48 protein-coding genes and 4 pseudogenes are annotated in these 56,239 nt (G+C 70.9%); 38 read left to right on the top strand and 14 right to left on the bottom strand.

Annotated features, from left to right (window positions below):
• From EFK10_RS08625 to EFK10_RS08615, 3 genes are all read left to right on the top strand, one after another.
• On the top strand, positions 1 to 363 hold a 363-nt coding region (locus EFK10_RS08625; RefSeq protein WP_164835889.1), incomplete at its 5' end, for a helix-turn-helix domain-containing protein.
• A gap of 10 nt (positions 364 to 373) precedes the next feature.
• Positions 374 to 1,090, top strand: coding sequence for an AzlC family ABC transporter permease (locus tag EFK10_RS08620; RefSeq protein ID WP_127355152.1), 717 nt, complete (start codon positions 374 to 376; stop codon positions 1,088 to 1,090).
• Entirely contained in the window at positions 1,090 to 1,401 is a 312-nt protein-coding gene (locus tag EFK10_RS08615) for an AzlD domain-containing protein (protein WP_127355151.1), read from the top strand. The genes EFK10_RS08620 and EFK10_RS08615 overlap by 1 nt, the downstream gene beginning before the upstream one ends.
• A 21-nt stretch (positions 1,402 to 1,422) precedes the next feature.
• On the opposite strand, the gene EFK10_RS08610 is transcribed toward EFK10_RS08615, so the two are convergent.
• Positions 1,423 to 2,322: a hypothetical protein gene (locus EFK10_RS08610; RefSeq protein ID WP_127355150.1), complete on the bottom strand. Its 900-nt coding sequence runs from the start codon at positions 2,320 to 2,322 to the stop codon at positions 1,423 to 1,425.
• A gap of 100 nt (positions 2,323 to 2,422) precedes the next feature.
• On the opposite strand from EFK10_RS08610, the gene EFK10_RS08605 reads away from it, so the two are divergent.
• The 5 genes from EFK10_RS08605 to rny all read left to right on the top strand — a co-directional run bounded on the left by EFK10_RS08605 (position 2,423) and on the right by rny (position 7,345).
• A complete protein-coding gene (locus EFK10_RS08605) occupies positions 2,423 to 2,617 on the top strand; it encodes a DUF3046 domain-containing protein (protein ID WP_127355149.1) in 195 nt (64 codons plus the stop codon).
• 21 nt (positions 2,618 to 2,638) lie between these two features.
• Positions 2,639 to 3,838 carry an AI-2E family transporter gene (locus EFK10_RS08600; RefSeq protein WP_407647016.1) on the top strand — a complete coding sequence of 400 codons (1,200 nt, stop codon included), beginning with the start codon at positions 2,639 to 2,641 and terminating at the stop codon, positions 3,836 to 3,838.
• Positions 3,839 to 3,978: 140 nt separating this feature from the next.
• Entirely contained in the window at positions 3,979 to 5,109 is a 1,131-nt protein-coding gene (gene recA / locus EFK10_RS08595; RefSeq protein WP_127355148.1) for a recombinase RecA, read from the top strand.
• A gap of 4 nt (positions 5,110 to 5,113) precedes the next feature.
• On the top strand, positions 5,114 to 5,698 hold the full coding sequence (recX, locus tag EFK10_RS08590; RefSeq protein ID WP_127355147.1) for a recombination regulator RecX: 585 nt from the start codon (positions 5,114 to 5,116) through the stop codon (positions 5,696 to 5,698).
• Positions 5,699 to 5,857: 159 nt separating this feature from the next.
• Positions 5,858 to 7,345: a ribonuclease Y gene (gene rny / locus EFK10_RS08585; protein ID WP_127355146.1), complete on the top strand. Its 1,488-nt coding sequence runs from the start codon at positions 5,858 to 5,860 to the stop codon at positions 7,343 to 7,345.
• On the opposite strand, the gene EFK10_RS08580 is transcribed toward rny, so the two are convergent.
• The 5 genes from EFK10_RS08580 to EFK10_RS08560 all read right to left on the bottom strand — a co-directional run bounded on the left by EFK10_RS08580 (position 7,302) and on the right by EFK10_RS08560 (position 12,472).
• A complete protein-coding gene (locus EFK10_RS08580; protein ID WP_127355145.1) occupies positions 7,302 to 9,038 on the bottom strand; it encodes an FAD-dependent monooxygenase in 1,737 nt (578 codons plus the stop codon). The genes rny and EFK10_RS08580 overlap by 44 nt on opposite strands.
• 115 nt (positions 9,039 to 9,153) lie before the next feature.
• Positions 9,154 to 10,002: an amino acid ABC transporter permease gene (locus EFK10_RS08575; protein ID WP_127355144.1), complete on the bottom strand. Its 849-nt coding sequence runs from the start codon at positions 10,000 to 10,002 to the stop codon at positions 9,154 to 9,156.
• On the bottom strand, positions 9,999 to 10,646 hold the full coding sequence (locus tag EFK10_RS08570) for an amino acid ABC transporter permease (RefSeq protein WP_127355143.1): 648 nt from the start codon (positions 10,644 to 10,646) through the stop codon (positions 9,999 to 10,001). Before EFK10_RS08570 ends, EFK10_RS08575 begins: the two co-directional genes overlap by 4 nt.
• 94 nt (positions 10,647 to 10,740) lie before the next feature.
• Positions 10,741 to 11,667 (bottom strand): glutamate ABC transporter substrate-binding protein, encoded by a 927-nt coding sequence (locus tag EFK10_RS08565; RefSeq protein WP_127355142.1) that lies wholly within the window; start codon positions 11,665 to 11,667, stop codon positions 10,741 to 10,743.
• Between the two features lie 52 nt (positions 11,668 to 11,719).
• Entirely contained in the window at positions 11,720 to 12,472 is a 753-nt protein-coding gene (locus tag EFK10_RS08560) for an amino acid ABC transporter ATP-binding protein (protein ID WP_127355141.1), read from the bottom strand.
• Between the two features lie 264 nt (positions 12,473 to 12,736).
• Here EFK10_RS08560 and EFK10_RS08555 point away from each other — a divergent pair, with 264 nt between their 5' ends.
• Positions 12,737 to 13,453, top strand: a complete 717-nt coding sequence (locus tag EFK10_RS08555) for a response regulator transcription factor (protein WP_127355140.1) — start codon at positions 12,737 to 12,739, stop codon at positions 13,451 to 13,453.
• A 10-nt stretch (positions 13,454 to 13,463) separates the two neighbouring features.
• The gene (locus tag EFK10_RS08550) at positions 13,464 to 14,852 is read left to right on the top strand and encodes a sensor histidine kinase (RefSeq protein ID WP_127355139.1); all 1,389 of its coding nucleotides are present in this window, start codon (positions 13,464 to 13,466) and stop codon (positions 14,850 to 14,852) included.
• Here the strand turns inward: EFK10_RS08550 and EFK10_RS08545 are convergent.
• Together EFK10_RS08545 and EFK10_RS08540 are read right to left on the bottom strand one after the other, a co-directional pair.
• Positions 14,849 to 16,684, bottom strand: coding sequence for a bifunctional serine/threonine-protein kinase/glutamate ABC transporter substrate-binding protein (locus EFK10_RS08545; RefSeq protein ID WP_127355138.1), 1,836 nt, complete (start codon positions 16,682 to 16,684; stop codon positions 14,849 to 14,851). The genes EFK10_RS08550 and EFK10_RS08545 overlap by 4 nt on opposite strands.
• A 125-nt stretch (positions 16,685 to 16,809) precedes the next feature.
• Complete coding sequence (locus EFK10_RS08540) at positions 16,810 to 17,787, bottom strand: TAXI family TRAP transporter solute-binding subunit (protein WP_127355137.1); 978 nt, start codon at positions 17,785 to 17,787, stop codon at positions 16,810 to 16,812.
• 252 nt (positions 17,788 to 18,039) lie between these two features.
• On the opposite strand from EFK10_RS08540, the pseudogene EFK10_RS53120 reads away from it, so the two are divergent.
• The 5 genes and pseudogenes from EFK10_RS53120 to EFK10_RS08515 all read left to right on the top strand — a co-directional run.
• A pseudogene (locus tag EFK10_RS53120) lies at positions 18,040 to 18,252 on the top strand (sigma factor-like helix-turn-helix DNA-binding protein); the annotation flags it as partial.
• Positions 18,253 to 18,254: 2 nt separating this feature from the next.
• Positions 18,255 to 18,380, top strand: a pseudogene (locus EFK10_RS49730) (fasciclin domain-containing protein); the annotation flags it as partial.
• Positions 18,381 to 18,585: 205 nt separating this feature from the next.
• On the top strand, positions 18,586 to 20,088 hold the full coding sequence (gene miaB / locus EFK10_RS08525; protein ID WP_127355135.1) for a tRNA (N6-isopentenyl adenosine(37)-C2)-methylthiotransferase MiaB: 1,503 nt from the start codon (positions 18,586 to 18,588) through the stop codon (positions 20,086 to 20,088).
• Between the two features lie 43 nt (positions 20,089 to 20,131).
• Entirely contained in the window at positions 20,132 to 20,464 is a 333-nt protein-coding gene (locus EFK10_RS08520) for a hypothetical protein (RefSeq protein WP_127355134.1), read from the top strand.
• Positions 20,465 to 20,482: 18 nt separating this feature from the next.
• Positions 20,483 to 21,178 carry a class III extradiol ring-cleavage dioxygenase family protein gene (locus tag EFK10_RS08515; RefSeq protein ID WP_127355133.1) on the top strand — a complete coding sequence of 232 codons (696 nt, stop codon included), beginning with the start codon at positions 20,483 to 20,485 and terminating at the stop codon, positions 21,176 to 21,178.
• Between the two features lie 3 nt (positions 21,179 to 21,181).
• Here EFK10_RS08515 and EFK10_RS08510 read toward each other — a convergent pair whose 3' ends face one another.
• Positions 21,182 to 21,427 carry an antitoxin gene (locus tag EFK10_RS08510; protein ID WP_127355132.1) on the bottom strand — a complete coding sequence of 82 codons (246 nt, stop codon included), beginning with the start codon at positions 21,425 to 21,427 and terminating at the stop codon, positions 21,182 to 21,184.
• Between the two features lie 106 nt (positions 21,428 to 21,533).
• Here EFK10_RS08510 and miaA point away from each other — a divergent pair, with 106 nt between their 5' ends.
• The 6 genes from miaA (at position 21,534) to hflX (ending at position 29,484) form a co-directional block, all read left to right on the top strand.
• A complete protein-coding gene (miaA, locus tag EFK10_RS08505; RefSeq protein WP_127355131.1) occupies positions 21,534 to 22,457 on the top strand; it encodes a tRNA (adenosine(37)-N6)-dimethylallyltransferase MiaA in 924 nt (307 codons plus the stop codon).
• Between the two features lie 104 nt (positions 22,458 to 22,561).
• Positions 22,562 to 23,077: a hypothetical protein gene (locus tag EFK10_RS08500; protein ID WP_206305363.1), complete on the top strand. Its 516-nt coding sequence runs from the start codon at positions 22,562 to 22,564 to the stop codon at positions 23,075 to 23,077.
• A gap of 21 nt (positions 23,078 to 23,098) precedes the next feature.
• On the top strand, positions 23,099 to 24,004 hold the full coding sequence (dapF, locus tag EFK10_RS08495) for a diaminopimelate epimerase (protein ID WP_127355129.1): 906 nt from the start codon (positions 23,099 to 23,101) through the stop codon (positions 24,002 to 24,004).
• 159 nt (positions 24,005 to 24,163) lie between these two features.
• On the top strand, positions 24,164 to 26,296 hold the full coding sequence (locus EFK10_RS08490) for a RelA/SpoT family protein (protein ID WP_127355128.1): 2,133 nt from the start codon (positions 24,164 to 24,166) through the stop codon (positions 26,294 to 26,296).
• Positions 26,297 to 26,417: 121 nt separating this feature from the next.
• Positions 26,418 to 27,899, top strand: coding sequence for a M1 family metallopeptidase (locus tag EFK10_RS08485; protein WP_127355127.1), 1,482 nt, complete (start codon positions 26,418 to 26,420; stop codon positions 27,897 to 27,899).
• Positions 27,900 to 28,002: 103 nt separating this feature from the next.
• Positions 28,003 to 29,484 carry a GTPase HflX gene (gene hflX / locus EFK10_RS08480; protein ID WP_127355126.1) on the top strand — a complete coding sequence of 494 codons (1,482 nt, stop codon included), beginning with the start codon at positions 28,003 to 28,005 and terminating at the stop codon, positions 29,482 to 29,484.
• Between the two features lie 62 nt (positions 29,485 to 29,546).
• Here hflX and EFK10_RS08475 read toward each other — a convergent pair whose 3' ends face one another.
• Positions 29,547 to 30,725, bottom strand: a complete 1,179-nt coding sequence (locus EFK10_RS08475) for a trypsin-like serine peptidase (RefSeq protein ID WP_127355125.1) — start codon at positions 30,723 to 30,725, stop codon at positions 29,547 to 29,549.
• A gap of 196 nt (positions 30,726 to 30,921) precedes the next feature.
• Here EFK10_RS08475 and EFK10_RS08470 point away from each other — a divergent pair, with 196 nt between their 5' ends.
• From EFK10_RS08470 to EFK10_RS08450, 5 genes are all read left to right on the top strand, one after another.
• Positions 30,922 to 32,340 carry a diaminobutyrate--2-oxoglutarate transaminase family protein gene (locus EFK10_RS08470; protein ID WP_407647015.1) on the top strand — a complete coding sequence of 473 codons (1,419 nt, stop codon included), beginning with the start codon at positions 30,922 to 30,924 and terminating at the stop codon, positions 32,338 to 32,340.
• Between the two features lie 72 nt (positions 32,341 to 32,412).
• Complete coding sequence (locus tag EFK10_RS08465) at positions 32,413 to 34,260, top strand: IucA/IucC family protein (RefSeq protein ID WP_127355123.1); 1,848 nt, start codon at positions 32,413 to 32,415, stop codon at positions 34,258 to 34,260.
• Positions 34,261 to 34,285: 25 nt separating this feature from the next.
• Entirely contained in the window at positions 34,286 to 34,981 is a 696-nt protein-coding gene (locus tag EFK10_RS08460) for a GNAT family N-acetyltransferase (RefSeq protein WP_127355122.1), read from the top strand.
• Positions 34,982 to 35,006: 25 nt separating this feature from the next.
• Positions 35,007 to 36,770, top strand: a complete 1,764-nt coding sequence (locus tag EFK10_RS08455) for an IucA/IucC family protein (RefSeq protein WP_127355121.1) — start codon at positions 35,007 to 35,009, stop codon at positions 36,768 to 36,770.
• A gap of 43 nt (positions 36,771 to 36,813) precedes the next feature.
• Positions 36,814 to 38,799: an ATP-dependent DNA helicase gene (locus EFK10_RS08450; protein WP_127355120.1), complete on the top strand. Its 1,986-nt coding sequence runs from the start codon at positions 36,814 to 36,816 to the stop codon at positions 38,797 to 38,799.
• Between the two features lie 129 nt (positions 38,800 to 38,928).
• On the opposite strand, the gene lexA is transcribed toward EFK10_RS08450, so the two are convergent.
• On the bottom strand, positions 38,929 to 39,699 hold the full coding sequence (gene lexA / locus EFK10_RS08445) for a transcriptional repressor LexA (RefSeq protein ID WP_127355119.1): 771 nt from the start codon (positions 39,697 to 39,699) through the stop codon (positions 38,929 to 38,931).
• 483 nt (positions 39,700 to 40,182) lie between these two features.
• Here lexA and nrdR point away from each other — a divergent pair, with 483 nt between their 5' ends.
• Positions 40,183 to 40,698 (top strand): transcriptional regulator NrdR, encoded by a 516-nt coding sequence (gene nrdR / locus EFK10_RS08440; RefSeq protein ID WP_127355118.1) that lies wholly within the window; start codon positions 40,183 to 40,185, stop codon positions 40,696 to 40,698.
• Positions 40,699 to 40,819: 121 nt separating this feature from the next.
• Entirely contained in the window at positions 40,820 to 43,711 is a 2,892-nt protein-coding gene (locus EFK10_RS08435; RefSeq protein ID WP_127355117.1) for a vitamin B12-dependent ribonucleotide reductase, read from the top strand.
• A 55-nt stretch (positions 43,712 to 43,766) separates the two neighbouring features.
• Here EFK10_RS08435 and EFK10_RS08430 read toward each other — a convergent pair whose 3' ends face one another.
• Positions 43,767 to 44,171 (bottom strand): VOC family protein, encoded by a 405-nt coding sequence (locus tag EFK10_RS08430; RefSeq protein ID WP_127355116.1) that lies wholly within the window; start codon positions 44,169 to 44,171, stop codon positions 43,767 to 43,769.
• Between the two features lie 86 nt (positions 44,172 to 44,257).
• Here EFK10_RS08430 and EFK10_RS08425 point away from each other — a divergent pair, with 86 nt between their 5' ends.
• Both EFK10_RS08425 and EFK10_RS08420 read left to right on the top strand, forming a co-directional pair.
• Positions 44,258 to 44,863, top strand: a complete 606-nt coding sequence (locus tag EFK10_RS08425) for a YdbC family protein (protein ID WP_127355115.1) — start codon at positions 44,258 to 44,260, stop codon at positions 44,861 to 44,863.
• 126 nt (positions 44,864 to 44,989) lie between these two features.
• Positions 44,990 to 45,865, top strand: a complete 876-nt coding sequence (locus EFK10_RS08420; RefSeq protein WP_206305362.1) for an SDR family oxidoreductase — start codon at positions 44,990 to 44,992, stop codon at positions 45,863 to 45,865.
• Here the strand turns inward: EFK10_RS08420 and EFK10_RS08415 are convergent.
• Positions 45,849 to 46,448, bottom strand: coding sequence for a TetR/AcrR family transcriptional regulator (locus EFK10_RS08415; protein ID WP_127355114.1), 600 nt, complete (start codon positions 46,446 to 46,448; stop codon positions 45,849 to 45,851). The two genes, EFK10_RS08420 and EFK10_RS08415, sit on opposite strands and share 17 nt — an antisense overlap.
• 87 nt (positions 46,449 to 46,535) lie before the next feature.
• On the opposite strand from EFK10_RS08415, the gene EFK10_RS08410 reads away from it, so the two are divergent.
• The 4 genes from EFK10_RS08410 to EFK10_RS08395 all read left to right on the top strand — a co-directional run bounded on the left by EFK10_RS08410 (position 46,536) and on the right by EFK10_RS08395 (position 50,911).
• A complete protein-coding gene (locus EFK10_RS08410) occupies positions 46,536 to 47,258 on the top strand; it encodes an SDR family oxidoreductase (RefSeq protein ID WP_127355113.1) in 723 nt (240 codons plus the stop codon).
• A gap of 225 nt (positions 47,259 to 47,483) precedes the next feature.
• Positions 47,484 to 48,149 (top strand): histidine phosphatase family protein, encoded by a 666-nt coding sequence (locus EFK10_RS08405; RefSeq protein ID WP_127355112.1) that lies wholly within the window; start codon positions 47,484 to 47,486, stop codon positions 48,147 to 48,149.
• Between the two features lie 68 nt (positions 48,150 to 48,217).
• The gene (locus EFK10_RS08400) at positions 48,218 to 49,123 is read left to right on the top strand and encodes an ADP-ribosylglycohydrolase family protein (protein ID WP_127355111.1); all 906 of its coding nucleotides are present in this window, start codon (positions 48,218 to 48,220) and stop codon (positions 49,121 to 49,123) included.
• 204 nt (positions 49,124 to 49,327) lie between these two features.
• Positions 49,328 to 50,911, top strand: a complete 1,584-nt coding sequence (locus EFK10_RS08395) for a DUF4153 domain-containing protein (RefSeq protein WP_127355110.1) — start codon at positions 49,328 to 49,330, stop codon at positions 50,909 to 50,911.
• A 105-nt stretch (positions 50,912 to 51,016) separates the two neighbouring features.
• Here the strand turns inward: EFK10_RS08395 and EFK10_RS08390 are convergent.
• Positions 51,017 to 52,566, bottom strand: a pseudogene (locus EFK10_RS08390) (MFS transporter).
• Between the two features lie 113 nt (positions 52,567 to 52,679).
• On the opposite strand from EFK10_RS08390, the gene EFK10_RS08385 reads away from it, so the two are divergent.
• From EFK10_RS08385 to EFK10_RS08370, 4 genes and pseudogenes are all read left to right on the top strand, one after another.
• A complete protein-coding gene (locus EFK10_RS08385; protein WP_127355109.1) occupies positions 52,680 to 53,294 on the top strand; it encodes a TetR/AcrR family transcriptional regulator in 615 nt (204 codons plus the stop codon).
• A 117-nt stretch (positions 53,295 to 53,411) separates the two neighbouring features.
• Positions 53,412 to 54,881: an aldehyde dehydrogenase family protein gene (locus EFK10_RS08380; protein ID WP_127355108.1), complete on the top strand. Its 1,470-nt coding sequence runs from the start codon at positions 53,412 to 53,414 to the stop codon at positions 54,879 to 54,881.
• Positions 54,882 to 54,889: 8 nt separating this feature from the next.
• Positions 54,890 to 55,267 (top strand): annotated as a pseudogene (locus EFK10_RS08375) (amino acid permease); the annotation flags it as partial.
• Positions 55,268 to 55,294: 27 nt separating this feature from the next.
• Positions 55,295 to 55,987 carry a ribonuclease HII gene (locus EFK10_RS08370; RefSeq protein ID WP_127355107.1) on the top strand — a complete coding sequence of 231 codons (693 nt, stop codon included), beginning with the start codon at positions 55,295 to 55,297 and terminating at the stop codon, positions 55,985 to 55,987.
• The last annotated feature ends 252 nt before the right edge of the window (positions 55,988 to 56,239 follow it).

The raw sequence follows: 56,239 nt of genomic DNA, 5'->3' as shown, positions 1-56,239 counted from the left end.
CGCCCGGCCGCCGCGGGCACCCTCGCCGCGCGCCGCGCCCGGGAGCTGCTCGCCGGCCGGCTCGCCGGGCCGCCGTCCCTGGACGAACTGGCCGCCGAGGTGGGCACGAGCCCCTTCGCCCTGCTGCGGGCCTTCCGCCAGGCGTACGGGTTGCCGCCGCACGCCTGGCTGACCGGGGAGCGGGTCCGGGCGGCGCGCAGGATGCTGGAGGCCGGCGTAGCGCCCGCCGAGGTGGCCACCGCCGTGGGCTTCAGCGACCAGCCGCACCTGAACCGGCACTTCACGCGCATCGTCGGCGTCCCGCCGGGCGCGTACCAGCGGGAGCGCAAAAACGTACAAGACCAGGCGCCCGGCCTTCCTTAGGGTCTGCTGTGTGACCGCAGCACCTATAGAGACCGATCAGCAGTACCCACCCACCCCCAAGCCCCGCTCCGCCGTGATCCGGGACGCCCTCGGCGTCGGGATCGCCGTCGGGCTGTCCGGCTTCGCCTTCGGGGTGACCTCAGCCGGGGCAGGGCTCAGCGTGGCGCAGAGCTGCGCGCTGAGCCTGCTCGTGTTCACCGGGGCCTCGCAGTTCGCCCTGGTCGGCGCGCTGGGGGCGGGCGGCAGCCCGTTCGCGGCGGCGGCCGGAGCGTTCTTCCTGGGCGTACGCAACGCCTTCTACGGGCTGCGCTTGTCGGAGCTGCTGCGGCTGCCGCGCGCCGTGCGGCCGCTGGCAGCGCAGTGGGTGATCGACGAGACCTCGGCCGTCACCCTGGCCCAGCCGGACCGGCGCAGCGCGCGTCTGGGCTTCACCGTCACAGGCGTAAGCCTGTACGTGCTGTGGAACCTCACCACCCTGCTCGGAGCCCTCGGCGCCGCCGCGCTCGGCGACCCCGCCGCCTGGGGCCTGGACGCGGCCGGCCCCGCCGTCTTCCTGGCGCTGCTCGCCCCCATGCTGCGCGGCCGCGACGAACGGGCTGTGGCGGGGCTCGCGGTACTGCTCGGGCTGGTCTGCCTGCCGCTGCTGCCATCCGGCGTGCCGGTTCTCGTCGCGGCGCTGGCCGCGCCGGTCGTCCTGGCCGTCACCCGCCGTAAGGGGGTGCGGTGATGAGCACCTGGATCGCCATCGGCATCACGGCCTTCGGCTGCTATGCCATGAAGCTGCTCGGCCTCTCCGTCCCCGCCGGCTTCCTGGAGCGACCGGTCGTCCGGCGGCTCGCCGCCCTCCTCCCCATCGCCCTGCTGGCCGCGCTCACCGCCATCCAGACCTTCGGCACCGGCGACCGCGCCCTGGTCCTGGACGCCCGAAGCGCGGGCCTTGCAGCGGCGGCCGTCGCCCTACTGCTGCGCGCGCCCTTCTTGGTGGTGGTCGGGGCGGCGGTGCTGGTGACGGCCGCGGTACGGGCCCTGGCGGGCTGAACGCGGGGGAGTGGCGGTGCCCTAGAGGCGGCCGTACGCGCGCAGCGTCCGCAGCGCCTCGATCGTCACGATCGGCCGGGACTCCAGCCGCGTGCCCGGCGCCCACTCCCGCCAGCGGATCGGCCAGCCACCGTCCTCCCCCTGCTCCGCCGCCAGGAAGTCCAGGGACCGCTCGATCTCCGACTCCGAGAACCACCGCCGGCCCAGCGACTCCGGCCCGCGCGCGAAGTCGTACGCGAAGTGGTGCTCGCCCGGCGCGTAGCCCGGCGGCACGGCACGGTCGTCCGCGCGGCCCGGGTCGAGGACGACGAGCCGCTGCTCTCGCACCAGCCGCCCCAGGCGGTCCGCGGCGGCCCGCGCCCTCGCCCGGTCCGGCGCCGAGTCGAGGAACGCGATGGCGGCCATGGCCTCGTAAGGGTGCGTCTTCTCCAGAGACTCGGCCACCTCCCAGCAGAAGTCCGTGGCCCGGAACAGCCAGGCGTGCCATACCTCGTTGCGGTGCAGCACCCCGACCACCGGCCCGGTGGCGAGCAGATCCCCCGGCGGATCATCCGTCACCGGGATCCACGGCGCCGCCGGATACCCGCGCAGCGACGGATGGACCGCCGGCAGCGCGCCCTCGGGCGTGGACACCTCCGTGAGGTACTGGCACACGCGTTCCGCGCGCTGTCCTCCGCAGCGCCCGATCTCGTCGAGCACGCACAGCGCGAACGCCGTGTGCAGGGGCTGACTCACCGGCCCCCGCAGATCCGGCTCCAGGGCGTGGCCGTATCCGCCGTCGTCATTGCGGTACGCGTCGAGCGCGGTCTCCACCGCGTCCGGCGAGCCCTGCAGGAAGTGGTGGGCGAACCTGCGCTGCTCAAGCACGCGGGCAGTGAGCCACACAAAGTGCTGGGCGCGCGCTAGCGGGGTAGCTGGCATGTGCGCACCCTAGGACGCGCCGCCCGCCCTGCCTACGCCAATCACGCCGGAGCACCCGGCCGTGCGACCATGCGCCCCCCGGGACGGGATACTGGGGTTCATGAAGTTGACGGTCTTCTGGGAGCGGATGCGCGCTCACTTCGGCGATGCGTACGCCGACTCGTTCGCCCGCGATCATGTGATGTCCGAGCTGGGCGGGCGGACCGTGGTGCAGGCGCTGGAGGAGGGCTGGGAGGCGAAGGACGTCTGGCGTGCGGTGTGTGCGGCTGTTGACGTGCCCGCTTCGAAACGCTGATCGATAGGCGAGACTTGGGCTGTGTCAGCAAACGCGGGGAACACGGGGAAAGACGGCGGCGACGCGGAGGAACCGTCCGAGAAGGCGTCAGAGGCAACGGTGGCGGGTGGGCGGATGCCGACGTGGTTGCCGCGGGCCATGGTGCTGGCACTCGCGCTGCTTGGTGCCTTCCAGTTGGCGAACTGGGCGTTCCACCAGGTCATCGGGCTGTTGGTGAACATCCTGATCGCGTTCTTCGGCGCGCTGGCCATCGAGCCGGCCGTGGACTGGATGGCGGCCCGGGGGGTGCGCCGGGGGATCGCCACCGGGCTGGTCTTCCTCGGAGTGCTGGCGGCGGGCGGGCTGTTCGTGGTGCTGCTGGGGTCGCTGCTGGTCGACCAGGTGACCATGATCGGCCGGAATCTCCCCAACTATGTCGACGATGTCGTGGTCTGGCTCAACCAGACCTTCGGCACCGACCTGTCGGTGGGCAAGCTGCAGGACAACGTCCTGCACTCGGACTGGTTGCGCACTTACGTGCAGAGACAGGCCAGCAACGTGTGGGGGCTGTCCGGTGCTGTCCTGGGCGGTGTCTTCCAGGCGCTCACCATCGCCCTGTTCAGCTTCTACTTCGCCGCCGACGGCCCCCGGCTGCGGCGCACGCTGTGCTCCGTACTGCCGCCGGCGCGCCAGGCCGAGGTGCTGCGGGCGTGGGAGATCGCGGTGGCCAAGACCGGCGGCTATCTGTACTCGCGGGCGCTGATGGCGCTGATCTCGGCGGTCGCGCACTATGTGCTGCTCCAGGTGCTGACTGTGCCGTACGCGCCGGCGCTGGCGGTATGGGTGGGTGTGATCTCACAGTTCGTGCCGACGGTCGGCACGTATCTGGCGGGTGCGCTGCCGATGCTGATCGCGTTCACCGAGGACCCGTGGGACGCGGTGTGGGTGCTGGGCTTCGTGGTGATCTACCAGCAGTTCGAGAACTACGTGCTCCAGCCGCGGATCACCGCCAAGACGGTCGACATACACCCCGCTGTCGCCTTCGGGTCCGTGGTCGCGGGCACCGCGCTGCTGGGCGCGGTCGGCGCGCTGGTCGCGATCCCGGCCACCGCGACGCTGCAGGGCTTCCTGGGTGCGTATGTGAAGCGGTACGACGTGACCGATCCGCGCGCCCACGGGCCGCAGCCACGGCGGGGGGCGTCCCTCGTGGCGAGCATCCGGCGCTGGGCGCGGCGAGGTTGACACGAAATTCGAACATCCATTCTCATGGAGAGTGCGGGCAGGTTATCCACAGCCCGGAGCGACGTCAGGGCGCATTGTCAGTGGCAGGCAGTAGCGTCATGGACGTGAAGCGATCGACTCAGACATCCCGGGTGGAACCCATGGCAGCAGGAAACGACCGCGAGAAGGCGTTGGACGCCGCGCTCGCGCAGATTGAACGGCAGTTCGGCAAGGGCGCCGTCATGCGCCTCGGCGAGCGCCCGAACGAGCCCATCGAGGTCATCCCCACCGGGTCGACCGCCCTGGACGTCGCCCTCGGCGTCGGCGGCCTGCCGCGCGGCCGGGTGGTGGAGGTCTTCGGTCCGGAGTCCTCCGGCAAGACGACCCTGACCCTGCACGCGGTGGCGAACGCGCAGAAGGCCGGCGGCCAGGTGGCCTTCGTGGACGCCGAGCACGCCCTCGACCCCGAGTACGCCAAGAAGCTCGGCGTCGACACCGACGCCCTGCTGCTCTCCCAGCCGGATAACGGCGAGCAGGCGCTCGAGATCGTGGACATGCTGGTCCGCTCCGGCGCACTCGACCTCATCGTCATCGACTCCGTGGCGGCCCTCGTGCCGCGGGCCGAGATCGAGGGTGAGATGGGCGACTCGCACGTGGGTCTGCAGGCCCGCCTGATGAGCCAGGCCCTGCGCAAGATCACCAGCGCGCTCAACCAGTCCAAGACCACGGCGATCTTCATCAACCAGCTCCGCGAGAAGATCGGTGTGATGTTCGGCTCGCCGGAGACCACGACCGGTGGCCGCGCGCTGAAGTTCTACGCCTCCGTCCGGCTCGACATCCGCCGGATCGAGACCCTCAAGGACGGCACCGACGCGGTCGGCAACCGCACCCGCGTCAAGGTCGTCAAGAACAAGGTCGCGCCCCCCTTCAAGCAGGCCGAGTTCGACATCCTCTACGGCCACGGCATCAGCAAGGAGGGCGGCCTGATCGACATGGGTGTCGAGCACGGTTTCGTCCGCAAGGCCGGCGCCTGGTACACGTACGAGGGCGACCAGCTCGGCCAGGGCAAGGAGAACGCGCGCAACTTCCTGAAGGACAACCCCGACCTCTCCGACGAGATCGAGAAGAAGATCAAGGAGAAGCTGGGCATCGGCGTCAGGCCGGAGGCCCTGGGCGAGCAGCCGGGCGCGGACGCCGCCACCTCGGCCGTTCCCGCCAAGGCCGCGTCCGAGACGGTCCCGGCACCTGCCAAGGCAGTGAAGGCGACCAAGGCGACCGCAGCCAAGGCCTGAGCCGGTGGCACGCGGACGCCGATACACCGACCGCGGCGGCTCTTCCTCGTCGAGGGCCGAGAAGGAGCCGCCGCCCGAAGAACCGGCCGACCCTGAGGAGCGGGCGCGGGCCCTGTGCCTGCGCCTGCTCACGGGGACACCCCGGACCCGTAAGCAGCTCGCCGACGCCATGCGCCGCCGGGAGATCCCGGAGGAGGTGGCCGAGCATGTGCTGGAGCGGTTCCAGGACGTGGGGCTCATCGACGACGAGGCCTTCGCCAACGCCTGGGTGGAGTCCCGGCACCGGGGGAGGGGCCTCGCCCGGCGGGCGCTCGCCCAGGAGTTGCGTACCAGGGGAGTGGACGCGGAGCTGATCGGTCGCGCCGTCGAGCAGCTCGACCCCACGCAGGAGGAGCGGGCCGCCCGCGCCCTCGTGGACCGCAAGCTCGCCTCGAGCCGTGGGCTGGAGCGCGACCGGCGCATTCGCCGCCTCGCCGGGATGCTGGCCCGCAAGGGGTACTCGGAGGGGGTCGCGCTCCGGGTGGTCCGCCAGGCCCTTGAGGAGGAGGGCGAGGATCCGGAGGTCCTGGAGCACCTCCTGGGGGAGTAGGCCGCTTCCTTGGGGAGCAGGACGGGTGAGGTCTCGAATATGTCCCCGAGTGGGCGTCACCGGACCGTGCGGTGACCGCTTCCTTGACCATGCCTGTGAGTCGACCTAGCCTCACAACGGGTGAGGGGAAGCGTCCTCAGAGACACGGGAGTTGGTGCCATGGGCATCGCGCTGGGGACCGGATCCTTGCTCTCCCTTGTGTCCGTGGTCATCACGGTCGCCGTGGCGGTGACCGCCGGTGTCCTGCTGCACCGGCTGCGCAATGAACGTGAGCAGCTGAGGACCGCCGCCGAACGTGAGGCCAGGGAGATCCGGGCGGCGGCCAAGGACGAAGTCCGGGAGATCCGGTCCGACCTGGAGCGACGTGAGCAGCGGCTCGCCGACCGCGAGGCCCGGATCGACGCCGAGTCCGAGCATCTGCACCTCCGCAGGCGGGAGTTGGCCGAAGAGCGCGAGGCCCTGGAGCGCCGGCGGGCCGAGGCGATCCGGCTGGAGGACGAGCGGCGCACCATCCTGGAACGGGTCGCCTCCTACACCGCCGCCGAGGCCCGCACCGACCTCGTCCGTTCGGTGGAGCAGCAGGCCAAGCGCGAAGCGGCCGTCATCGTCAGGGACATCGAGCGGGCCGCCCGCGAGCGCGGCGAGGAGCGGGCCCGCCGCATCGTCTCCACCGCCATCCAGCGGGTGGCCGGCGAGCAGACCGCCGAGTCCGTGGTCTCCGTACTGCACCTGCCCAGTGACGAGATGAAGGGCCGCATCATCGGCCGCGAAGGCCGCAACATCCGCGCCTTCGAAGCCGTTACCGGCGTCAACCTCATCATCGACGACACCCCGGAAGCGGTGCTGCTGTCCTGCTTCGACCCGGTACGCCGCGAGGTCGCCCGGCTGACCCTGGACGCCCTGGTCGCCGACGGCCGGATCCATCCGCACCGCATCGAGGAGGTCTACGAGCGCAGCGTCGCCGAGGTCGAGCAACTCTGCGTACGGCACGGCGAGGATGCCCTCACCGACACCGGCATTACCGATATGCACCCCGAACTGGTCGCCCTGCTCGGCCGGTTGCGCTACCGCACCTCCTACGGGCAGAACGTGCTCGGCCACCTGCTGGAGTCCGCGCACATCGCCGGCATGATGGCCGCCGAGTTGGGCGTCGAGCCCACCCCCGTCAAGCGCGGCACCCTGCTGCACGACATCGGCAAGGCCCTCACCCACGAGGTGGAGGGCAGCCACGCCCTCATCGGCGCCGACCTCGCCCGGCGGCACGGCGAGAGCGAGGACGTGGTGCACGCCATCGAGGCCCACCACAACGAGGTCGACCCCCGCACCGTCGAGGCCGTCCTCACCCAGGCCGCCGACGCCGTCTCAGGCGGACGGCCCGGCGCCCGCCGCGAGTCCCTGGAGTCATACGTCCGCAGGCTCAAGCGGCTCGAGCAGATCGCCGTCGCCCACGCCGGGGTTGCCAAGGTCTTCGCGATGCAGGCCGGCCGCGAGATCCGGGTCATGGTGCGCCCGGAGGACGTGGACGACATCCAGGCGCAGGTTATCGCCCGCGACGTGGCCAAGCAGGTCGAGGAGGAGCTGACCTACCCCGGCCAGATCCGGATCACGGTCGTACGGGAGTCCCGGGCTTCCGAGTTCGCCCGCTGACCCGCTCGGAAGGCTCCGAAGGTTCCGAGGGCCCATCGGCCGGCTCCCCGGCCCCGCCCGCATCCGCCGGCCCGTCCCCCGCATCCGGCAACGGCGGTCCGCCGCGCGCCAGATCGGCGTACGAGTAGAGCTCGGCCGGGCGGCAGCCGGTCATCGCCGTGACCAGATGCCCGTCGGGGCGGATCAGCAGCACGCTGTGCGCCGTCGACCCCGGATACGCCTCCGCGACCAGCAGTTCCGCGCGGGTCGGTAGTGTCGCGACCGCCTTGGCCAGACGCGGCATCAGCCCCGCCGTCAGCCAGTGCCGGCTCTCCCACACCCCGGTGCCCGGCGCGATCAGCACCACCAGCAGGTTGTAGCCGAGCCGGTCGTAAAGCCACGCCCGGGAACCGTCCAGGGCGGTCACCTCGACGTCCACGACCGCCGCCCCCGGCGGCGTGGCGCACGAGGCCACCAGCGGGGACGCTGCCGACGACCCCCCGCGCGGCGCGGGCAGCGCCAGCGGCGACCGCGCGTACACCGGCGGCGCCCCCAGTGGTCCGCGCCCCAGGTGGCCGTCGGTCAGCAGTTCGGCGTACCGGCGGCCGGACCCCGAAAGACCCGACAGCACCGAACGCCGCAGCGAGTGCCAGACCCCCTCGGCGCGCAGCAGCGGCAGCACCTGGTCGGTGGCCCGCAGCCTGGCACCCACCGCCCCGCGCCGTTCGGCCTGGTAGCTGTCGAGCAGGGTGTCGGAGGCGCCGTAGTGCCAGGCCAGCGACAGCTTCCAGGCGAGGTTGCCGGCGTCCCGCAGGCCCTCCTCCAGACCCTGCGCACCCAGCGCGCCCACCAGATGCGCGGCGTCCCCGGCCAGGAACACCCGGCCCGCCCGCCAGCGCCGCGCCAGCCGCTGGTGCACCGGATGCTCTGCAGAGCCCAGCAGCTCGTACGGCGGCACCGCGCCGGAGCCGCTCCAGGCCGCCAGCGTGCCGCGGATCCGGGCCACCAGGTCGTCCGAGGTCAGCGGGCCGCCCTTGGCCGGCAGCAGCCAGTCCAGCCGCCACACGCCGTCCGGCAGCGGACGCGCCGTCACCTCGGGCCCCAGCCCGGCTCCCGGAGGATCGCGGTGCAGCAACGCCTCAGCCGGCCATGGCAGTTCGACCCGCAGCGCCGCCACCGCGTACCGGTCCACCGCCGTACGCCCGGGGAAGCGCACCCCCAGCAGCTTTCGTACGGTCGAGCGCGGTCCGTCGCAGCCGACCAGATAACTCCCGCGCCACCACGTGGCATCTGTGCCCCGCGTGTGCACGGTCACCCCGGAGCCGTCCTGCTCCAGGGTGACCAACCGGGCCTTCGGCACGATCCGTACGAGGTCCTCGGCCGCCGCCGCGGCCCGCAGTCCGCGCTCCAGCCGGGCCTGCGAGATGTGCAGCGGCGCCTCGGAGTCGGCGCCGAATTCGACCCGTACGGCCTCCTGCCGGCGCCGTACGGTCCGCCACGCCGTCCAGGCCGTCGCGTCCCCGTAGACCCCGGGGTAGCCCAGCCGCGCCACCAGTCCGGCCGTCACCGGTCCCAGCACGGCCGTTCGCTCGGCCCCGGGAAGCACCTGCCCGTCGTTCTCGTCCAGCACGATGCTCGGCACGCCGTGCCGGGCCAAGCCAAGCGCGAGGGCGAGTCCCACCGGACCCGCCCCCGCGATGATCACCGGGTCCACAGCGCGGTCCCCGGAAGTTGTGCAGTCACATTGCGTATGCAACCCACTGCGGGTGCGTGCGTCAAGTGACGTCCGCTGGTCGGCGCGGTGCGCGGACGCGCGGACTGATCCGCCGTCACTCCGCGGCGGCCGCCACGGCCTCGGCCTCGGGCGCCGCCGGAGGCGCGCCCTGGGGGCTACGGCGGCCGCGCCGCTCGATCCAGGTGGCGAGCGAGCTGAGGGCCAGGCACATCAGGATGTAGATCGGCGCGATGATCATCACCAGCGGTACGTACGGGAAGCCCAGGCTCGTCGCGGCGATGAGCCGGCCGTTGTAGAGCAGTTCCTCGTACGTGATGATGAAGCCCAGCGACGTGTCCTTGAGCGTGACCACCAACTGGCTGATGATCGACGGCAGCATCGCCCGGACCGCCTGCGGGAGCAGCACGAAGACCATGACCTGCGTCTTGCGCAGGCCGACCGCGTACGCGGCCTCGCTCTGGCCCTTGGGCACGGCATTGATACCGGCCCGGAAAATCTCGGCCTGCACCGAGCCGTTGTACAGGGTCAGACCGATGACCAGGGCCCACAGCGGCGTCGAGGTGAACACCCCGACGTAGAGCGCGAAAATCATGATCAGCAGCGGCATCGCGCGGAAGAACTCGACGATCGTCGAGGCCACCCACCGCGCCGGCGCGTGGTCAGAGAGCCGGCCCGCGGCCAGCAGGGCGCCGAGGAAGAGCGAGAGGACCGAGGCGAGGGCGAAGGCCTTCAGGGTCGCCAGGATGCCTTCGCCGATACGCCGCTGGATCTCGGTGTACTGGAACGGCTGCCACAGGTAGCTCGCGAACTGCCCCTTGGCGTCCAGTTGCCGGTAGACGAAGTACAGCAGGCCGAGGATGGCCAGGGAGGCGACCGCGCCGATGATGTTGTTGCGGGTACGGGCCTTGGGGCCCGGGGCGTCGAACAGGACGTTTGCGCTCATCGGGCCACCGCCAGCCGGGTCTCGAGGAAGCGGAACACCGCGCTGATGAAGAAGGTGATGATCAGGTAGGCGATCGCCACCCAGAGGAAGATCAGGAAGATGTTGTATCCCTGCTCGCTGAGTGTCTTCTGCACGCTGAACAGCTCGAAGACGCTGAAGCCACCGGCGATGGCCGAGTTCTTGGCGAGCGCGATCAACAGGCTGCCGATCGGCGGCAGTACGGTCCGGGTGGCCTGCGGCAGGATGATCAGTCGCAGGGTCTGCGTGAAGGTCATCCCGAGGCTGCGGGCCGCCTCGGCCTGCCCGAGGGACACCGTGTTGATGCCGGAGCGGACCGCCTCGCAGATGAACGCCGAGGTGTAGCAGCTCAGCGCGAGGACCGCGAGTTGGAAGAAGCTCCAGGTGTTCATGCCCAGGCGGGGCAGCACCAGCACCGCGATGAAGAAGAGCAGCGTCAGGGGAGTGTTGCGCAGCAAGGTGACCCAGGCGGCGCCGAAGTAGCGGAGCGGCGGCACGGGAGACACCCTGAAGGCGGCTATGACCACCCCGAGCACCAGGGCGATCGCCCCGCTGAGCGCGGTCAGCTCGACCGTGCCGAGGAACCCCTCGCGAAACAGCGCGAAGTTGTCCAGCAGTACGTTCATCGATTCTCCAAATAGCGATGCGCCGGCGGCCGGGAAGCCGCCGGCGCATCAGTCACGGTCGGAGCCGGGCCGTGGGAGGCCGGTCAGGAGCCGGTCAGGACGACGAGTCGAGCGGGGGGATCGCGGCGGTCACGCCGGACTTGCCGAGCGTGGCGTCGTACGCCTTCTTCCAGTCGCCGTTGTCCTCGTGGCTCTTCAGGGCCGCGGTGACGGCGTCCTGGAAGGCCGTGTCGCCCTTCAGCAGGCCCACGCCATACGGTTCCTCGGAGAACGGCTTGCCCAGCACCTGGATCTGGTCCGGGTACTTCGCGGCGAAGCCCTTGAGGATCGCGTCGTCCGTGGTCACCGCGTCGACCTGGCCGGAGATCAGGTTGTCGACGCACAGCGAGTAGGCGTCGTACTCGACCGGCTTGGCGCCGTAGGGGCCGTTCTTGATGCGCTGGATGGAGGTCGAGCCGGTCGCCGAGCAGACCTTCTTGCCCTTGAGGTCGTCCTTGCTCTTGATAGAGCTGCCCTTTTTGACCAGGAGGTCCTGGCCGGCGACGAAGTACGGGCCGGCGAAGGAGACCTGCTTCTGGCGCTCGGGGTTGATGGTGTACGTGCCGACGTAGTAGTCCACCTGGCCGCCGGCGATCGCGGTCTCACGGTTGGCCGACTGGATCGTCTTGAAGGTGATCTTGTCCTCGCCGAAACCGAGGTCCGCGGCGACCATCTTCGCGATCTCGATGTCGAAGCCGGAGTACTTCTTCGTCGCCGGGTCCTGGAAGCCCAGGTTCGGCTGGTCGGCCTTCACACCGATGGTGATCTTGCCGTTCTTCTCGATCCTGTCCCAGGTCTTCGAACCACTCAGCTTCACACCGGTCTTGACCGCGTACGTCGGCAGGGCGGCGGCCGCACTGGAGCCGCCTGCGGCCGACGGGGTGGTGGAGCCGGACGGGGAGCCGGACTTGCCGCAGGCCGTGGCGGACGCGGTGAGGGCCACGACGGCGAACGCGGCGGCGGCGGTCTTGCGGAGATTCATGGGAAGTCCCTTTGTTGTCAGGTCGTCGTCAAGTTCAGTCGTCAAGATCATCTCAGTGGTGGAGGATCTTCGACAGAAAGTCCTTGGCCCGGTCGCTCCGGGGGTTGCTGAAGAACTGGTCCGGGGTCGCCTGCTCGACGATCCGGCCGTCCGCCATGAACACCACGCGGTTGGCAGCGGACCGGGCGAAGCCCATCTCGTGGGTGACCACGATCATCGTCATACCGTCCCTGGCGAGCTGCTGCATGACCTCCAGCACCTCGTTGATCATCTCAGGGTCGAGTGCGGACGTGGGTTCGTCGAACAGCATCACCTTCGGATCCATCGCCAATGCCCGCGCGATCGCCACACGCTGCTGCTGGCCGCCCGACAACTGCGCCGGGTACTTGTCCGCCTGGTTGCCCACGCCCACCCGGTCCAGCAGGGTGCGGGCCTTCTCCTCGGCGGCCTTCTTGTCCGTCTTGCGCACCTTGATCTGCCCGAGCGTGACGTTCTCCAGCACGGTGCGGTGCGCGAAGAGGTTGAACGACTGGAACACCATGCCGACGTCGGCGCGCAGCCGCGCCAGCTCCTTGCCCTCGGCGGGGAGCGGCTTGTCGTCGATGGTGATGTGGCCCGAGTCGATCGTCTCCAGGCGGTTGATGGCCCGGCACAGCGTGGACTTGCCGGACCCGGAGGGCCCGATGACGACAACGACCTCGCCGCGGGCGATGGTCAGGTCGATGTCCTGAAGGACGTGCAGAGCACCGAAGTGCTTGTTGACGTCCTTCAGGACGACCAGGTCGGTCGCCGAGACTTCGGTCATCGGTGGGCGCTCCATCCTCATTGGCTCAGGGCGGTTGGGAAGACCCTATGAATGATCGCCACGCCCGGTCATCACATCTGAGCGGAACTTGAGGGTTACGATCCGATCACGCACCAGCACGCTGGGTGAACGGGTTTCCATGTCGCGTACCGGCTGCGTAACAGTCACCCGAGCGGCGTGGACGACCCTTGACGCACATGATGATCATCCGCCTGTATTCCTGGTAAGGGCATCATTGCGGGAGCGCGAAGGGAGGGATCCACAATGCGACTGCTGCTGGTCGAGGACGACGAACGGGTTGCCGCCGCACTGGCGGCCGTGCTCCGTAAGCACGGCCTGTCGGTGACCCACGCCCGCAACGGCGAGGAGGCGCTGCGGGCCCTGTTGCCCGAACCGGGCCCCGCCTACGACGTCGTGCTGCTCGACCTCGGCCTGCCCGACCAGGACGGCTTCGAGGTGTGCAGCCGCATACGCCGCCAGGCCGCCATCCCGGTGATCATGGTGACCGCCCGGGCCGACGTACGCTCCCGGATCCATGGTCTCAATCTCGGCGCCGACGACTACGTGGTCAAGCCCTACGACACCGGAGAGCTGCTGGCCCGCATCCACGCCGTCGCCCGCCGCCACACGCAGGAGGCCGCCGAGGCGCTCCCGGCCGCCCAGGACCCCGTACTGCGGCCGCAGCCCGGCGCGCTGTGGCTCGGACCGGTGTCCGTAGAGCTGCCGACCCGCAGGGTCACCGTGGAGGGCGAGGACATCGCGCTCACCCGCAAGGAGTTCGACCTCCTCGCGCTGCTCGCCCAGCGGCCCGGCGTGGTCTTCCGCCGCGAGCAGATCATCAGCGAGGTCTGGCGGACCAGCTGGGAGGGGACCGGCCGCACCCTGGAGGTGCATGTCGCGTCCCTGCGCTCCAAGCTGCGGCTGCCCGCCCTGATCGAGACCGTGCGCGGGGTCGGCTACCGCCTCGTCGTCCCGGCCTAGGCCGGTCACCTTGCGCTCACGCCTGCTCCCGCTGCTCATCGTCCTGCTGGCCGGAGTCCTGCTCGCCCTCGGCTTCCCGCTCGCCGCGAGCCTGGCCGCCGCCCAGCAGCAGCGTGTCGTCGTCGACCGGATCGACGACACCACCCGCTTCGCCGCGCTCGCCCAGTACGTGACCGGCCCCGCCGACGACGAGCGGCGCGGCACCCTGCAGTCCGAACTGAGCCGCTACCAGGAGGTCTACGGGATCCGGGTCGGCGTCTTCTACCGCAAGCGCGACCTGCCCGCGATGGCCGCCGCGCCCGAGAAGTGGCAGGTCCCAGCGAAGGGTGAGGCCTACACCGCCTACACCGAGGCGCTCGCCAGCCGCCGCAGCCACGACCCCCCGCAGGTCTGGCCTTGGCAGCGCCGCACCATCGCCGTCGCCTCGCCCGTCGTACGCGACGGGGATGTGATCGCCGTCGTCCTCACCGACTCGCCCACCGGCGCCATGCGCTCCCGCATCCTGCGCAACTGGCTGCTGCTCGCCGCCGGCGAACTCGCCGCGATGGTCGTCGCCGTCATGGCCGCCTTCCGGCTGGCCGGCTGGGTGCTGCGGCCGGTGCGGATCCTGGACCGGGTCACCCACGACATCGCCACCGGGCGGATGAAGTCCCGGGTCGCGGCGGCCGGCGGGCCGCCCGAGCTGCGCCGCCTCGCCCGCTCCTTCAACGAGATGGCCGACAACGTCGAGGAAGTCCTCGACCAGCAGCGTGCCTTCGTCGCCGACGCCTCCCACCAGCTGCGCAACCCGCTGTCCGCCCTGCTGCTGCGGATCGAGCTGCTCGGCCTCGAACTCCCTACCGGCCACGAGGAGGTCGGCAAGGTCCGCGAGGAGGGCAAGCGCCTCGCCTCCGTCCTCGACGACCTCCTCGGCCTGGCCCTGGCCGAGCACGCCGAGGCCGACCTCGCCCTCACCGACATCGCCGCCCTCGCCGCCGAGCGGGTCGAGGCCTGGCTGCCGGTCGCCATCCGCGAGGGAGTGGAGCTCGACTACACCGGCGTGGTCGCCGTGACCGGCTGGGCGGACCCGGTCGCGCTGTCCAGCGCACTGGACGCCATTGTCGACAACGCCCTGAAATTCACTCCTCAGGGCGAATCCGTGTGTGTTTCAACCGAAACCCGCGGCGAAAGCGTCGCCGTGACCGTCGCGGACAGCGGCCCCGGCCTCACCGACGACGAGATCGCCCGCATCGGCGACCGTTTCTGGCGTTCCCCCCGCCACCAGAACATCGACGGCTCCGGCCTCGGCCTGTCCATCGCCCGCGTCCTGCTCGCCCAGGGTGGCGGCTCACTCTCGTACGCGCCCAACGACCCCCGCGGCCTGCGCGTGACCCTCACCGTGCCGCGCACCGCGCCCTAATTGCACTCCGTCGGCTCGGGCGGCCGCTGGTCGTTCAGCTCCTTGTCCGTCAGCGGCTTCAGATGCTTCGCGTAGGACGTCTTCCAGCGGCCCGAGGAGATCTGGTTCTTTATGGCCTCGCAGACGGCGCTCTTCAACGCGGGCTCGTCCTGATGGAGCCCCACCCCGTAGAACTCCTCGCTGAACGGGGCGTCGAGCAGCCGCAGTTGCGTCGGGTGCTGAGCCCGGTATCCGGCCAGGATGATGTTGTCCGTGGAGACCGCGTCGACCGTTCCGGCCAGCAGCTGGTTCAGGCACTGGCCGTACGAGGCCCGCAGCTCGGTCCTTATCCGTGGATACTTCGTGCGCAGCCGGTTGGCGGGCGTCGAGTCGGTCACCGTACAGACGTCGCGGTCGTAGAGGTCCTGCGCCCCGGTCACATCCTTCTCGTCCTTCCGTACGAGGAAGTCCTGCCCGGCGACGTAGTAGGGACCGGCGAAGTCCACCGTCTCTTTGCGGTCCGCGGTGATGGAGTAGCTGGCCACTATCAGGTCGACGCTGCCGGAGCTGAGCATCCATTCCCGGCTCTGGGTGTCGACAACCTTGAAACGCACATGGCTGAAGCCCAGCTGTTTCGCGACGGCCCAGGCCAGGTCGATGTCGAAGCCCTCGTAGCCGCCGTTGGCGGTGTCCGATTTCTCGCTGAGGCCGGGCTGGTCGCTCTTGACGCCTATGACCAGGTAGCCACGCTGCTTCGCCGCCTGGTACGTCGCCGAGCTGGACAGCGACGGCCCCTCCGGCGTACGCAGCCGGTCCACCGCGAACCAGCCCGCCGTCGCCAGTACCGCGAGCCCCACCACGCCGGCCGTGGCCGCCACCCAGCGCCGCCGGGACCACGGGGGCCTCGGGGGTTGCGGGGGATCGGGCGTCGGGTCCGGCCGCAGGGGCGGCGGAGTGACCTGGGTGGCCTGCGGGTCGTAGCCGGTCGGATATCCGGCCAGGGGATGCGGGGTCTCCTGCGCCACGTGCTGCAGCAGCTGTTCCGCGCGCTCCGCCGTCAGCCGCGCCGTCGGCTCCTTGACCAGCAGCCCCTCGATCAGCGGACGCAGCGGCCCGGCGTGCTCCATCGGCGGCGGCTCGGTGGTGCGTACCGCCTCCAGTACCTCGTACGGCGTCGGTCCCCGGAAGGGCGCGCGGCCCTCGACCGTCTCGTACAGGGTCACGCCCAGCGACCACAGGTCCGCCGCCGGCGTCGCCTCACGCGGGGTCCGCGAGGCGGGCTCCGACAGCTCGGGGGCCAGATACTGCGGCGTGCCCACCGTCTCGTGCAGCCGGGTCACCTGGGCCGCGCCCTCGAAGGTCGCGATCCCGAAGTCCATCAGCACCGCCCGGCCGTCCCGCCGGAACAGGATGTTGTGCGGCTTCACATCCCGGTGCAGCACCCCCGCCGCGTGCACCGCCCGCAGCCCGCGCAGCACCTCGAGCCCGATCCGGGCCGCGTGCAGCGCCGGCAGCCGCCCCTGCTCGCGCAACTGGTCCGCCAGCGAATGCGGGTTGACCTGTTCCATCACGATCCAGACCTGGCCCTCGGCCTCGATCACGTCATGGACCGCGACCACATGCTCATGCCCGATCCGCGCGATGGCCTGTGCCTCACGCCGCGCCCGCTCCACCCACTGCGCCTGCGTGTCCGGGTCCAGGGCGCCGCGGAACAGCAGCTCCTTCACCGCGACCTGACGGCTCAACCGGTTGTCGTACGCCTCCCACACCACGCCCATACCGCCGCGACCGAGCTGGCGCTGCAACTCGTAGCGCCCATCGATGAGGGTGTGCGGCATTCCCCCAGAACTCATGCGTGTGCCCCCATTGATACGTGGTCGGCAACAGGTTAGGGGGCCTTGGCCGCGAACAACATCGGCCCCGGGGTGGGTGATGATCACATGTCGGGGCGCAACGCCCGTACCGGACCGCCGATTCCTTACGGTTTAACCGATCGGTAATAGCGCAGAGCCCCCTCGTGCAGCTCCAGCGGGTCCGTGAACACCGCCGTCCGCAGATCCACCAGCTGCGCGGCGTGCACGCGGGCGCCGATCCTGTCCCTGCTGTCGATCACCGTGCGGGTGACCCGCTCCACCAGCCCCGCGTCCGCCCGGTCGGTCGTCACCAGCAGGTTGGCCACCGCCAGGGTCTTCACGGACTTGCCGCCCGCGATGTCCGGGTACGCGTCCGCAGGCATCACCGCCTGGCGGTAGAAGTTCGGGTAGAGCGTGTGAAGCTTGCCGACCAGATCGCCGAGTTGCACCAGCTTGACGTGCATCGTCTTCGACAGATCCGTCACCGCCTGCGTCGGCAGCCCGCCCGACCAGAAGAAGGCGTCGAGCTTCCCCTCTCGCAGCAGCGTCGGCGACTCGTTGATCCCCGTCGTCCTCGCCGTCAGGTCCTTCGCCTCGTCCAGCCCCGCCGCCCGCAGCAGCCGCCCGGTGATCAGATTGACCCCGGAGTACTTTTGCCCTATCCCCACCCGCTTCCCGCGCAGATCGGCCACCGAATTGATCGGCGAGTCCGCCGGGACCACCAGCTGCATATAGTCGTCGTACAGCCGCGCGCACGCCCGCAGCCGCGACTTCCCGGCCTCGTGGTAGTCCGCCACGGCGTCCGCCGCCGCGATCGCGAAGTCAGCCTTGCCCGTCGCGACCCACCTGACGTTGTCCACCGAGCCCTGCGACGGCAGAAGATCCACCTTCACCCCCGGCAGATCCGTGTCCAGATCCCTGCGCAGCAGCTTCCCGTACGTGTCGTAGACCCCGTTGCGCACACCCGTCGAAAACGTCACCGTGCCCTGCGGATATGACGGCCCGCGCGCCGGCAGCAGCCACCACAGCAGCAGCGCGAGCACCGCCGCCACCGCGAATGCCGCCTGCACGGCGCGGCGCCTGCCGATGTGGGGGATCTCCATGCCTGGCGATCCTGCCAGGCATGGCAGATGGAGGAAAGTACGGAGCTGACCGGCGGACATGCCGACCAATCCCTGGCGTGAGTGGCGACGGATGACTTTTGAGGGATGTGCCATCGGAAAGGGACGGCCGCATGAGAGAACCGCAACGGATCGGCAGCCGGGAAGAGCCGGGGCGTGATCTGTCGCAGCTGCTCCGTCGCCAGGGGCGACGAGGAGGCTTTCGGGCGGCTGTACGACGCCGTGGCCGGCCCGGAGGCCGCGCTGCCGGACCACACGCCCGCGTTCGACGAGGTGACCGAGGAGGCCGAGAACCGCTTGGAACGTGAACAGGTACGCCGCTGCATGCGCGGGCTGGCCGAGCTACAGCGCCAGGCGGTCACCCTCGCCTACTACCGCGGGCTGACCTATCGGGAGGTCGCCGAGTTGCTCGGTACGCCTCTGGGCACCGTCAAGACGCGTCGATGAGCTCCGCCGACGAGCCGTTCGGGCCGGCCTGCGACTCCGTTCCCAGGACGGGTGCGGGCAGTTTCGACGGCATGTCCAAGGACCCGGTGGCCACGGCCGCCTCCAACAATCCGGCGCTGTCCACCCTGAACGATGGCCCTTCCCCGCGGCCTCTCAACTGCCTCGTCACCGGGGCGACGCCCAGGGATGGTCGCCCAGCTTGGCCGGCGTACGGGCCCCGGCTACATCGGAGGCCGGCTGCCCGAGCTGCCGGCCGCCGGGCACGTGGACGGGACGGGGACGGGGACGGGGACGGGGACGGGGACGGCCGATCGCAGCCCTTACCCTGGACGGGTGAGCAGGAGTGAGGCGGCTGGTTTGAGAACCTACGAGGTCCGCACCTACGGGTGCCAGATGAACGTCCACGACTCCGAGCGGCTGTCAGGCCTGCTGGAGGACGCCGGCTACGTCCGCGCGCCCAAGGGCGCCGACGGGGCGGATGTGGTCGTCTTCAACACCTGCGCCGTGCGGGAGAACGCCGACAACCGGCTCTACGGCAACCTCGGACAGCTGGCGCCCAAGAAGGCGGAGCGGCCCGGCATGCAGATCGCCGTCGGCGGCTGCCTCGCCCAGAAGGACCGCGACACCATCGTCAAGCGGGCGCCATGGGTCGACGTGGTCTTCGGCACGCACAACATCGGGAAGCTGCCGGTGCTGCTGGAGCGGGCCCGTATCGCCGAAGAGGCGCAGGTCGAGATCGCCGAGTCGCTGGAGGCCTTCCCCTCGACGCTGCCGACCCGCCGTGAGTCGGCGTACGCCGCCTGGGTCTCGATCTCGGTCGGTTGCAACAACACCTGCACCTTCTGCATCGTCCCGGCGCTGCGCGGCAAGGAGAAGGACCGCCGGCCCGGCGACATCCTGGCCGAGGTCGAGGCGCTGGTCGCCGAGGGCGTCTCCGAGATCACCCTCCTCGGGCAGAACGTCAACGCGTACGGCTCCGAGATCGGCGACCGCGAGGCCTTCAGCAAGCTGCTGCGTGCCTGCGGGCGGATCGAGGGCCTGGAGCGGGTCCGCTTCACCTCGCCGCACCCGCGGGACTTCACGGACGACGTGATCGCGGCGATGGCCGAGACGCCGAACGTGATGCACCAGCTCCACATGCCGCTGCAGTCCGGATCGGACACGGTGCTCAAGGCGATGCGCCGCTCGTACCGGCAGGACCGCTACCTGGGCATCATCGATAAGGTGCGCGCGGCCATGCCCGACGCCGCCATTTCCACCGACATCATCGTGGGCTTCCCCGGCGAGACCGAGGAGGACTTCGAGCAGACCATGCACGTCGTGCGCGAGGCGCGCTTCGCGCAGGCCTTCACCTTCCAGTACTCCAAGCGGCCCGGCACCCCGGCGGCCGACATGGAGGGGCAGATCCCCAAGGAGGTCGTGCAGGAGCGCTACATGCGCCTTGTCGCCCTCCAGGAGGAGATCTCCTGGGAGGAGAACAAGAAGCAGGTCGGCCGGACCCTCGAGGTCCTGGTCGCCGAGGGCGAGGGCCGCAAGGACGACGCCACCCACCGCCTCTCGGGACGGGCCCCGGACAACCGGCTCGTCCACTTCGAGAAGCCCGCGGAGGCCGTCCGCCCCGGCGACGTCGTCACCGTCGGGATCACCTACGCCGCCCCGCACCACCTGCTCGCCGAGAAGCCCGCTCTGGCGGTCCGGCGTACGCGGGCGGGCGACGCCTGGGAACTGCGCAACGCGGCCCCGGCGGCCAAGCCGGTCGGGGTGATGCTGGGCCTGCCGACGATCGGCGCCCCGGCGCCGGTGCCCGCGGCGGCTCCCGGCTGCGGCTGCGACTGATCGTTTCTGTGCTGGGCCGGGACTGATGGGGTAGGGGGAGCACGTGGCTTGGTGGGGGCTCTTCGTCGAGGAGACCGTGGGCAGTGGGGAGGACAAGCACTGGGAGGTCGAGCTGCTCGGGCACGCCGACGGCACCCGTGAGGACGCGCTGCGCGAGCTGGAGGACGCCGCGCTGCGGTTCAAGCCGGCGAAGCCGTTCAGCGTCCGGCGCAGCCGGCTCTACCGCACGGGGGACGGCTTCCTGCAGACCAACGAGGGCATGACCACGACCTACCGCTGCCGCTTCTCCGTGGCCGAGACGGTCCGGGACGGCAAGGATCCCTCCGTGGCGGCCCGCTACCGCGGGCCGCAGGACCGCGTCCCCGACGGATCCTGAGCCGGTAGGGTTCCGATCATGCTGGTCGCCGCTGCCGTCTGCCCCTGCCCACCGCTGCTGGTGCCCGAGGTGGCCGCCGGCGCCGCCCCCGAGCTGGACCCGCTGCGCACGGCCTGCGCGGACGCGATCGGGGTGCTGGCGGCCTCCCGGCCCGACCTGCTGGTGGTCGTCGGCGCCGGCGAGCGCGGCCACGTATGGGAGGGCGGCGGCGAGGGATCGCTGCGGCCCTACGGAGTGGACCGCACCCTGCGGCTCGGCGCGGGCGAGGACGCGGTGCCGCTGGCACCCTCACTGGCGGTCGCGGCGTGGCTGCTGGAACGTACGACCATCGCCGCACCGCTGCACGCGGCGGCCGTGCCCGCGGACGCGTCCGCCGAGCGGATGGTCGGCCTCGGCCGGGGTCTGGCGGAGCTCGCGGAGCGGGTGGCGCTGCTGGTGATGGGCGACGGGAGCGCCTGTCGTACGGTCAAGGCCCCCGGGTATCTGGACGAGCGGGCGGAGGCGTACGACGCCGCCGTCGCGGCCGCGCTGGGCGGCGCCGACACCGCTGCGCTGGCCGCTCTGGACGCGGAGCTGTCCGCCGCGCTCAAGGCGTCCGGCCGCGCCCCCTGGCAGGTCCTCGCGGGCGCCGCCGAGGGCGCGGATGTGGGGGGCGAGCTGCTGTACGACGAGGCGCCGTACGGGGTGGGGTACTTCGTGGCTGCCTGGTCCTAAGTCCTAGCGGCCTGGCCCCGGGCCGGGGGTCGGGCCCTCGCCCTGGTCCTTGAGGTGCTCCAGCGCGTCCTTCGCCTTGCCGACGCCGGATCCGAGCTTTCCGGCGTACTTGCCCTTGGTCCGCTCGTCCACCTTGCGCGCGGCCTTCTCCAGCCCGGACTCGATCTTGTCCCCGTGTTGGACGGCGAAGTCGCCCGCCTTGGTTTTCACCTGGCCGGCCTTCGCCTTGAGGGTGTTCTTAAGTCTCATCGATCACCGCTCCTTCCGATGGAAATATGTCATAAACAGCCCATATTAGCCAAGACCCTACCTGCACGCGAGGAAGTCCGCCCTCGCGGTTTGGGAGACTGGGCACGTGAACAACGACGCACCCCGCGTGATCGCCGTCGTCGGTCCCACCGCGGCCGGCAAGTCCGACCTGGGCGTTGCCCTCGCCCAGGCCCTGAACGGCGAAGTGGTCAATGCCGACTCCATGCAGCTGTACCGCGGCATGGACATCGGCACCGCCAAACTGACCACCGAAGAACGGCAGGGCGTCCCGCACCACCTCCTCGACATCTGGGACGTCACCGAGGCGGCCAGCGTCGCCGAGTACCAGCGCCTCGCCCGCGTCGAGATCGACCGGCTGCACGCGGCAGGCCGCATCCCCGTCCTGGTCGGCGGCTCGGGCCTGTACGTACGGGCCGCCATCGACGCCCTGGAGTTCCCCGGCACCGACCCGGACGTACGCGCCCGCCTCGAAGCCGAACTCGCGGCCGACGGCACGGGTCCGCTGCACGCCCGCCTTGCCGCCGTGGACCCCGGGGCGGCCCGCGCGATCCTGCCCAGCAACGGCCGCCGGATCGTCCGCGCCCTGGAGGTCGTCGAGATCACCGGACGCCCCTTCACGGCCAATCTGCCCGGCCACGACCCCGTGTACGACACCGTGCAGATCGGCGTGGACGTCCCCCGCCCCGAGCTCGACGAGCGCATCACGCTCCGTGTCGACCGGATGTGGGACGCCGGGCTCGTCGGCGAGGTCGAGGCCCTGGAGAAGACGGGTCTGCGGGACGGCAGGACGGCCTCCCGGGCCCTGGGTTACCAACAGGTACTGGCCGCGCTCGCGGGGGAGTGCACGGACGCGGAGGCGCGCGCCGAGACCGTACGCGCCACCAAGCGCTTCGCGCGCCGTCAGGATTCGTGGTTCCGCCGTGACCAGCGGGTGCACTGGCTCACGGCGCGCGGCACGGAACTGACAGAACAGGCGCTGGTGTTGCTGGGCCACGCGGTCACAGCCTGATCACGTGATGGCATCGGGACGCTCCAGCGGCACTTGACGCCTCCTCGCCCGTGCCATCATCGAGCATCGGGCTACGGTGTCGGACGTTTGGAGGGCGCGTGGCGATGGAGGCCGGCCCTCGCGACAGACCGCAACCGGACCACGGGCACGGGAGTTCCGCCGATGTGCCGGAGCTGGTTGTCGACGGGCCTCTGGACGAGCCGCTCGAGGGATCGCTTGGCGGCCCTCTCGCCGGCCCTCTCGACGAGGAGCCGGACGGATCGGGCGGCGCCGTCGAGGGCGAGGAGTCCTTCCGCGAACTGCGACCGCAGCGCCGCCTGAGGATCTGGCAGCTCACGCCGATCATCGCGCTCGCGACCGTCGGCTCCCTGATGTTCGCCTTCCCGCTCGCCTTCGAGTTCGGCGACAGCGGCGCCGTCGTCGCCATGCTCGGCCTGCTGCTCTGCTGCTGCTCCGCCGGCTGGGGCATCATGGCCGCCCGCCGCGTCGGCTACGCCTGGCCCGGGCTCCCCGCTCGAGGCTCGGGAAGCCGCCCCGACTGGCGCTTCGTCGTGCTCTACGCCGCGATCACCGTTCTGCTCGCCGTCCTGGCCTTCTGGCGGGTCGCCCGGCTCCGCTAGCGGCCACGTACGATCGGATACGTGACTACCGCAGCACAGGGCCTGCCCTTCCTCAAGGGCCACGGCACCGAGAATGACTTCGTGATCGTCCCCGACCCCGACGGGCGGATCGAGCTGTCCCCGGAGGACGTGGCGCGGCTGTGCGACCGGCGCGCCGGGATCGGCGGTGACGGCATGCTGCGGGTCGTACGGTCGGCGGCGCACCCGGAGGCGGCGGCGATGGCCGACGAGGCCGAGTGGTTCATGGACTACCGCAACGGCGACGGCAGCATCGCCGAGATGTGCGGCAACGGCGTACGGGTCTTCGCCCGGTATCTGCAGCGCGCCGGGCTCGCCGAGGCCGGGGACCTCGCGGTCGCGACCCGGGCCGGGGTCCGCCGGGTGCACATCGCCAAGGGCGGAGACGGTGACATCACCGTCGACATGGGCAGCGCCCTGCTCCCGCAGGGCGACGTGACGGTCGGCGTCGGCGACCGCACCTGGCCCGCCCGGAACGTCAACATGGGCAATCCGCACGCCGTGGCCTTCGTCGCCGACCTCGCCGAGGCCGGTGACCTCCTCACCGCCCCCGCCACGGTCCCGGCGGAGGCCTATCCGGCAGGCGTCAACGTGGAGTTCGTGGTCGAACGCGGCCCGCGCCATGTGGCGATGCGGGTCCATGAGCGCGGGTCAGGCGAGACCCGCTCGTGCGGCACCGGCGCCTGCGCCGTGATGGTGGCGGCCGCCCGCAGGGACGGCGCGGACCCGGCGGTGACGGGGCGTCCGGTGACGTACACGGTGGATCTGCCGGGCGGCCGAGTGGTGATCACTGAACGGGTCGACGGCACGGTGGAGATGACCGGGCCCGCGGTGATCGTGGCCGAGGGCGTGATCGACCCCGCCTGGCTCGGCGTGAGCCGTACGCCGGCCGGGGACCCCAGCACCTGAACCCGCAAAACGCGCCACTCAAACCGCACGCGTTCCCTCGAACGGGTGATGACGATCACTCTGGGCGAGAGCGCGGCAGCCGCACGTGGTGGGCTCGGTAGCATCAAGCACCGGCACGGATGTGTTCCCGCCGCCGGTCGACGCTGCCGGAGGTGCGATATGAGCGCAGACAACGCAGTGGATGCCGTGTCCAGTGGGGGCGGGCGCGGCAGGCTCATGCTCCGCGGGGCCGATCTGCGCAGACTGGGCCGGGCCGCACTCCTCGGGCCGGGCAGCGGCCGCAGCCGGGTGCCGGACGCCATCGAGCACATCGCCAAGGTGCACCGGGCCCAGCATCCCGGCGCCGACATCGACATCCTCCGCCGCGCCTACGTCCTGGCGGAGTCCTCGCACCGGGGCCAGATGCGCAAGAGCGGCGAGCCGTACATCACCCACCCGCTCGCCGTCACCCTCATCCTCGCCGAACTCGGCGCGGAGACCACGACCTTGACGGCCTCTCTGCTCCACGACACCGTCGAGGACACGGAAGTGACCCTCGACCAGGTCGGCGAGGAGTTCGGCGGGGAGGTCCGCTATCTCGTCGACGGCGTCACCAAGCTGGAGAAGGTCGAATACGGCGCCGCCGCCGAGTCGGAGACCTTCCGCAAGATGCTGGTCGCCACCGGCAACGACGTACGGGTCATGTCCATCAAGCTCGCCGACCGGCTGCACAACATGCGCACCCTCGGCGTCATGCGCCCCGAGAAGCAGGCGCGCATCGCCAAGGTCACCCGCGACGTCCTGATCCCGCTCGCCGAACGGCTGGGCGTGCAGGCGCTCAAGACGGAGTTGGAGGACCTGGTCTTCGCGATCCTGCACCCCGAGGACTACGACCGGACCCGCGAGTCCCTCATCGCGCACGCCGCGCTCCCCGACCCGCTGGAGACGGTCGCTGTCGATGTGCGCGGCGTGCTGCGCGAGGCCGGCATCCCGGCCGAGGTGCTGGTCCGGCCCCGCCATGCCGTCTCCGTGCACCGGGTGCGGGTCAAACGCGGCGGGATCCGGCCCGGCAGCTGCCAGTTCGGCCGGATCCTGGTGCTCGTCGGCGAGGACGCGGACTGCTACGCGGTGCTGGGCGAGCTGCACACCTGCTTCACGCCGGTCATCGCGGAGTTCAAGGACTTCATCGCGGCCCCCAAGTTCAACCTCTACCAGTCGCTGCACACCGCCATCGCCGACGGCAAGGGCGAGATCGCCGAAGTCCTGGTCCGTACACGGCAGATGCACAAGGTCGCCGAGGCCGGCGTCGTCGCGCTCGGCAATCCGTACGCGGTGGGCGAAGCCCCGGTGACGACGGACGGCGAGCGCGTCGACCCCACCCAGCCAGGCTGGCTCTCCCGGCTGCTGGACTGGCAGCGCGACGCCCCCGACTCCGACACCTTCTGGAGCGCCCTGCGCGACGAGCTCGCCCAGGACCGCGAGATCACCGTCTTCTCCGCCGACGGCGGCACCGTCGGCCTCACCGACGGCGCGACCTGCGTGGACGCCGCGTACGCGCTGCACGGGGAGGCCGCCCATGCCTGCGTCGGCAGCCGGGTCAACGGGCGGCTCGCCCCGCTGAGCACGGTGCTGCGCGACGGCGACACCCTGCAGCTGCTGATGGGCGCCGAGGGCCCGGGCAGTGACGTGTACGGCCCCTCGCCGGACTGGCTGGAGCACGCCCGCACCCCCGCCGCCCGAATCGCCATCACCCGCTGGCTGGACGCCCACCCCGCCTCGGCCGCGGAGGCCGCCCCCGCCGCCCCCGCCGTGCGCGCCGCCGCCGCCGTCACCTCCCGCGCCGCCGACCCCGTCGCCGAGACCGATCTGCCGGGGGCGGCCGTGCGGTTGGCCCGCTGCTGCACCCCGGTGCCGCCGGACGCCGTCACGGGCTTCGTCATCCGGGGCGGCACGGTCGCCGTGCACCGCAGCGAGTGCCCGACCGCCGACCGTATGGCTAGTGCCGGCCGTGACCAGGTCCCCGTGCGCTGGCGCATCGGCACCGCCGGCTCCGGCTACCGCGCGACCCTGCTCGCCGAGGCACTCGGCCGTCCCCGCCTGCTGGCCGACCTCACCGAGGTCATCGCAGGCCAGGGCGTCGGCATCGTCTTCGCGGCCGTCGAGCCACCGCAGGAGCACCGCGTCCGCCACACCTACACCGTCGAGCTGCCCGACGCCGAGGCGCTGCCCGCCCTGATGCGGGCCATGCGGGCGGTCCCGGGGGTCTACGACGTCTACCGGGCGCAGCGGCAGGTGGCCGCCGTCCGGGCCTAGTCCGCTGCCCAGGGCAGCCGGGCCTTGGGTCGGGCCGGTGGCCAGAGGGGCTGCCACCCGTTCGGGTGGGATGCGGACGCGCCGCCAGCGTAGGCGTACGGCCTGCTGATAGCCGTATTGCATGATCGGACACTATGCGCGTCGAGGTACACTCACCGCCTTCGCGGTGCTCGTTCTGACCGCCGCGGCCCTGCCCGGTGGCGCCTCCCCCGCAGGGGTGGGCGACCGGCTGTACCCGGACCTGGGCAACGCCGGATACGACGTCTTCAACTACGACATCACCTTCGATTACCACGGCAACGACCAGCCGCTCGACGCCGTCACCCGCATCGACGCCCTCGCCAAGGACAACCTCACCAGCTTCGACCTCGACTTCGCCCGCGGCACGGTCCGCTCGGTCCAGGTCAACGGCCGCCCCGCCCAGTACTCCACCGAGCGCGAGGAGCTGGTGATCACCCCGGGGATGCCCGTGCCGGCCGGCAGCCGGCTGCGTATCACCGTCACCCACACCAGCGACCCCAAGGCCGGCGACGACGGCGGCTGGATCCGCACCCCCGACGGGCTCGCCATGGCGAACCAGGCCGACGCCGCCCACCGGGTCTTCCCCTGCAGCGACCACCCCTCCGACAAGGCGCGCTTCGCCTTCCACGTCACCGCCCCCAAGGACCTCACCGTCGTCGCCAACGGCCTGCGCGAGGCCGAGGTGACCGGGGGGCCCGCCACCACCTGGACGTACCGGACCAGCCACCCCATGGCCACCGAGCTGGCCCAGGTCTCGATCGGCCACTCCACCGTCCTGCACCGCACCGGCCCGCACGGCCTGCCGCTGCGCGACGTCATCGGCGCCGCCGACAACGACAAGGACAAGCTGGAAAAGCGGCTCGCCCTGACCTCCGGGCAGATCGACTGGATGGAGAAGCAGGTCGGCCCGTACCCCTTCGAGACGTACGGCATTCTCAGCGTCGACACCACCACCGGCTTCGAGCTGGAGACCGAGACCCTCTCCCTCTTCGAGCGCCACGTGCTGCTCGCCTCCGAGGCCGACACTGCCCCGGTCATGGTCCACGAGCTGGCCCACCAGTGGTTCGGCGACAGCGTCACCCCCGCCTCCTGGTCCGACGTATGGCTCAACGAGGGCCACGCCACCTGGTACCAGTGGCTGTACGCCGCCGAGAAGTACGGCCTCAAGCTCGAGGACCTGGTCCGCACCGCCTACCGCGGCGACCGCAAGGTCCGCGACGCCGGCGGCCCGCCCGCCGCCCCCCTGCCCCCCGCCGCGAACGACAAGCTCGGCATCTTCCGGCCCAATATCTACGTCAGCGGTGCCCTCGCCCTGTACGCACTCCGCACCGAGATCGGCCCCGCCGCCTTCAAGCGCCTGGAGCGCGCCTGGGTCACCCGCCACCGCGACGGCAACGCCTCGACCAGGGACTTCATCGCCCTCGCCTCCCAGATCAGCGGCCGCGACCTGACCGGCTTCCTGGACGCGTGGCTGTACGGCAAGGACACCCCGCCGATGCCGGGGCACTCCGACTGGAAGAGCGACGGCACGGCCCCCGCCACGAGCAAGCCGCACGGCGTGAGCATCACAAAACATGCGTGACGCGGGGTGAGCGCCCGTGCGACCATCGTGCGAGGGGAATCCTCCGGGCCCGCCCGGTGTTGGAAACCCCAGGACATCTGCCCGCCACCGAGCAAAGGATCCAATGACCTCCTCCACTTCTTCTTCTCCGGAAACCCGTGGCCTTCGGGCCGAAGCCCTGATGGAAGAGGACGCCGCCTGGGGCTACGAGATCGACGGCGAGCGTGACGGCGACCAGTTTGACCGTTCCGACCGTGCGTCGCTCCGCCGAGTCGCGGGACTTTCCACCGAGCTCGAAGACGTCACCGAGGTCGAATACCGTCAGCTTCGCCTGGAGCGGGTCGTCCTGGTCGGCGTCTGGACGGACGGCACCGCGGACGACGCCGAGAACTCGCTGGCCGAGCTCGCGGCCCTCGCCGAGACAGCGGGCGCCCTCGTCCTCGACGGCGTGATCCAGCGCCGCGACAAGCCCGACCCGGCCACGTACATCGGATCCGGCAAGGCGCAGGAGCTCCGGGAGATCGTCCTGGAGTCCGGCGCCGACACCGTGGTCTGCGACGGTGAGCTCAGCCCGGGCCAGCTCATCCACCTGGAAGACGTCGTCAAGGTCAAGGTGGTCGACCGCACCGCCCTGATCCTCGACATCTTCGCCCAGCACGCCAAGAGCCGTGAGGGCAAGGCGCAGGTCTCGCTCGCGCAGATGCAGTACATGCTGCCGAGGCTGCGCGGCTGGGGCCAGTCGCTGTCCCGGCAGATGGGTGGCGGTGGCTCCGGCTCCTCGGGCGGCGGTATGGCCACCCGTGGTCCCGGTGAGACCAAGATCGAGACCGACCGGCGTCGTATTCGCGAGAAGATGGCGAAGATGCGCCGGGAGATCGCGGAGATGAAGACCAGCCGCGACCTCAAGCGCCAGGAGCGCAAGCGCCACAAGGTGCCCTCGGTCGCGATCGCCGGCTACACCAACGCCGGCAAGTCCTCGCTGCTCAACCGGCTCACCGGCGCGGGCGTCCTGGTGGAGAACTCGCTGTTCGCCACCCTCGACCCCACCGTGCGCCGGGCCGAGACGCCCAGCGGGCGGCTCTACACGCTGGCCGACACCGTCGGCTTCGTACGCCATCTGCCGCACCACCTCGTCGAGGCCTTCCGCTCGACGATGGAGGAGGTCGGCGACGCGGACCTCATCCTGCATGTGGTCGACGGCTCGCACCCGGTGCCGGAGGAGCAGCTCGCCGCCGTACGCGAGGTCTTCCGCGATGTCGGCGCGCTGGACGTGCCCGAGATCGTGGTGGTCAACAAGGCGGACGCGGCGGACCCGCTGGTACTGCAGCGCCTGCTGCGCAACGAGAAGCATGCCATCGCGGTCTCCGCGCGCAGCGGCCTGGGCATCCAGGAGCTGCTCGAGCTGATCGACGAGGAACTGCCGCGCCCGGCTGTCACGATCGAGGCGCTCGTCCCGTACACGCACGGCGGACTGGTCGCCCGGGCGCATGCCGACGGCGAGGTGCTCTCCGAGGAGCACACCGGCGAGGGCACGCTGCTCAAGGCGCGGGTCCATGACGAGCTGGCCGCGGACCTGGGGCCGTACGCGCTGGTCGCGCGGCGCTGATCCCGCGTAGTCGTACGACGAAGGCCCGCTCCCTGGATGGGGGGGCGGGCCTTCGCCATCAGCTATGAGGAGCGGACCTTGTCGAAGAGGGACTTGGCCTGGGAGCCGAGATGCGGTCCCGCCAGCCAGGTGTGGGCGTCGGCCGGGCCGATCGAGGTGTTGCTGACCAGCGCAGTCGTGCCGTCCGCCTTCCTGGCGAACCAGCCGCCGCCCGAGGCACCGGCGGTCATGGTGCAGCCCACCCAGTTCATGGTCGGCGAGTCCGAGGTGAGCTTCAGCCGGACCGGGTCGGCGGTGCAGCTGTACTGCTGGTAGCCGTAGCCGTCGAAGGGGGCGGCGGCGGGGTAGCCGTCGGCCCGGAGGCTGTTGATGCCGTCGGCGGTGGGGGCGTTGAACCACACCGGGACGGAGGCGCCGACCGTCTCCTCCAGGGACTTGGTCGAGTCCGGGTTGGTCACCTTCAGCACGGCGAAGTCGTACGGATAGGCGGTGCTGGTCGCCGAGGACTCGCCACCGCCGTCGATCCATTGCTGCGAGGTGCCGGCCTTCTGCGCCCACCAGGTGCCGTACGGGGCGAGCTGCGCCTTGGTGGCGGTCTTCAGTGCGGAGCCGGTCAGGCCCGTGTCGTTGAAGGACGGTACGAAGACGATGTTGCGGTACCAGCCGCCCGAGGCGCCGGCGTGCACGCAGTGCCCGGCGGTCCACACGAGGTTGCTCTTGCCCGGGTGGGCGGGGTCGCGCACGACGGTGGCGGAGCAGACCGCCTGGCCCTCGGGCATGTCGAAGAGCAGCTTGCCGGTCGCGGGGGAGGCGCTGTGGTACGGCGTGGACAGCTGCTTGGCGTTGACCGCCGACGGCTGAGGGTCGGTGGTGCCGCTGTCGGCGCTGGAGACGTCGGACGTGTCCTGGTCCTCGGCCGGGGTCTTGTCGGCGTGGCGCAGGCGGTCCGCGTCCCAGAGGTTCTTGATGATCGGGTTGATGAAGTCGGCCGCGTCCCGCAGCCACTTCTCCTTGTCCCAGTTCTTCCAGCCACCCTTCTTCAGGGCGTCCTTCCACTTGCCGAGGTCCTCGGCACTGGTGGGGAGGGAGGTGGGGAGCTTCAGGCCGCTGGTGCCCGAAGTGGTCGCGGACGGGCTCGGCTTGTCGTCCGCTGTGTTGTCGGACGGCCCGCATGCTGTGGCGGTCACCGCGAGTATTGCGGCGACGGCGGCCGCGGCGACGGCTGGCCGTATGGATGGCATGGGTGGATCCCCCTGTTGTGAACATGACTTCCGCCCGGTGACGGGCAACGCCCAACTATGCCGGTGTGGTTGAGGACGGCCACGGGCGGGTCTGTGGTTCCGTTGTGAGGATCTTGAGCGCAGGCAGTTGCCCGCGAGCGCGGCCGGTCGTTGGAGGTGGCGGGGGGAGCCGCCGCCGATGCCGAGGAGTGAGTGCGTGGCCGCCATTTCGAGCGCGCCGGAGCGACTGCCGGGCCAACTGGCTGGCCCGGCCGACGACTTCGCCGAGGGGGACGGCATCCTGCGGCGCCAGTCGCTGCGCGAGTCCGGGGCCAGGACGTACGCCCGTTCGCTGCCCGTCGTCCCGGTCCGGGCCCGTGGCATGACGGTCGAGGGTGCCGACGGCCGCCGCTATCTCGACTGCCTCTGCGGCGCGGGCACGCTGGCGCTCGGCCACAACCACCCGGTGGTCTTGGAGGCGATCCGCGAAGTCCTCGACTCCGGGGCGCCGTTGCATGTCCTCGACCTCGCCACCCCGGTCAAGGACGCTTTCACCACGGCCCTGTTCGAGACCCTGCCCCGGGAGCTGGCCGAGCACGGACGCGTCCAGTTCTGCGGACCTGCCGGTACGGACGCGGTCGAGGCCGCCATCAAGCTCGTACGTACCGCCACCGGGCGCAGCGGCCTGCTCGCCTTCTCCGGGGCCTACCACGGCATGACCGCCGCCGCCCTGGCCGCCACCGGCGACACGGCGGTGCGGGGCGCGGCGGGCGAGGCCGCCGGCGCGCTGGTGACCCGGCTGCCCTACCCGTACGACTACCGGTGCCCCTTCGGTGTCGGCGGCGACCGGGGCGCGGAGCTGGGCACCCGGCTCACGGCGAATATGCTGGACGACCCCAAGGGCGGCATCCAGCCGCCCGCCGGCATGATCCTCGAGCCGGTCCAGGGCGAGGGCGGGGTCATCGCGGCGCCGGACTCCTGGCTGCGCCGGATGCGGGAGATCACCGCATCCCGCAGCATCCCGCTGATCGCCGACGAGGTGCAGACCGGTGTCGGCCGCACCGGCGCCTTCTGGGCGGTCGAGCACAGCGGCATCGTCCCGGACGTGATGGTGCTGTCCAAGGCCGTCGGCGGCAGCCTCCCGCTCGCCGTCATCGTCTACCGCGAAGAGCTCGACACCTGGCGCCCCGGCGCCCACGCCGGCACCTTCCGAGGCAATCAGCTGGCGATGGCCGCCGGTGCCGCCACCCTCATGTACGTACGCGAGCAGGGCCTCGCCGGTCGCGCCGCTCGGCTCGGCGAAGGGATGCTCGCCCGGCTCCGCGGCCTCGGCGCCCACCACTCCTGCGTCGGTGACGTCCGAGGGCGGGGCCTCATGCTCGGCCTCGAACTCGTCGACACCGCCGGTGAACCCGACGACCACGGCTCGCTGCCCGCCGCCCCCCGCCTCGCGGCCGCCGTCCAACGGGAAGCCCTCCAGCGCGGCCTCATCCTCGAACTCGGCGGTCGGCACTCCGCCGTCATCCGCCTCCTTCCCCCGCTCACCATCACCGACGAACAATCCGAAGCCGTCCTCGACCGCCTCGCCGACGCCATTGCGGCGGCCGAACGCGACACGCGCGAGGGCGCGGCATGACCAGCGCACCACGGCGCGGCTCGGCGGCCTTGAAGCCGCCCCGACTCGCGGCCGCAGGAACGGAGCGAAGCGATGACCGTGCTTCCGGGCACTGACAAACCGGCTGAAGCCGCGGACCAGGCCGCCGTACCGCTGCAGGCGCGGCGCGGGACGGCGACGGACGACCCGCTGGAGCAGGCCGACGCCTATGGCGCAGCCGACGCTGCCGGGGTCGAGGGCCTGCTGCGGTGCTGGGTGCGCGAGACGGGCCTGGCCGAGCCGAGGGACGGCGTGCTGCGGGTGTCGTTCGCGGCCAGCGGGACCGCGCTGCGGGTCAGGGTGCGGCACTGGTCGGCCGTGGGCTACCACCGCTTCGGGACCGCGCGGTTCGAGGCCGGCGGCCCACCCGCGGACGCCGTGACCGTGGCTGCCCTGATCGCGCGGGAGGCGGCGGCCGGGGCCGAGCTGGTCGGGCCGGACGGCGCGGACCTGGTGGGCCGGGTGGTGGACTCCGTACGGCGGACGGCCGTCTTCATCACCGAACGCCGTGCCGCACCCGCGGGCCCCGCGAACACGCACCCCTTCCTCGACGCCGAGCAGGCACTGATCCTGGGCCACCCCCTCCACCCCACGCCCAAGGGCCGCGAAGGCCTCTCCGAGGCGGAGGCCCGCGACTACTCGCCCGAACTGCGCGGCGCCTTTCCCCTTCACTGGCTGGCCGTCGACGGGTCCGCCCTGGCCATGGACTCCGCCTGGACCGAACGCGGCCGCCCGGTCGCCGCGGACCAGCTCCTCGCGGGACTCGCCGGACCGGCCGGGCTCGCCGGCGGCCCGGGCCTGCGCCTGCCTGAGGGCACCGCGCCGCTGCCGATGCACCCGTGGCAGGCCGAGGACATCCGGCATCGCCCCGACGCCCGGGCGCTCTTCGACGCGGGCCTGCTCCACGACCTCGGCCCCGCCGGGGACCCCTGGCACCCCACCTCCTCCGTACGCACCGTCTACCGGCCCGGCGCGCCCGCGATGCTGAAGCTGTCCCTGGGCCTGCGTATCACCAACTCCCGCCGGGAGAACCTCCGCAAGGAGCTGCGCCGGGGGGTCGAGGTGCACCGGCTACTGCGCAGCGGACTCGCCGAGCAGTGGCGCGCGGCGCACCCGGGCTTCGACATCGTGCGCGACCCCGCCTGGCTCGCCGTCAACACCCCCGACGACGGCGAACCGGTCCAGGGCCTGGACGTCGTCCTCCGCCACAATCCCTTCGGCCCCACCGACGACGCCGCCTGCGTCGCAGGGCTGACCTCCCCCCGCCCCTGGCCCGGCGCACCGGACACCGCCCTGCGCTCCCGTCTCGGACAGCTCGTCGCCCACCTCGCCGCCCGCACCCGGCGCCCTGCGGCGGCCGTGGCGGCGGAGTGGTTCCTGCGCTACCTCGAAGCGGTCGTCCAGCCCATCCTGTGGCTCGACGGCGAGGCCGGCATCGCCCTCGAGGCGCACCAGCAGAACACCTTGGTCCTCCTGGACGCCGACGGCTGGCCCCGCGGCGGCCGCTACCGCGACAACCAGGGCTACTACTACCGCGAGAGCCACCGCGAGGCGCTCGACCGCCGCCTCCCGGGCATCGGCTCCGAAAGCGACACCTTCGTCGCCGACGCCGTCGCCGACGAGCGCATCGCCTACTACGTCGGTATCAACAACGTCCTCGGCCTCATCGGCGCCTTCGGCTCCCAGCAGCTCGCCGACGAGCAGGTGCTGATCGCCGCCTTCCGCGGCTTCCTGGCCAAGGCCGCCGCCACCGGACTCTCCGGCCTGCCCGCCCGGCTCCTGGAGGCCCCCGTCCTGCGCTGCAAGGCGAACCTCCTCACCCGGCTGCACGGTATGGACGAGCTTGTCGGCCCGGTCGACACCCAGTCCGTGTACGTCACTATCCCCAACCCCCTTGTGTGAATCGCCCTGACAGGAGGCCGCTGCGATGCCGACCGCCGACGCCGGCCCTGACGACACCCTCGACCTCACGCTGCCGCCCGAGGTCCTCGTCCTCTTCCCCGACGACCCCGATGACCCCGCCGTCGGGCCGGGCCTGCCGACCCGGGTCGACGACCTGCTCGACGGCGTGGCCGACTGGAGCCCGGCCGACACCCCCGCCGGCACCTTCCGGCTCGTACCTGTACGCCCGGAACGCGACCTGCGGATCCTGACCCGCTGGATGAACGACCCGGCCGTGGCCGAATTCTGGGAACTGGACGGCCCGCCCGAGGTCACCGAGAGGCATCTGCGCGCCCAGCTCAACGGCGACGGCCGCAGTGTCCCCTGCCTGGGCGTCCTCGACGACACTCCCATGAGTTACTGGGAGATCTACCGGGCCGACCTCGACCCCGTCGCCCGCTACTACCCGGCCAGGCCGCACGACACCGGCGTCCACCTCCTCGTCGGCGGGGTCGCCGATCGCGCCCGGGGCCTGGGCGCGACGCTCCTGCGAGCCGTCGCCGACCAGATCCTCGACCACCGGCCCGGCTGCGCCCGCGTCATCGCCGAACCCGACCTCCGCAACACCCCCTCTGTCGCCGCCTTCCTCACGGCCGGCTTCCGCCTCTCCGCCGAGATCGAGCTGCCCGCCAAGCGCGCGGCCCTCATGATCCGCGACCGCGTACTACGTCACCTCCTCTGAACATCCTCCGACTGGAGCCAAGAACGTGCTGCACCTTCCCCAGGAACTCGACGAGGAGACCTGGCACCGCGTCGCCCGCCGCTTACTCGCCAAGCTCCTCTCCGAATTCGCCTACGAAGAAGTGCTCGCCCCCGAGCCGGATCCCGCCCACGGCCCTGACGCCTACCGCCTCCCCCTCACCGCCGACCTCACCTACCGCTTCCACGCCGGCCGCGGCGTGTACGGCAGTTGGCGCGTCGACCCCGCCTCGATCACCCCCACCGGCGACCCCTTCCACTTCGTCACCCACGCCCACGACACCGTCCTCGGCATCGACGGCGGCACCCTCGGCCACCTCCTGCGCGAGCTCAGCGCCACCCTCGCCGCCGACGCCCGCCTCGACCGCAGCTGCGCCACCGCCGCCCAGCTGGCCGACCTCGGCTACGCCGCCCTCGAGGGTCACCAGACCGGCCACCCCTGGCTGGTCCTCAACAAGGGCCGGCTCGGCTTCTCCGCCGCCGACGCCGCCCACTGGACCCCCGAGGCCCGCCACCCTCAGCCCCTTCCCTGGATCGCCGCCCGCACCGGCCTGGCCAGCTACCGGGGCACCGCCGGCCTCGAAGACCCCGCCCGGCTCTACGCACGCGAACTCGCCCCGGACACCCTCCGGACCTTCGACGCGGTGCTCAGGGGCCAGGGCCTCGACCCCGCCGACTACCTCTATCTGCCCGTCCACCCCTGGCAGTGGGACGAAATCGTCGTACCACTCTTCACCCCCTCAATCGCGGACAGAAGCATCGTCCCACTGCCCACTGACAATGACCTCCGACTGCCCCAGCAGTCCATCCGCACCTTCCTCAACATCACCCGCCCCGACCGCCTCACCGTCAAGCTCCCGCTCGCCATCCTCAACACCCTCGTCTGGCGCGGCCTGCCCACCGAACGCACCCTCGCCGCCCCCGCCGTCACCGCCTGGGTGCACGGCCTGCGCGACGCCGACCCCTTCCTCCGCGACGAGACCCGGGTCGTCCTGCTCGGCGAAGTTGCCTCCGTAACCGTCGAGCACCCCGTCTACGACCGCCTGCCCTCGGTCCCGTACCAGTACAAGGAGCTCCTCGGCGCGATCTGGCGTGAACCGCTCACCCGCCACCTCGCCCCCGGGGAACGGGCCCGCACCCTGGCCGCCCTGCTCCACACCGACCGTGAGGGCCGCTCCTTCACCGCTGAGCTCGTCGCCCGCTCCGGGCTCGAGCCGCGCGTCTGGCTGCGCCGGCTGTTCGCGGCCCTGCTGCCCCCGCTGCTGCACTTCCTCTACCAGTACGGCACCGTCTTCTCGCCGCACGGCGAGAACGCCATCGTCGTCTTCGACGACCACGACATCCCGGTGCGCCTCGCCGTCAAGGACTTCGTCGACGACGTCAACATCAGCGCCGAACCGCTGCCCGAGCACACCTCGATGCCCGACGACGTACGGGCGGTGCTGCTCACCGAGGAGCCTGCGTTTCTTACGCAGTTCATCCATTCCGGGCTCTTCATCGGGGTGTTCAGATACCTGAGCCCGCTCTGCGAGGAACAACTCGGCGTCCCCGAGCAGGAGTTCTGGGCCCTCGTACGCGACGAGGTCGTCCGCCACCACGAACGCTTCCCGCACCTCAAGGAGCGCTTCGCCGCCTTCGACCTGCTGGTCCCGCGCATCGACCGGCTCTGCCTCAACCGCAACCGCCTCCACCTCGACGGCTACCGTGATCGTTCCGAGCGGCCGCATGCCGCCGTCCACGGCACCGTCGAGAACCCTCTGCACGCTCTGTGACGGCGCACGCGTTGTCAGTGGTGCCCCTTAGTCTGGTGGGCCTATGACGAAGCCCGCCCTTTCCGACCTCCTCCACGCTGCCGTCACCGCGGTCGGCGGCGTGGAGCGCCCTGGCCAGGTCACCATGGCCGAAGCCGTCGAGTCCGCTGTCGACGACGGCTCCCATCTGCTGGTCCAGGCCGGCACCGGCACCGGAAAGTCCCTCGGCTATCTGGTGCCGGCGCTCGCGCACGGCGAGCGCGTGGTGGTCGCCACCGCGACCATCGCCCTGCAGCGTCAGCTCGTCCAGCGCGACCTGCCGCGCACCGTGGAGGCACTGCATCCGCTGCTGCGTCGCGAGCCGCAGTACGCGATGCTCAAAGGCCGCTCGAACTATCTGTGCCTGCACCGGCTCCACGAAGGCGCCCCGGAGGACGAGGGCGACGGCCTCTTCGACCAGTTCGAGGCCGCCGCGCCCACCAGCAAGCTCGGCAAGGACCTGCTGCGGCTGCGCGACTGGTCGGACGAGACCGAGACCGGTGACCGCGACGACCTCACCCCCGGCGTCTCCGACCGCGCCTGGTCCCAGATCTCCGTCACCTCCCGCGAATGCCTGGGCGCCCAGCGCTGCGCGTACGGCGCCGAGTGCTTCGCCGAGGCCGCACGCGAGCGCGCCAAGCTCGCCGACGTCGTCGTCACCAACCACGCCCTGCTGGCCATCGATGCCCTCGAAAGCGCCCCCGTACTGCCCCCGCACGAAGTGCTGATCGTCGACGAGGCCCACGAGCTGGTCTCCCGGGTCACTGGCGTCGCCACCGGCGAGCTCACCCCCGGCCGCGTCAACCGCGCCGTCAAGCTGGCCTCCAAGCTGGTCAACGAGAAGGCTGCCGACGCCCTGCTCAGCGCCTCCGAGGGCTTCGAACGGCTCATGGAGCTGGCGCTCCCCGGCCGCCTCGAAGAAGTCCCCGAGGACCTGACGTACGCCCTCATGGCGCTGCGCGACGCATGCCGCCTGGTGCTCACCTCGCTAGGCGAGACCCGCGACCGCTCCGTCCAGGACGAGGACGCCGTGCGCAAGCTGGCCCGCGCCTCCATCGAGAACGTCCACGAGGTCGCTGAGCGCATCGTCGAGGGCTCCGAATACGACGTGCTCTGGTACGAGCGCCACGACCGCTTCGGCGCGTCACTGCGTGTCGCCCCGCTCAATGTCTCCGGGCTGCTCCGCGAGAAGCTCTTCAACGAGCGCTCCGTCGTCCTCACCTCCGCCACCCTCCGGATCGGCCGCGACTTCAACGGCGTCGCCGCCTCCCTCGGCCTTCCCCCCGAGGGCACGCCGAGCACGGAGGAGGGGGCCGAGGACGTTCTGCAGTGGAAGGGCCTCGACGTCGGCTCGCCCTTCGACTACCGCAAGCAGGGCATCCTCTACGTCGCCAAGCACCTCTCCCAGCCCGGCCGGGACAGCGGCCGCGAGGACATGCTGGATGAGCTGGCCGAGCTGATCGAAGCCGCCGGCGGCCGCACCCTCGGCCTCTTCTCCTCGATGCGCGGCGCCCAGGCGGCCGCCGAGTCACTGCGCGGCCGGCTCGACCACCCCATCCTGCTCCAGGGTGAGGAGACCCTCGGCGAGCTGATCCGCCGCTTCGCCGACGACGCCCGTACCTGCCTCTTCGGCACCCTCTCCCTCTGGCAGGGCGTGGACGTACCGGGCGTGAACTGCCAGTTGGTCGTCATGGACCGGATCCCCTTTCCCCGCCCCGACGATCCGCTGATGAGCGCCCGCCAGCGCGATGTCGAGCAGCGCGGCGGCAATGGCTTTATGGCTGTCGCCGCCACCCACGCCGCCCTCCTGATGGCCCAGGGCGCCGGCCGCCTCATCCGCGCCACCGGCGACCGCGGCGTCGTCGCTGTCCTCGACCCCCGCCTCGCCAACGCCCGTTACGGCAGCTTCCTGCGCAGCACCATGCCCGACCTCTGGTACACCACCGATCGGAACGTCGTACGGAAGTCCCTGGCCGCGATCGACGCGGCAGCAATGACGGACACGGAGTAACCACCACCATCAATTGAGAACCCCAAGGGCGAGCAACCCCTGCCGCGACAGCGGCGGCGCCTAGCCGCAAAAGTAGGCCCCGGAACCGGCGCAGTGGTTCCGGGGCCCGGTACTAGGGCGGGGTCGTGGTCAGACCCGGCGCAGCACGGCCACCACCTTGCCGAGGATGGTCGCCTCGTCGCCGGGGATGGGCTGGTAGGCGGCGTTGTGCGGCATCAGCCACACATGGCCGTCCTCGCGCTTGAACCGCTTGACGGTGGCTTCGCCGTCGAGCATGGCTGCAACGATGTCGCCGTTCTCGGCGACCGGCTGACGGCGCACGGTGACCCAGTCGCCGTCCACGATGGCCGCCTCGGTCATCGAGTCACCGACGACCTTGAGCACGAACAGCTCGCCGTCGCCGACCAGCTGACGCGGCAGCGGGAAGACGTCCTCCACCGATTCCTCGGCCAGGATCGGGCCACCGGCCGCGATCCGGCCGACCAGCGGCACGTACGACGCCGAGGGTTTGCCGGCGGTGTCGGTGGGCTGCACCGACGTCGAGTCCGATCCGCGCACTTCGTAGGCGCGCGGGCGGTGCGGGTCCCGGCGAAGGAATCCCTTCCGCTCCAGGGCCATCAGCTGGTGAGCCACCGACGAGGTGCTGGAGAGCCCGACCGCCTGCCCGATCTCGCGCATGGACGGCGGGTAGCCGCGGCGCTGGACAGAATCCCGGATCACCTCGATGACCCGGCGCTGTCGGTCGGTCAGTCCGGAGCTGTCCGCCCGGATTCCCGGAGGTCGGCCGGGAAGCGAGCGTGCGGGCTTGGGCGTGTCGTCAGTCATCGCGTCCATCGGGCGTAGCCGGTCCTGGGAGCGGTCCTGGGCGGTCAGTGTGGCGCTGCTTGCGGTGGTGGTCACGGCGGCCCCTCTCGAGTGTTCTCCCTAGTACGACAACGGTAGTTGCTTTCGAAAGGTTGCGCCAAACACACGTTCGAGTGAATTTGTGCAGATCGGCTGACGCGATCAAGGTATTGGGTGTATAGATCGAAAGTAGATTCGATTAATCACGGATGTCCATCGCTCCGCCGCGAAGTGGCCACTATGAGCGCACCGTGACGCCAGGTGTACCCAGTGTGTCAGCCCCGCCCCGCCTCACGCGTCGGGCGCACCTTCGCGTAGGCTCCCGCCGGTCGGCGCGCCGCGACACGCGGTTCCTGGCATTGGGCATCGAGCCACCAGATCTAGTGGTTACATACATGTCGCTCACCCACAAGTAGTGGTTCGGGGTCTCATCGGCCTGCGGAATCGCCTATGCTTGTGACAGCTTCGCGGGGCCCGGAAAGGGCTCTGCGGGCATTGTTGCCGTGCGCTCACCGAGGGTGAGAAGGGAGAAGGAGTCACATGCACTGCCCCTTCTGCAGGCACCCGGACAGCCGCGTCGTCGACAGCCGGACCACCGATGACGGCACCTCGATCCGCCGCCGCCGGCAGTGTCCCGACTGCGGTCGCCGCTTCACCACCGTGGAGACGGCCTCGCTGATGGTCATCAAGCGCAGCGGGGTCACCGAACCCTTCAGCCGTAACAAGGTCATCGCCGGCGTCCGCAAGGCCTGCCAGGGCCGCCCCGTCACCGAGGACGCACTCGCCCAGCTGGGGCAGCGCGTCGAGGAGGCGGTGCGCGCGACCGGCAGCGCCGAGCTGACCACCCACGACGTCGGACTCGCGATACTCGGCCCGCTGCAGGACCTCGACCTGGTCGCTTATCTGCGCTTCGCCTCGGTCTACCGCGCCTTCGACTCGCTGGACGACTTCGAGGCGGCCGTTGCGGAGCTGCGCCGTGAGCAGCGGCCAACGGACGACACCCCAGGGCCCGACGAGGACATGGACGTCCCCGCTCCCGCCCACGCCGCCGACTGACCGGCGGCGGGCAACCAGAGATTTGCCGGGGCACCTGGGGGTGCTCCGGCGGCAGACAACACCGTGCAGCGGGGAAGACCGCGGCGGTTCAAGGCGTTTTGCCTGTATTGGGAGGCGGCACATGACAGAGACGACGAGCGGCCCGGCACGAGGTTCCCGCGTCAAGGCCGGCAAGGCGGCTGCGGCGAACAAGGGCCTGCGCATCGAGCGAATCCACACCACTCCGGGGACGCACCCCTACGACGAGGTGGTCTGGGAGCGGCGGGACGTCGTCATGACCAACTGGCGCGACGGCTCGATCAACTTCGAGCAGCGTGGCGTCGAGTTCCCCGACTTCTGGTCGGTGAACGCGGTCAACATCGTCACCAGCAAGTACTTCCGCGGCGCCGTCGGCTCCCCGCAGCGCGAGAGCAGCCTCCGGCAGCTCATCGACCGCGTGGTCAAGACCTACCGCAAGGCCGGTGAGGACAACGGCTACTTCGCGTCCCCCGCCGACGCCGAGATCTTCGACCACGAGCTGGCGTACGCCCTCCTCCACCAGGTCTTCAGCTTCAACTCGCCGGTCTGGTTCAACGTCGGCACCGCCCAGCCCCAGCAGGTCTCCGCCTGCTTCATCCTCTCCGTCGACGACTCCATGGAGTCGATCCTCGACTGGTACAAGGAAGAGGGGATGATCTTCAAGGGCGGCTCCGGCGCCGGCCTGAACCTCTCCCGTATCCGCTCCTCCAAGGAGCTGCTCTCCTCCGGCGGCAACGCCTCCGGCCCGGTCTCCTTCATGCGCGGCGCCGACGCCTCCGCAGGAACGATCAAGTCGGGCGGCGCCACCCGCCGCGCCGCCAAAATGGTCGTCCTGGACGTCGACCACCCGGACGTCGAGGCCTTCATCGAGACCAAGGTGAAGGAGGAGGAGAAGATCCGTGCCCTGCGCGACGCGGGCTTCGACATGGACCTGGGCGGCGACGACATCACGTCCGTCCAGTACCAGAACGCCAACAACTCGGTCCGCGTCAACGACGAGTTCATGAAGGCGTACGAAAAGGACTCGAAGTTCGGCCTGCGCGCCCGCATGACCGGTGAGGTCATCGAGGAGGTCGACGCCAGGGGCCTGTTCCGTCGGCTGGCCGAGGCCGCCTGGGCCTGCGCCGACCCGGGCATCCAGTACGACGACACGATCAACCACTGGCACACCTCGCCGGAGACCGGCCGCATCACCGCGTCCAACCCCTGCAGCGAGTACATGCACCTGGACAACTCGTCCTGCAACCTCGCCTCACTCAACCTGATGAAGTTCCTCGACGACGACGGCCAGGGCAACCAGCGCTTCGACGCCGTGCGCTTCGCCAAGGTCGTCGAGCTGGTCATCACCGCGATGGACATCTCCATCTGCTTCGCCGACTTCCCCACCGAGAAGATCGGCGAGACCACCCGCGCCTTCCGCCAGCTCGGCATCGGCTACGCCAACCTCGGCGCCCTGCTGATGGCCACCGGCCACGCCTACGACTCCGACGGCGGCCGCTCCCTCGCCGGTGCCATCACCTCCCTGATGACCGGTACCTCGTACAAGCGCTCCGCCGAGCTCGCCGCCGTCGTCGGCGCGTACGACGGCTACGCCCGCAACGCCGACGCCCACAAGCGCGTCATGAAGCAGCACTCGGACGCCAACGGCACCGCCAAGCGCATGGACGACCTGGACACCCCGGTGTGGGCCGCCGCCACGGAGGCCTGGCAGGACGTGCTGCGCCTCGGCGAGAAGAACGGTTTCCGTAACGCCCAGGCGTCCGTCCTCGCGCCCACCGGCACCATCGGCCTGATGATGGACTGCGACACCACGGGCGTCGAGCCGGACCTGGCCCTGGTCAAGTTCAAGAAGCTCGTCGGCGGCGGCTCCATGCAGATCGTCAACGGCACGGTCCCGCAGGCCCTGACCCGCCTCGGCTACCAGCAGGAGCAGGTCGAGGCGATCGTCGCCCACATCGCCGAGCACGGCAATGTCATCGACGCCCCCGGCCTCAAGCACGAGCACTACGAGGTCTTCGACTGCGCCATGGGCGAGCGCGCGATCTCCGCCATGGGCCACGTGCGCATGATGGCCGCGGCCCAGCCGTTCCTGTCCGGCGCGATCTCCAAGACCGTGAACCTGCCGGAATCGGCCACCGTCGAGGAGGTCGAGGAGGTCTACTACGAGGGCTGGAAGCTCGGCCTGAAGGCGCTCGCGATCTACCGCGACAACTGCAAGGTCGGCCAGCCGCTCTCCGCGAAGAAGAAGGAGGCGGCCAAGGCCGAGGAGCCCGCCCCCGTGGCGGCCGCGGTCGAGAAGGTCGTCGAGTACCGCCCGGTCCGCAAGCGTCTCCCCAAGGGCCGTCCCGGCCTGACCACCTCCTTCACGGTGGGCGGCGCGGAGGGCTACATGACCGCCAACTCCTACCCGGACGACGGTCTCGGTGAGGTCTTCCTCAAGATGTCCAAGCAGGGCTCGACCCTCGCGGGCATGATGGACGCCTTCTCCATCGCCGTCTCGGTCGGTCTGCAGTACGGCGTCCCCCTGGAGACGTACGTCTCGAAGTTCACCAACATGCGCTTCGAGCCGGCCGGTCTGACCGACGACCCGGACGTGCGGATGGCCCAGTCGATCGTCGACTACATCTTCCGCCGCCTGGCGCTGGACTTCCTGCCCTTCGAGACCCGCTCCGCCCTCGGCATCCACTCCGCCGGCGAGCGTCAGCGCCACCTCGACACGGGTTCGTACGAGCCCTCCGCCGAGGACGTCGACGTCGAGGGGCTCGCCCAGTCCGCGCCCCGCCAGGCCGAGGCCCCCAAGCCGGCCCCGGTCGCACCCAAGCCGGTCGCCGCGGTGCCCGCGCCGAAGGCCGCGCACAACTCCACGGAGCTCATGGAGATCCAGCTCGGCCTCAACGCCGACGCGCCGCTGTGCTTCTCGTGCGGCACCAAGATGCGCCGCGCAGGCAGCTGCTACCTGTGCGAGGGCTGCGGCTCCACCAGCGGTTGCAGCTGACCGCTGAGCTGAACTGAAGGGGCGCCGGCCTTGGGTCGGCGCCCCTTTCGTCCTTTCAGTACGACTGCAGCTCGACGAGCGTGCCGTCCGGCGTGCGCAGGTGTGCGGTGCGCAGGCCAGGGCCCCAGTCGGGGCGGTCCTGGGGCTCGGCGAGGACGTCGGCGCCGTGGGTCGCGAGCAGGCGGGCGGCGGCGTCGACGTCGGCCACGCGGAAGACGAGCATGGCGCCGTCCTGAGCGGCGGCTCGCGCGGGGAGGACGTCGGTGCCGATGGTCATCGCGATGTTCCGGCGGGTGTAGAGGACGAGGACGGCCTCGCCGTTCAGGTCCCAGTTGGCGTATCCGGCCTCGGGCAGGACCTTGACCGGATCGATGGAGAGAAGGTCGCGCAGCGCGGCCGTCCAGAAGCGGGCTGCGGACTCGAAGTCGTCGACGAGCAGGCGTGGATACAGGGCGTCCATGGAGTGGATCGTATTCCTTTACCCGGAAGGGGAGTTGACGGGTCCTCCGGGGCGGAAGGACTGCTGGTGGGCCATAGGATGGCGCGGTGCTGGTGAAGTGGATTCGCTGCGGCGTCATCGACCGGGCGGGGTTCGAACGAGGGCAGCGGAAGTGGGCGGGGCTGCTGGGTGAGCCGGGGTTCCGGGGACAGGGCGGCGGGTGGAGCCGGGGACAGCCCGGAGTGGCTCATCTGTTCTCCATCTGGGACACGCGGGCCTACCACGACGCCTTCATGGCGGGCTCCCACGACCGGCTCGCCGCCGCGCAGGAAGGGACGTACGAGAGCCTGGGCGTGAAGCTCTTCGAGCACCGGCTGGATGTGAAGGTCGGCTTCCGGGCGCGCTTCGCCGACACCGACGTGCTGCGTTTGATGCACTGCAAGGTGCGGCCGGACCGGACTGAGCACTTCACGCTCATGCAGGAGAAGGTGTGGAATCCGGCGATGGCGGGGTCGCCGGGGATGTTGCGCGGGGTCTTCGCGCAGGGGCCCGACGGCGACTTTCTCGTGCTGTCGATGTGGGACACGGCCACCGAGCGCGCCAAGTACCGGGAAGGACCGGTGGCGCGGCTGTCGGAACGGGCCGATCTGGAGGCGGATGTGCTGGCCGTGGCAGGCGACGTGGTGGACGTCGTGCAGGTCTGGACGGTGTGACGCGCGGTCCCGGCGTGGCCCTGAGCGGGCTGGGTAGCCGGATGTCACAACCGCGGCGGCTGTCCGGTCATCCCTGAGAGATCGGCGATCGGCGATCGGCGATCGGCGGGAAGGGATAGGAACGTCATGACCATGGTCAGCGAGACGATTCTGGTGACCGGCGGCAGTGGTGTGCTGGGGGCCGCGGTGGTGCGAAGGCTGCTAGACACGGGGCGGCCGGTGCGGGTGCTGAGCCGCCGGCCGCAGCGGGCGGCGAACACCCCCGAGAAGGCCGAGTGGGCGGTCGGTGACCTGGCGACGGGGGCCGGTCTTGCCGAGGCGCTCGACGGGGTCGGTGTGGTGGTGAACTGCGCCAGCGACACCAAGGGCGCCGGGAAGACCGATGAGACGGCCACCCGTCACCTGGTCGAGGCGGCCCAGGCGGCCGGTTCGCCGCATGTGGTCCATGTGTCGATCGTGGGGATCGACCTGGTGCCGGTCGGCTACTACAAGGCGAAGCTGGCGGCGGAACGGCTGCTCCAGACCTCGGGCCTGCCGTACACGGTCCTGCGGGCCACGCAGTTCCACGACCTGGTGCTGGCGGGGGTCCAGCAGCTCGCCCGGCTGCCCGTCGTACCGGTGCCCTCGGGGGCGCTCGTCCAGTCGGTCGAGGTCGGGGAGGTCGCTGACCGGCTCGCGGAACTGGCGCTGGGGGAGCCGGTCGGCCGGGCCCCGGACCTCGGCGGCCCGAAGGTGTGGAGCGGAGCGGACTTGGTGCGGGCGGTTCTACGGGCCTCGGGTCGGCGCCGCTCTGTGTTGCCGCTTCCGCTGCCGGGCAAGGCGATGAAGGCGCTGCGGGCCGGCGGGCTGCTGGTGCGCGAGGGCGGTTCGGTCGGGCGGCGCGGCTTCGACGACTTCCTGGCTGCCGCGCCGCTCGGGGATCGTACGTACGGAGCGGCGCAGGCCGGTGACCGGGCAGCTTTGAAGGGAATGCTGACCGGGCAGGTCAGTGAGCGGGGCTGAGCAGCTTGCGCAGCGCGGCGGTGATCTGCCGCGCCAGGCCGGCGTCGACGGGGGCGTGATGGCTGAGCAGCCGATACCACATGGTGCCGAAGGCGAAGTCGACGGCGAGGTCGAGCGACACCTCGGCGTCGCTGAGGTCGCCGCGCTCCACGCCGCGGGCGAGTATCTCGCGCAGGGCGTGTCGGCGGGGGCCGATGACGGTGCCCTGGAGGCGGGCCGAGAGCCCGGGGTCGTGCTGGGCCTCGGCCATCAGGCCGATGAGTGCCTTGCCGGTGAGCTGGTGGGTGATGGTGAAGGTGGCTTCGAGGAGGCTCTGGACATCGCGCAGCGTGTCGCCGGTGTCGGGGTCGAGCCGGACGGCTTCGCGCAGGACGAGGTCGCGGAGGGCGTCCAGGAGGACGGCCTCCTTTGTGGGCCACCAGCGGTAGACGGTCTGCCGGCCTACCCCGGCGGTCTCGGCGATGGCCTTGACGGTCAGGGCCTGGAAGCCGTCGCGCTGGCACAACTCGAGCGCCGCGTCGAGCACGGCGCGCCGCGCCGTCTCGCTCCGGGGTCTGCCGCGGGGGGTCGCCGCTTCTGTCATGGGATCACCTTACAGGCTTTACAGGACACGGTGCCTCGATTATATTTTAACGAGTCACCGTGTCTTGTAATGGGAGTGGGGCAGGAAATGAGTGAGCGGGTCGTGGTCATCGGCGGCACCTCGGGCATCGGGCTCGCCGTCGCCGAGCGACAAATGAAGGAAGGGCGCGAGGTCGTCGTCACGGGTCGGGACGCCGGACGACTGCAGGCAGCGCTGGAGAAGCTGGGCGAGGGCGCCTCGGGAGCCGCGGTGGACGCCCGCGACGAGGAGGCTATGCGTGCCTTCTTCGCCGGTCTGGGCCGGGTGGATCACGTGGTCCTGGCGGCCACCGGGGCGACGGCGGCCGGACCCTTCCGGTCGATACCGGCCGGGGCGCTCCGGGAGGCCGCCGAGGGCAAGCTGGTCGCGCAGACGATCGCGGCCCAGGCCGCCCTCGAGGTGCTCCGGCTCGACGGATCGCTGACCTTCGTCACGGCGGGCTCGGCCGGGGCCGCCATCCCGGGCACGGCCGGCCTCGCCGCAGTCAACGCGGCCGTCGAGGCTATGGTGCCAGTGCTGGCCGTTGAGCTCGCCCCCGCGCGGGTCAACGCGGTGTCGCCGGGCATCATCGACACGCCGTGGTGGGACTGGCTGGACGCCGACGCCCGGCAGCAGACCTTCGACGCCTACGCCAAGTCGGCTCCCGCCGGGCGGGTCGGCCATGCCGAGGACATAGCCGATACCATCGCCTATCTGATCGGCGCCGGCTTCACGACAGGCGTCGTGCTCTCCGTGGATGGCGGCTCGCGACTGCGCCCGTCGACGCTGTGATGGCGCACGACGGGCGGACCGTGCTGGTCACCGGCTCCACCGACGGCCTCGGTCGGTGGCTCGCGGTGCGCCTTGCGGGCCGACCGCCAGGCGTACGATCCCGTCGCCCGCCGCCGACTTCGGGAACTGTCCGAAGGGCTTGTCGCACGCTCCCTCGGCGCGCGCAAGCCGTGAGGAAGGGGGTGCCGGCGCGCCTGCGCCAGAACGGCCACCTAAAGTGAAGTCATGGCACGACCCCGCCGCATTGTGCTTATCCGGCACGGAGAGTCCCAGGGCAACGCCGACGACACGATCTATGAACGGGTCCCGGATCACGCCCTGCTGCTCACCGCCGCCGGCGAGCGACAGGCACAGGAGGCGGGCGTCCGGCTCAGGGAGTTGTTCGGCGGCGAGCGGGTGCAGGCTTTCGTCTCGCCCTACCGGCGGACCCATGAGACCTTCCACCTGCTGGGGCTGGATCCGCGTCTCACCCGGGCCAAGGAGGAGCCGCGCCTGCGCGAGCAGGACTGGGGCAACTACCAGGACGCGGAGGACGTCCAGCGGCAGCGCACGGCCCGGGACGCGTACGGACACTTCTTCTACCGATTCGCACAGGGTGAGTCGGGAGCGGATGTCTACGACCGGGTCGGGGCCTTCCTGGAAACGCTGTACCGGGCCTTCGACAACGCCGACTTCCCGCCGAATGTGCTGATGGTGACCCACGGGCTCACAATGCGGCTGTTCTGCATGCGCTGGTTTCACTGGACGGTCGACGAGTTCGAGTGCCTGTCCAACCCGGGCAACGGCGAGACCCGCATCCTGCTGCTCGGGCCCGACGGCAAGTACCGACTCGACCAGCCCTTCGACCGGTGGCGTACGGCGGAGTCCGATCTGTCGCGGTATCACGGGTAAGTCCGCAGGTGAGTTTGAGCACAGGGTGATTGACCCTGATGACACGTGATGTCAGAGTTTCCGGCGCGATGACCCCTGACTCCCGACATAACGAACGCCTCTCGCGCGCGCTCTCGAGCCTGCGCGGACTGGCCCTGGGCGATGCCCTCGGTTCGCAGTTCTTCGTACCTGCCAACTACCCGGCCCTGCAGAGCGGCACGTTGCCTCCGGGCGGCTGGCAGTGGACCGACGACACCGAGATGGCGTGTTCGGTGGTGGCGGTCGTGGGCAGCCACGGCGCGATCGACCAGGACGCGCTCGCTGCCTCCTTCGCGCAGCGCCATGACTTCGACCGCGGATACGGACCGGCGGTGAACCGGATGCTGCGGCTGATCCGCCAGGAGGGCGCGGACTGGCGCACGCTGGCCTCGGAGATGTTCAACGGGCAGGGCTCCTGGGGCAATGGCGCGGCCATGCGGGTCGCGCCGCTCGGCGCCTGGTACGCCGGTGAGCCGGAGATGGCGGCGGAGCAGGCCGAGCTGTCGGCCTACACCACGCACCAGCACCGCGAAGGCGTGGTCGGGGCCGTGGCCGTCGCCGCTGCGGCCGCGCTCGTGGCAGACGCGGACGGCCCCAAGGACCCGGGGACACTCCTCGAAGGGGTCATCGGCCTCGTACCGCGCAGCGCCGTGCAGGCGGGGCTGCGGCGCGCCCGCGACATGCTCGACTACGCGGACGTGGCGACCGTCGCCGCGGTGCTCGGCTGCGGTCGGCGCACCAGCGCGCATGACACGGTGCCCTTCGCGCTGTGGGTGGCGGCACGCCATCTGGGCGAGTACGAGAAGGCGTTCTGGGCCACGGCCCGGGCCGGCGGCGATGTCGACACCACCTGCGCCATAGTCGGCGGCATCGTGGCCGCCCACCCGGACGGCGCGCCGCCTGCCGATTGGCTGGAGCGGAGCGAGGCCCTGCCGGAGTGGGTCCCCGCCGTCTGAGAGGGCCGAGGCGGCGCCAAAACCTGTCCTGTGTCACGAGCGCGTCACAGGCCTGCGCCGGTAGCGCACCTGGGGGCGAGCTGCGCTGAGCCGGGCGTAGCGTGTCGGCCACGCCGTCGGCTGATCTTGACCGGCGCGCGCCGACAGTCGCCGGTTCTGCCCGCGCCCATGTGCCGTGGCCGGGGCCGGCTGGGAGGGGGCTCCATGTCTGACACACCGTCCGATGCTGTGCAACGGCCGCAACCGCGCCTGCCCGCCTATGGAGGGCCGCAGCAGCCGCGCCCGGCGTGGCCAGGAGCGCCGGCGCCGCCACCGCCGCCGCAGTGGGTCATCGCGAGCCGTTCCAAGGCGCCCGCCGTGATTCGGGCGGGGGCGCTGTGGGCGGTGCTGGCGACCGGCGTCCTGGCCGCCCTTCTGCTCGACGGGGGAGTGGGCCTGAACCTGCTGCTCGTAGCCGCTCCGGCCGCCGTGGGCGGCGCGGTGGCGGCCCGCGCCGCAGGCCGCAGGCCCCGCCCGTGGACCCTGGTGTGGGCTGCCGCAGGCGTTGCCCTGCTTGCCGTGCCCGCCCTGCGGGACGCGGGCTGGCCCGCCTTCCTCGCCATCGTCGCCGCTCTCGCGCTCGGCTCGCTCGCCCTGCACGGCGGCCGCACTTGGCCCGGTGTGCTGTTCGGCAGCGTCGGTGTGTGGGGCGAGGTCGTCTCCGGTCTCGCCTGGGGTCTGCAGGGGATGCGGGAGCGTACCAGCGGCAGCCGCGACCGCTGGTGGCCGGTGGTCAGGGCGGTTGCGGTGGCGGTGGTCCTGCTCGTGGTCTTCGGCGCCCTCTTCGCGGGGGCCGACGCCGCCTTCGCCGATCTTCTGGGGAATCTCACCCCGGACGTGTCGGTCGGCGACAGCCCGCTGCACTTCCTGTTCTTCGTCCTCGGTTTGCTGGGTGCCCTGACGGTCGCGCGCACTGCGGCCTCACCCCGCCGCTGGGACCGGATCGAGGTCAAGCCAGGCCGCGCTCGCAGCCGACTGGAGTGGACGCTTCCGCTTGTCGTCCTCGCCGCGCTCTTCGCTCTCTTCAACGCCGTCCAGCTCACCGTGCTGTTCGGGGGCTACGACAAGGTGCTCGCCGAGACTGGCCAGACCTATGCGCAGTACGCCCGGCAGGGCTTCTGGCAGCTGCTCACCGTCACTCTCCTCACCGTCCTGGTGATCGCCCTCGCCCTGCGCTGGGCCCCGCGCGGCACCGATCGCGACCGGCTGCTCGTACGGTCCGTGCTCGGCGCGATCTGCCTGCTCACCCTGGTCGTGGTCGCCTCGGCGCTGCGCCGCATGGAGCTCTACGTCAACGCCTACGGGCTGACCCGGCTGCGTATCTCGGTGGCGGGGATGGAACTGTGGCTCGGCCTGGTCATTGTGCTGATCATGGCGGCCGGGATTCTGGGCAACCGCTGGCTGCCCCGCGCGATCGTGGCCAGTGCGGCCGTTGGCATTCTGGCCTTCGGCCTCATCTCGCCCGACGGGCTGATCGCGGACCAGCAGGTCACCCGTTACGAGAACACCGGGAAGATCGACCTGGGGTATCTGCGCGGTCTGTCCGCCGACGCCGTGCCCGCTCTGGACCGGCTGCCCGAGCCCGAGCGCTCCTGCGCCCTGGGGGAGATCGAGGGCGGGCTGCACGACGGCGAGGCCTGGTACGCCACCAGTCTTGGCGAGGCCCGGGCCCGTATGATCCTGGCCGACCGGCCGCTTGCGGCCGGGGATCCGTGCCAGGAGGCCGGCTTCGTCACCTTCCGCGAATGACATATCGCGGATGAGATGAGGCGCCCGGCGCCGCCGCCCTGACCTCCCCCGGGCTGGGCGGTGGCGCCGGGCGCCCCCCGACCTTCCCCGTCCGCCGCCGGGTCCTCAGCCCGCCGCAGCGCCGGCCGTGCCGCTCAGCGCCTCCAGGTCGCTCTTGCGCACCCGGATCACGAACACCGCCGTGAACAGGGCCAGCGCGACCAGTGCGACGGCCGCTATGAACGCGGTTGAGATGCCGTGGGCCAGCACCTCGTGGCCCCATGGCGCCGGAAGGGTCTGCGTCTTTTCGAACGCGGTCTTCTGCGCAGGCGTGGCGCGGGCGAGGAAGTCGGGCAGTTGCTTGGTGGCCTCGCTACGGCTGGCCGTACCGAAGACCGTCACCAGGATCGAGAGCCCCAGCGAACCACCCACCTGCTGGGTAGCGTTGAGCAGCCCGGAAGCGGCGCCCGCCTCGTGCTGCGCGACGCCGGAGACGGCGGTGAGGGTGAGCGTGACGAAGTTCAGACCCATGCCGAAGCCGAAGAGGAGCATCGGCCCGAGGACCCCGCTCACGTAGTCGCTGCCCGGATCGATCTGGGTCTGCCAGGCCATACCGATGCCGGTGAAAATCGCGCCGGTGACCAGGAACGGCTTGGGCCCGAGCACCGGCAGGAAGCGGGTGGACAGACCCGCTCCGACGATGATGGCGACGGTGACCGGCAGGAAGGCGAAGCCGGAGGCGATCGCGCTGTAGCCCAGCACGTTCTGCACGAAGAGGACAATGAAATAGAACATCCCGAACATCGCCGCGGCGAGGCTCAGCATGATCACATATGTCCCCGAGCGGTTGCGGTCCGCGAACATCCTCAGCGGGGTGATCGGCTCCCGGGCCCGCCGCTCGACCAGGACGAACGAGACCAGCAAGACCACCGCGGCGGCGAAGGCCGTGACAGTCAGCCCGTCCCGCCAGCCCTTGTCGGCGGCGCGGATGAATCCGTAGACCATCGAGGCCATGCCACCGGTGGAGGTGATCGCTCCGGCGATGTCGAAGCGGCCCGGATGCTTTCGCGACTCGTTGATGAAGATCGGCGAAAGGAAGGCGATGAGGAGACCGATGGGGACGTTGACAAAGAACACCCAGCGCCAGCTGAGCCACTCGGTGAGCATGCCGCCTGCCAGCAGGCCGACCGCGCCGCCACCGGCCGAGACGGCCGCGAAGACGCCGAAGGCCCGGTTGCGCTCGGGGCCTTCGGGGAAGGTGCTGGTGATCAGAGCGAGCGACGTGGGGGAGCAGATCGCCCCGCCGATGCCCTGCAGGGAGCGGGCGGCGAGCAGCTGCCACGGCTCCTGGGCGAAGCCTCCGAGGAGGGAGGCGAGGGAGAACAGCAGGATGCCGAAGATGAACACCCTCCGCCGGCCCAGGATGTCCCCGGCCCGTCCACCGAGCAGCAGCAGGCCGCCGAAGGTCAGCGTGTACGCGTTGAGCACCCAGGACAGGTCGGTGGTCGAGAACGACAGCGCTGTCTGGATATGCGGTAGAGCGATGTTGACGATGGTGGCGTCCAGCACGACCATCAGCTGGCAGGCGGCGATGACAGCGAGGGCGATCCCCGGACGTCCGTCCCGCCACCGGCACCAGGCTTTCGTGGAGTGGTACTCAATTGCGAAGTCGTCACGAGGGTCCCCCAACAACAGTGACTTAGTGAACGGTGGCGTTCACTCTGCACGAGACTATGGGAGCAAGCGTAGTGAACGCAAGCGTTCACTAGAATTGGTTTTTGGAGGTGCCATGATCATGCGGCAGGAAGCCGACGGACCCGCGAAGCCGGCAGTTCTGCGCCGTCGCGGGTCGGTGCTCGAACGGGCGATTCTCGATGCCGCATTGGAGCAGCTCAGCACCGTCGGCTGGGCCGGACTGACCATGGAGGGGGTTGCCGCCGGCGCCCAGACCGGCAAGGCCGCCGTCTACCGCCGCTGGCCCTCGAAGCAGACACTGGTCGCCGACGCGCTGAACTTGTCGATCCCCGAGGTGGGCGAGGTGCCTGACCTGGGCAGCCTGCGAGAGGACCTGCTCAGCCTCGCCGTTCGGATGCGCGACGCCATGTACTCGCCAGGCGGCCTCGCGCTGCGCTCGGTGCTCGACGAATGCGACACCGACGCGGCGCATCTCTTCCACGAGATGATCCTGCGGCGCGTGGTCGAGCCGGCGCAGCAGCTCATCAAGGCCGTCGTACGACGCGGGATCGAGCGAGGCGAGGTGCGTGCGGACGCCACCGGTGACATCGTCGCGGACGTGGTCCCCGCACTGATGATGTACCGGGCCAAGCTCGGTGGCCGGGAGATCGACGAGGCGGACCTGGTCGAGGCCGTCGACCAGGTGATGGTGCCGCTGCTGCGGCCCTGAAGGCTCCGGGGGCGCGGTCCACGCTCTGTGCTTAAGGTCACGAGTAGGGCTGTTCGCGCGTGCCCGCAGGCGGTGCGGGCATGCGCCGGCGGTACCCGTACCCCTCCGGAGGAGACCATGCCTGAGCTGTTCATCGGGGGTCGCTGGACGGCCGCCGTCGACGGGGGCTCGCGCGAGATCCGGTGTCCCGCGGACGGCACCCTCGTGGGCACCGTCGACGAGGCCGGGGCCAAGGACGCCTCGGCCGCGATCGCCGCCGCGCGTGACGCCTTCGATCACGGCCCCTGGCCGCACACCCCGGCGGCTGAACGGGCCGGGCTGCTTCTGCGCGTGGCCGGCCTCATCGAGCGGGACAAGGCGGCACTGGCCCGGGCCGAATCACTCGATACGGGTAAGCGACTGGTGGAGTCCGAGTACGACATGGACGACATCGCCAACTGCTTCCGCTACTTCGGCAACCTGGTCGCCGCAGGAAGCACCGGCCGGGTGGTGGACACCGGCAACCCGGCGGTGGACAGCCGCGTCGTCCACGAACCAGTCGGCGTCTGCGCCTTGATCACCCCGTGGAACTACCCGCTGCTGCAGACCGCCTGGAAAGTCGCCCCGGCCATCGGCGCGGGCAACACCTTCATACTCAAGCCCAGTGAGCTCACTCCGCACACCGCCATCCACTTGATGCGGCTGCTCCAGGAGGCTGGCCTGCCCGACGGCGTCGCCAACCTCGTGCTCGGAGCCGGACCGATGGCCGGGGCCCCGCTGTCCGAGGACGAGCGCGTCGACATGGTCTCCTTCACCGGCGGGCTGGTTACCGGCCGGCGGATCATGGCCGCGGCCGCGCCGACCGTGAAGAAGGTCGCCCTTGAGCTTGGTGGCAAGAACCCCGACATCGTCTTCGCCGACGCCGACTTCGACACCGCTGTCGACTACGCCCTCATGGCGGTCTTCCTGCACTCCGGCCAGGTCTGCTCGGCCGGCGCCCGGCTGCTCGTACAGGAGGAGATCGCCGATCGCTTCGTCGACGTGGTGGTCGCGGGCGCCCGGCGGATCCGGCTCGGCGGTCCTTTCGACGAGCAGGCCCGCACCGGGCCGCTGATCTCGGCCGCACACCGCGACAAGGTCGAGGCCTACGTCGCCGCCGGGATCGCCGAAGGCGCCATACTGCGCTGCGGCGGGGCCCGTCCCGAGGACCCCGCGCTGAAGGACGGCTTCTACTACCGGCCGACCGTCCTGGACTCGTGCCATGCCGGGATGACGGTGATCCGCGACGAATCCTTCGGGCCGGTCCTGACCGTGGAGCGCTTCACGAGCGAGGAGGAGGCGCTCGCGCTCGCCAACGGGACCGTCTACGGACTCACGGGCGCCGTCTGGACCACGGACGAGGCCCGGGCCGCGCGGGTCGCCGCCGGGCTGCGGGCCGGCACGGTGTGGATCAACGACTTCCACCCGTACGTGCCCCAGGCGGAGTGGGGCGGCATGAAGCAGTCGGGCTTCGGCCGCGAACTCGGGCCCACGGGCCTGGCTGAGTACCAGGAGTCCAAGCACATCTGGCGCAACACCGCCGCGGTGCCGCAGCGCTGGTTCGACTGACGCAAGCCCCGGGAGACTTCTCGGTGGTCACCAGCATCGCCATCATCATGATCTACCCCGCGTATCTGCTGGTCACGCTGCCGATGCTGGTCCAGCGGCTGCGCGGCAACTGGCACGGAGCGGGAAAGGGCCGCTTATCGCTTGGCCGCTTCGGCCTGCCGGTGAACCTCCTCGCGGTGCTGTGGGGCACGGCCATGACGATCAACCTGATGTGGCCGCGCGCCGCCGTCTACAACGCTTCTGGCCCCCGGCACTGGTACCTGCGCTGGGGCGCCGTGCTCTTCGTCGGGGTGGTCGCGCTCGGCGGCTTCTCCTACTACTGGCTGGTGCAGCAGCACCGTACGGGCGTGCTCGCCGAACACCAGGCACCTGCGCAAGAGGCGTGAAAGGCGGGGCGTAGGCTTGGCCTTGCCATGCCCTACCAACCACCCACCCACAGCGTCGAGCGCTCCCTGCGCGCCACCCTCGGAGCCAAGATCGTTGTCGGCATCGACGAGGTGGGCCGAGGTGCCTGGGCCGGGCCCGTCACCGTGTGCGCCGCCGTCACCGGGCTGCGCAGGCCGCCGGACGGGCTCACCGACTCCAAGCTGCTCACCGAGAAGCGCCGCAACGAGCTGGCGGCGGTGCTGGCCGGCTGGGTGACCGCGTACGCCCTCGGTCACGCTTCGCCGGAGGAGATCGACGAGCTCGGGATGACGGCCGCGCTGCGGCTCGCCGCCGTACGCGCCCTGGGGGTGCTGCCGGTGGTGCCGGACGCGATCATCCTCGACGGCAAGCACGACTACCTGGGCGGTCCGTGGCGGGTCCGTACGGTGATCAAGGGTGACCAGTCGTGCGTCGCCGTCGCGGCGGCGTCCGTGATCGCCAAGGTGCACCGGGACGCCATGATGGCGGAACTCGGCGCAGGCCATGCCCCGTTCCGCTTCGAGGACAACGCCGGGTACCCTTCGCCGGTGCACCGCGCCGCGCTGGAGGAGCTGGGACCCACCCCGCACCACCGGTTGTCGTGGGCGTACCTCGACGCGCTGCCGCGCTGGCAGCACCTGAAGAAGGTGCGGGCCGGGGCGATGGCGGACCCTGGGGAGCAGCTCGGTTTCGAATTCTGACCCGAGTTGTGACCTACCCGCCGCTGCGCCCGCAAGGTGCATTTGATAGACATCACCACATGCCTCTCTCCTCCGAGGAGCCTCAGATTCACGAGAGTGTCCCGGGTCCCCGCACAGCACCGGCCACCGGCCGTCCCGCGTCGACCCCCCGCCCTGTCCCCGGTCCCGGGCCACGGCCCGCCGCACCCCGTCCCGCGCCTCCGCGTGGCGCTCCTGCCGTGAACGCCCGGCCCGGCCGCCCCGGCCCGGCCC

Source organism: Streptomyces soli (assembly GCF_003999195.1).
Classification (GTDB): Bacteria; Actinomycetota; Actinomycetes; order Streptomycetales; family Streptomycetaceae; genus Actinacidiphila; species Actinacidiphila soli.
This window is presented reverse-complemented; position numbering and strand designations above follow the sequence as displayed.

Coding starts and splice junctions, on each gene's coding strand:
- EFK10_RS08515 (WP_127355133.1), top strand. CDS start 20,483: ATGCTGGTCGCCGCTGCCGTCTGCCCCTGCCCACCGCTGCTGGTGCCC.
- EFK10_RS08540 (WP_127355137.1), bottom strand. CDS start 17,787: ATGGAGATCCCCCACATCGGCAGGCGCCGCGCCGTGCAGGCGGCATTC.
- EFK10_RS08460 (WP_127355122.1), top strand. CDS start 34,286: ATGCCGACCGCCGACGCCGGCCCTGACGACACCCTCGACCTCACGCTG.
- EFK10_RS08560 (WP_127355141.1), bottom strand. CDS start 12,472: ATGACCGAAGTCTCGGCGACCGACCTGGTCGTCCTGAAGGACGTCAAC.
- EFK10_RS08575 (WP_127355144.1), bottom strand. CDS start 10,002: ATGAGCGCAAACGTCCTGTTCGACGCCCCGGGCCCCAAGGCCCGTACC.
- EFK10_RS08395 (WP_127355110.1), top strand. CDS start 49,328: ATGTCTGACACACCGTCCGATGCTGTGCAACGGCCGCAACCGCGCCTG.
- EFK10_RS08410 (WP_127355113.1), top strand. CDS start 46,536: ATGAGTGAGCGGGTCGTGGTCATCGGCGGCACCTCGGGCATCGGGCTC.
- rny (WP_127355146.1), top strand. CDS start 5,858: ATGGGCATCGCGCTGGGGACCGGATCCTTGCTCTCCCTTGTGTCCGTG.
- EFK10_RS08610 (WP_127355150.1), bottom strand. CDS start 2,322: ATGCCAGCTACCCCGCTAGCGCGCGCCCAGCACTTTGTGTGGCTCACT.
- EFK10_RS08415 (WP_127355114.1), bottom strand. CDS start 46,448: ATGACAGAAGCGGCGACCCCCCGCGGCAGACCCCGGAGCGAGACGGCG.
- EFK10_RS08405 (WP_127355112.1), top strand. CDS start 47,484: ATGGCACGACCCCGCCGCATTGTGCTTATCCGGCACGGAGAGTCCCAG.
- EFK10_RS08545 (WP_127355138.1), bottom strand. CDS start 16,684: ATGAGTTCTGGGGGAATGCCGCACACCCTCATCGATGGGCGCTACGAG.
- EFK10_RS08485 (WP_127355127.1), top strand. CDS start 26,418: ATGATCGGACACTATGCGCGTCGAGGTACACTCACCGCCTTCGCGGTG.
- EFK10_RS08450 (WP_127355120.1), top strand. CDS start 36,814: ATGACGAAGCCCGCCCTTTCCGACCTCCTCCACGCTGCCGTCACCGCG.
- EFK10_RS08420 (WP_206305362.1), top strand. CDS start 44,990: ATGACCATGGTCAGCGAGACGATTCTGGTGACCGGCGGCAGTGGTGTG.
- EFK10_RS08400 (WP_127355111.1), top strand. CDS start 48,218: ATGACCCCTGACTCCCGACATAACGAACGCCTCTCGCGCGCGCTCTCG.
- nrdR (WP_127355118.1), top strand. CDS start 40,183: ATGCACTGCCCCTTCTGCAGGCACCCGGACAGCCGCGTCGTCGACAGC.
- EFK10_RS08565 (WP_127355142.1), bottom strand. CDS start 11,667: ATGAATCTCCGCAAGACCGCCGCCGCCGCGTTCGCCGTCGTGGCCCTC.
- EFK10_RS08465 (WP_127355123.1), top strand. CDS start 32,413: ATGACCGTGCTTCCGGGCACTGACAAACCGGCTGAAGCCGCGGACCAG.
- EFK10_RS08435 (WP_127355117.1), top strand. CDS start 40,820: ATGACAGAGACGACGAGCGGCCCGGCACGAGGTTCCCGCGTCAAGGCC.
- EFK10_RS08490 (WP_127355128.1), top strand. CDS start 24,164: ATGAGCGCAGACAACGCAGTGGATGCCGTGTCCAGTGGGGGCGGGCGC.
- EFK10_RS08370 (WP_127355107.1), top strand. CDS start 55,295: ATGCCCTACCAACCACCCACCCACAGCGTCGAGCGCTCCCTGCGCGCC.
- EFK10_RS08605 (WP_127355149.1), top strand. CDS start 2,423: ATGAAGTTGACGGTCTTCTGGGAGCGGATGCGCGCTCACTTCGGCGAT.
- EFK10_RS08475 (WP_127355125.1), bottom strand. CDS start 30,725: ATGCCATCCATACGGCCAGCCGTCGCCGCGGCCGCCGTCGCCGCAATA.
- EFK10_RS08380 (WP_127355108.1), top strand. CDS start 53,412: ATGCCTGAGCTGTTCATCGGGGGTCGCTGGACGGCCGCCGTCGACGGG.
- EFK10_RS08570 (WP_127355143.1), bottom strand. CDS start 10,646: ATGAACGTACTGCTGGACAACTTCGCGCTGTTTCGCGAGGGGTTCCTC.
- EFK10_RS08500 (WP_206305363.1), top strand. CDS start 22,562: ATGGAGGCCGGCCCTCGCGACAGACCGCAACCGGACCACGGGCACGGG.
- recA (WP_127355148.1), top strand. CDS start 3,979: ATGGCAGCAGGAAACGACCGCGAGAAGGCGTTGGACGCCGCGCTCGCG.
- hflX (WP_127355126.1), top strand. CDS start 28,003: ATGACCTCCTCCACTTCTTCTTCTCCGGAAACCCGTGGCCTTCGGGCC.
- EFK10_RS08385 (WP_127355109.1), top strand. CDS start 52,680: ATGATCATGCGGCAGGAAGCCGACGGACCCGCGAAGCCGGCAGTTCTG.
- EFK10_RS08510 (WP_127355132.1), bottom strand. CDS start 21,427: ATGAGACTTAAGAACACCCTCAAGGCGAAGGCCGGCCAGGTGAAAACC.
- EFK10_RS08430 (WP_127355116.1), bottom strand. CDS start 44,171: ATGGACGCCCTGTATCCACGCCTGCTCGTCGACGACTTCGAGTCCGCA.
- EFK10_RS08555 (WP_127355140.1), top strand. CDS start 12,737: ATGCGACTGCTGCTGGTCGAGGACGACGAACGGGTTGCCGCCGCACTG.
- EFK10_RS08615 (WP_127355151.1), top strand. CDS start 1,090: ATGAGCACCTGGATCGCCATCGGCATCACGGCCTTCGGCTGCTATGCC.